This window comes from Lichenifustis flavocetrariae (assembly GCF_026130545.1).
In the GTDB taxonomy this organism is placed as follows: Bacteria; Pseudomonadota; Alphaproteobacteria; order Rhizobiales; family Beijerinckiaceae; genus Lichenihabitans; species Lichenihabitans flavocetrariae.
Window position 1 is genome coordinate 1 of the sequence record NZ_JAMOIM010000030.1, and the last position, 57018, is coordinate 57018.

The window sequence follows — 57018 nt, forward strand, 5'->3', positions numbered from 1 at the left end:
CCTTGCGGGGCCTGGCCGTCGACGCGGCCTACCTGCGGAGCCTGCTGGACACGATCGAGGGGTCCGTGATCCTCGTTGCACCGCACCAGGACGTGGGCTCCTAATCGGCTCCGTTCGTGCATGGAGGCCTTGGCCTCGCGGCCCTGGCGCGGCGGCGGCATCTGACAATGCCGCGCAACTCGGGCTCCTCTTACCAGGGTGGCTTCCTTTTCCAGGAATGCCTCAACTTCCGCCTCCTTTCCTGGTTTGGCCTTCAACTCAACGAGCAAAGCGAACTTGACCATCTGATTTTCCCTCTCTTGGATACTCAGCGAGTGTGGTCGGCGCCGCAGATCTGCGGCGATTTCGAATCCAGAGCGCACGACATCTGGATGATCCTTCAGTCGGTATCCGACCGCGGGCCGCATCTGCGGGCCGCAGCGGTCGAGGCGCCGTTACATCGCCAGCTCGGAGTCCTTGATATTGGCGAAGGGGCCCAGGATCGATGGGTCGAAATCCTTGAGGACGCCTCGCTCGGACAAGCGCCGAGGCAAGTCGGATTCGCCAGCGCTCCGCAGCCGATGGTGACGATGTCGGCGCCGTCGTCCAGCGCGGCCACCGCCCGCTCGACGTCGTGCAGGACGCCGTTGGCGAAGATCGCCGCCTTGGGCGCGTAGCGCTTGGCGAGGCGCATCAAGGAGGGGCCGCCCTCGGCGAAGGCGGGCTTCCAAGCCTCATGCTCAGTCACGTGGATGAAGTCCGCACCGGCGTCCGCGAGGCTGCCGAAGATGATCTCCGCGTCGCGCTCCGCATCGGCCCACTTGTGATCGTGGTCGTTCACCTTCCCCTGGGGAATGCGGACGCCCACCGGTACCTTGACGCCGACCCTGGCGCGCACCGCCTTGAAGGTTTCGAGGATCAAGCGCACGCGGTTCCCGGTGGCGCCGCCCCATCGATCCGCCCTCGCGTTGGCGTAGTCGGTCAGGAATTGGTCGAGGAGATACCCATTGGCCCCGTGGATTTCGACGGCGTCGAACCCGGCCACCTCGATCGCGCGCCCCGCCGACGCGGCGAAGCCGTCAATGGCATCGGCGATCTGCGCCTCCGTTATTTCGGCGGGCAGAACATAGCGGTCCTTGCCGTGGTAGAATGCCATCTGTTCGCCCTTCGGCTGGACCGGGGACGGCCCAACCGTGGTCCCTCGGAAGCGATTGCCCTGGCTGAGCGCGCCGGCGTGCATCAACTGGGCGATCGCGAGCGCGCCGTGCGCCTTGATGGCGCGGACGACCGGCTTCCAGGCATTGGCCTGCGCCTCGTCTGTCAAGCCGGGCTGATGGACGTAGCCCTGCGAGAACGCCTGGTCGGTGTAGATGCCTTCGGTGATGACCGTCCCGAAGCCGCCCCGCGCGAAGCGCTCGTAGTAGCGGGTCATCGTCTCGGTTGTAGATGACGACATCGGGTGCCGAGACCTTTCGCTCCATATCGAGGAAAAGCTGTGCCATCTGGTCCGGTAGCGCGGCGTCTACCGCAAAAGCCGTGGCGCCCGTTTCCTGCGCCAGCGCCTGCAGCTTATCAGCATTGCGAGCCGCCAGCCCAACTCGTAGGCCACGCTCCGATAAGCGCCGCGCCAGCGAAGCGCTAATTCCCGGCCCGGCGCCGATGATCAGGGCAGTGCGATAAGGCAAATCGGACATGGCAGTCTCCTACGCCATGCGAAGAGGTACTTACAGGGTTCGGAATAAGTCATGGCGACCGGCACCCGCCGAACGCCGTAAGACGTGAACGGGGTCGGGACGTCAGGCAACTCCCCGCAGTCGCCGGACAAAGGCAGCAATGTTTGGCGCTACGGTTTCAGGATCGTCTTCCGGAATGAAGTGTGCACCCTTGACCTGAACCTCTTCCTGATTGGCGAAGGTTCGGCAAAACGCGACCTGCTTCGGATTTTGGTCGATGATCCCCGGAGTTGCGTGGAAATAGAGTTTTGGTACGGGGGTCGTCGCCAACCACTGCGAGTATTCGCTGACAGCTTTGACCACGTCGGCCGGCTCGCCCGCGATGGGAAGCTGGCGCGGCCAGGTGAGTGTAGGCCGCCGATCTTCGCCGGGGTTCAGGAAAGGACGGCGGTATTCCGTCTTCACGACATCGGAGAGTTGCCGGCCCAGTCCCAGAAGCAACTGCTCCACAAAGACATTGTCTTGCAGGACCATCGTGTCGCCGGCGGGAGAACGCAGAGCCTGGAACGAGGGTCGGATGGCTTCGCTGAAGTCACTCCACTCGAGCGGCATCACGATCGATTCCATGTAGGCAATGCCCTGAACTCGATCGGAGTGCTTGCTTGCATAGTCGAAGGCGAGCGCAGAACCCCAGTCGTGGATGACGAATATGATGTTGTCGCCTAGATCGAGCTTGTCCCACAACGCGTGAATGTAACTGCGCTGTTCGTCGAAGCTGTAACTGTCCGGCCCAGAATTCGGCAGCTTGTCCGAATCTCCCTGGCCAACCAGATCGGCGGCAATCAGCCGTCCCATGCCCTGGACGGCCGGCATGATGTTGCGCCAGAGATAGGACGAAGTTGGGTTGCCGTGCGAAAACACAATGGCATCGCCCTCGCCCTCGTCGATGTAGGCCATGCGTTGACCATTGAAGGTCATGAATTTCTTCTCGGCGAAGGCGGCGTCAGTCAGTTTCATCGTCATATCCTTATACTAAAAATACTTCGGCATCGTTCTAGTTAATCCGGATGATAACTTTTCCAAAGGTTGCTGCGTCCTGGAGCTTAGCCAACGCATGTTTTGCGTTCTCAAAGTCGAATACATCTGAAACTACAGGCTTTAATTTTATCGCATTTATCGTGCGTGCCATGACTTCTGCGGTTTGCACAGACCCGACCCCGGATCCTTGAAGCCGAATCTTATTGAAGAGGATCGGCGAGGTATCGATCGGATCGTTGAAGCCGGTGAGAAGTCCGATCAGGTTTACGAGTCCCCCGGATCGGACGGATCGGAGCGACTTCGGCAGCGTGCCGGTTCCGCCAACTTCGATGACCTGATCGACGCCCTGGCCGTTCGTTAGTCGCAGGACTTCCTGCTCCCAGTTTGGGGTGTGTTTATAGTTGACGACGTCGGAGACACCCAAAGCCCGGAGCCGCTCCGCCTTGGCCTGGCTTGAGGTGGTTGCGATTACGCGGAATCCGCTGGCTTGTGCGAGTTGAATCGCGAACAGCGAGACGCCGCCGGTTCCCAGCGTCAGCACGGTTGCGCCGGGGGTCATGCGGCCTCCGGACTCCATCACCGCGTTCCAAGCTGTAAGAGCAGCAACCGGAAGAGTTGACGCTTCCTCGTAGCTGAGGTGATCCGGGACGCGAACCACCCCGGATTCCGAGAGCGTAACGAGTTCAGCCAGCATGCCGTCGAGCGGCCCGCCCAGGGCATGAAGCTCAGCATCGGCAGGGAATTGCCCATGAGGCCATTGCTGGTAGTAGGACCCGAAAACGCGGTCGCCAACGTTCCAACGCGTCACACCCGCGCCCACCGCAACGATCTCTCCCGCTCCATCGGAAACCGGGATCGCGTTCTGCTTTGGGGGAATGGGAAAGTATCCACCCATCACCATCAGATCTCGAGTGTTTAATGATACGGCTTTGACTCTAATCGAGACCTGGCCGGGACCGGGCGTGGGATCGGGGAGATCAACCCGGCTCCAGCTGTCCAGACCTTTGCCAGTTTCGATGATATTGAAGGCTTTCATTATATCAGTCCTTTTTTGCTTCGGCGTCTTTCGCCCGGAGGTGGGACGCCCGATCAAGTGGGGTGGGTTCGAGGTGGTATGTGTCGCGTCAGAATTGCGACTGACCGCCGTCGACCGGAAGCTCGGCGCCGGTCGTGTAGGTCGCCTCGAAGGCGAGGAAGAGGACCGCCTTGGCGACTTCCTCGGACGTGCCCAAGCGTTTCATCGGGTTCGCTTCGCTCATCTGCCCGGTGAGCTGGGCTGCCATTTCCTTGTCAGGAAACGACTTGCCCCAGCTTGGCGTGTCGATCGGGCCAGGTGACACCGCATTGACGCGGACGCCCTGAGGCGCCAGTTCGACGGCGAACGCCCTGGCGAAAGAACGCAGCGCGGCCTTGGTCGCTCCAGAAGCGGCCAGCATCGGCATTCCCTTGACGTTCGAGATCGCGGTCGTGAGGACGACCGAACCGCCCCGGTTGATGAACGGCGCCAGCTTTTGGACGGCGAAGAACGACCCCTTTGTGTTCACGTCAAACACTTCATCATACATCGCCTCGCTGGTGTGTTCGAAAGGCGCGAAGACCCCGACTCCGGCGTTGACGAAGAGCAGGTCGAACGTTTCGAACTCGGCCGTGGCCCGAGCGGCGAGGGCGTCGATGTCAGCCAATGATCCGGCATCGCTCGAAAGCGCCAGTGCGCCGTCACCCAGCTCTTTCTGCGCGTTCTCAAGGCTGCTCGGCGAGCGCCCGGTCACCAGAACGCGCGCTCCGCCATCGACCAGCATCTTCGCTGTCGTCAGCCCGATGCCGCTGGTGCCGCCGATGATGACGACCTTCTTGTCTTTGTACCGGTCCATGAATTCTCTCCTCGCGACGCCAAGGTCGCCGAGCGATGTCGATGCGTGGGACGAGATTGGTGGTGGGGGCCTTCAGATCTGCGACAGACCGCCGTCGACGGGAAATTCGGCGCCGGTCGTGTAGGTCGCGTCGAAGGCGAGGAAGAGGACGGCCTTGCCGACTTCCTCCGATGTCCCGATCCGCTTTAGCGGACTCATCTCGCTGAACTGCCCGACGACGTGGGCGGCCATGTCCTTGTCGGGAAGCGCTTTGCCGATGAGCGGCGTCTCAATGGGGCCGGGCGACACCGCGTTGACGCGAATCCCCTGCGAAGCCAGCTCAACGGCAAACGTCCGAGCAAAGGATCGCATCGCGGCCTTGGCCCCGCCATAGGAGGCAAGGAGAGGCATGCCCTTGACGTTGGCGATCGCGGTCGTGAAGACAACGGAACCTCCCCGCTTGATCAACGGCGCGAGCTTTTGAACCGCGAAGAACGGTCCCTTTGCGTTCAGGTTGAACACCTCGTCATAGGTCGCCTCGGTCACGGACTCGATCGGGGCGAAGAGGCTGTAGCCGGCGTTGACGAAGAGAAAGTCGTAGGTGCCGAATTCGGCCCTCACCCGAGTGGCGAGGGCGTCGAGGTCGGTCAGTGAGCGTGCGTCGCTCTGAACTGCGATGCCGTTTTCTCCGAGCTCGCTTCGCGTTGAGTCCAGGTTGGCTTGCGAGCGACCCGTCACCATTACGCGCGCGCCTCCGTCGACGAGCATTTTCGCCGTCGTTAGTCCGATGCCGCTGGTGCCGCCGATGATGACAGCCTTTTTACCGTCGTAGCGAGTCATACGAAGTCTCCTTGTGGGCGCCATCGCCGTCTGGTAATTTTCTAACTGTTTTGTATATAAATAGGCGGCACAGGGTGGTCAAGCCATTTTCGTACTGGTTATTCATTTATTGTATGTGAGCCGCGGAGGGCTTGGTAGCTCTGACGTCGCGCGCTCACTCAAGGCGCCACGCTCAACTCGCCCGGATTGAGCCGCCCACGATAAGTACAGTCGAAACTTTGCGAATTGCGTTCTAACCCTCAGCGATGACCACGATCGCATGTTGACCAGCCTCTCTGTGGGGAAGGGAACGACCGGGTCAGGAGTTCACAAAGTCGTGCAGACTTGCCAATTGCCAACCGTTTAGTTATATAATCAGTAGTTGATGATGACGAAGGATATATGAACCTCATGGTACAGATCGCCCCCAGATCGCGCGGTCGGCCGCGCAGCTTCAATGAGGAGCAGGCGTTGGACAACGCCATCCAGATCTTCCGGTCCAAGGGCTATGACGGCGTGACGATCGACGATCTCGTCGCCGGGATGGGCGTGGGAAGACCGAGCCTCTATTCGATCTTTGGGGACAAGCGGACGATATTCCTGCGCGGCCTCAGGGCGTACGCTGAGAAATACGGCGCTCTTGCTGCGAAAGCCCTCTTCTCTCCGCAGACCCTTCATGCCTCGCTCACCGGCTTTTTGAGAAACGCCGTAGAAAATGCGACCGAGGAGGGATCCGCGCCGGGGTGCCTGCTCGGGTGCGTCGCGCCGCTGGTGAACGATGCGGAGGTCCGGCAGTTCGTGCAGGACGTCGCGGCGGCCGCCACGGCGCAAGTAGAACGCCGCTTCCGCGATGGAATCAGCGCGGGAGAAGTGCCGTCTGACTTCCCGGCATCCGCGCGCGCGAGCCAGGTCATGGACATTGCCCGCGGCCTGACCATGCGTGCGCAAATGGGCGCGCCCCGCAAGACGCTTCTTAGAGACGTCGACAACGCGGCGGATCTGATCCTCCCGCCGCGGCGTGAAACGGCCGCACTGGAAAGTTGACGCTGAATGCCGGGGACGTCGAACAGACTGCTGGCGGCGTTTGGCGCGCGGTGACCACCCGCTCCAATCACACCTCCGGCGCCTGGAAGCGCCGAAGATCCAAGCGTCTCGATTCCTGAGGACGTACAATGTCCGCTTGGGGCACAAGGCGGCGATGAAGGGGATGCAGTCCGACGGGACAGCATCACTCTTCACACGGTGGTCGGCGTCTCATCAGATTTCTTTCTCGCGAGATCATCATTACACGGGAGCGTTGACATTCTGTAGCGGACGAGACACTATAATTATAGAGTGGTAGCTACATTATGCAATAGTGATCAGCCATCGAGAGAGGCGAAAATCCCGTGTCCGATGCCCATATCTCCCGAGCGTCAGCGTTGGTCAGCGGGGTCCAAGCTGGGCGGGGGGCAGCGCCGATCGTCAGAAGCTTCTTCGACGAGCCCACCAATACGGCGTCCTACGTCGTCCATGATCCGGCGACTCGGTCGGCCGCCATCATCGATAGCGTGCTGGATCTCGACATCGCGTCGGGGCGGATCTCGCATAAATCCGCGGACAAGATCATCTCCTATGTCAAGGCTGAGGGTCTGACCGTGGCCTGGGTTTTGGAGACTCACGCTCACGCCGATCACCTTACCGCCGCCCCCTACCTGAAGGCGGAACTCGGCGGTGAATTGGCGATTGGTCGCGAAATCATCCGCGTTCAAAATGTCTTCGGCAAAATCTTTAATGTCGGGACAGAGTTTGCGCGCGACGGGTCTGAGTTCGATCGGCTGTTTGAGGATGGCGACAGCTTCGCGATTGGAAATATTCAGGCCATGGCCCTGCATGTCCCGGGGCATACCCCAGCCGATTTGGCCTATGTCATCGGCGACGTGGTGTTCACCGGCGACACTTTATTTATGCCGGACTACGGCACCGCGCGGGCTGACTTCCCCGGTGGCGACTCCCGCCAGCTCTTCCGTTCCATTCGAAGGCTCTTGAGCCTGCCGCCCGAGACGCGGCTCTTTCTCTGTCACGACTACAAGGCTGTCGGGCGCGAGCAGTTCGTCTGGGAGACAACTGTTGGCGCGGAACGATCCAGCAATGTCCACGTCCATGAGGGAGTCGTCGAAGATGACTTTGTGGCGATGCGTGACGCGCGCGACGCGACCTTGGGCATGCCGAAGCTGATCATCCCCTCGATCCAGGTGAACATGCGCGGCGGCCATCTGCCGGAGCCCGAGACGAACGGCGCCCGTTTCCTGAAAATCCCGCTTGACGCGCTTTGATGACTGATGTCGGCCTGACAGCGATGCCCTCGCAGGGGCTGATCGGCGGCTCGATGATCGGGCTGGCGTCAGCCCTCATGCTATTGGCGCTCGGTCGGATCGCTGGCGTCAGCGGTATGGCCGCGCGGGCGTCTCGTCTCGCCGCCGACGGCGCGCCGTGGTCCTGGGCGATGGCCTTCGTGGTGGGATTGCCGCTCGGCGCTGCGCTCATCGCAGCTGTTGTCGGACCAGTTCAGACGCACTTTCCCAGCAGTCCGGCCATCCTGATTGTCGGTGGTCTTGTGGTCGGCTTTGGCACCCGGCTCGGCAATGGATGCACCAGCGGCCACGGCGTGTGCGGTCTATCCCGAGGGTCTCTCCGATCGATCGTGGCGACTGCGATCTTTACCGCCGCCGGCATCGCCACCGTCGGCCTCATGCATCTGCTGGGCGTCATGGCATGATCCGCAACGTTCTGATCGCTCTCTTATCGGGTGCGCTCTTTGGCGCTGGCCTCGCCGTTTCGGGCATGGCAGATCCGGCGCGCGTCCGCGGCTTCCTTGATGTCTTCGGTCACTGGGATCCGACCTTGGCCTTCGTCATGGGTGGAGCGGTGGCTGTCATGGCGACGGCCTGGATGCTCAAGTCCAGGATGCAGAAGCCTCTTTCCGCTGCGGCCTTCGCAGTGCCGTCGCTGGGGTTGGTCGAAGTCCGCCTGATCATCGGTGCGGCGATCTTTGGTATCGGCTGGGGCCTGTCCGGTCTTTGTCCCGGTCCTGCGATCGCCGATCTCGCATTTGAACCGCGCTCAGCCCTGATCTTCATCGGGCCGATGCTGCTCGGAATGGCGATTCAGCGATTTGCCTTTTTGCGCGGTCGCCCTTCCGCCTGTGCCGGACAGATGCTCGCCCGATCTAGGAAACCATCATGACCTTCAAGCGACTTTCCCCCTCGTTTTCGGCTTCGACGCAGCTCTCCGCAGCCGATGTCGCTTTGGCTGCCGAGGCCGGCTTCCGCACGATCGTCGACAATCGCCCTGACGCAGAAGATGCTGGGCAGCCGAGCGCCGCGGACATGGAAGCGATTGCCAAGAACCATGGCCTGGCCCTGGTCCATATCCCAGTCACCACCGCAGGCGCTATCCAAGAGAGCGATATCGCCCTGATGCGCGCCACCCTCTCGCACTCGGCGGGTCCGGTTTTGGGATATTGCAGATCCGGAACGCGGGCGGCGATGATGTGGGCTCTTTCGCAAGTCGGCGAGACGGCGCCCGAAGCCCTCCTGAAGGCGGGCGCCGACGCCGGCTATGACCTCAGCGCCATCAAATCGCGACTGATCGCCTAAACCACGTCACTGATTGGCCAGGAGGCCCCGCTTTGGCGAAGCCCACGTCCAGCAGTGCCGCCTGGGCTAAGTCGACGATTCTATCGCGCATCCATCGAGGCGGGAGGCTTGAGGGCCGCAACGGGTTGGCCCAGCCCCACCCAGTGGACCTCCGTGTGGCGTGACCCTAGATTTCATTCAATACGGGCTTGGTGCCCTTTCCGGCTCGCTGGTGGGCTTCACCCTTGGTCTTGTGGGCGGCGGCGGTTCGATCTTGGCCGTGCCGCTGATGGTATATCTCGTGGGCGTTCGTGATCCGCACATTGCGATCGGCACCAGCGCCCTGGCCGTGGCGGCTAATGCGGCATACGGGACAATCAATCACGCCCGGAGCGGTATGGTGAAGTGGCGCTGCGCCCTGATGTATGCCGGTGCAGGGATTGCTGGGGCTGTAGTGGGTCAACGGCCGGCAAGGCGTTCGATGGGCAGAAGCTCCTCTTCCTATTTGTCGTCGTGATGGTGGTGGTGGGCGTCCTGATGCTTCGTGACCGACGCGCGCTCGGCGACGAGGGTGCAGAGTGTATCCGTGAAAACGCACCCCGGGTCTTGGGGTTCGGCCTTGGAACCGGGGTTTTCTCAGGGTTCTTCGGGATCGGCGGGGGCTTTTTGATCGTGCCGGGTCTCGTGGCCTCCACTGGCATGCCGATCATCAACGCCATCGGGTCATCGCTTGTGGCGGTGACGGCTTTTGGTCTTACGACGGCATTCAATTATTCTCTGTCCGGCCTAGTGGACTGGTCGCTGGCCTTCGTCTTCATCGGCGGCGGCATTGTCGGCAGCTTGCTAGGGACCAAGATGGCCAAGCGCCTCTCTGGCACCGCCGGCCTCCTGACGATGGTCTTCGCCGTCCTGATCTTCGTCGTGGCCGCTTACATGCTTTTGAAAAGCATCGGTGCGTTCATGACGATCTAGCGCTTTGGTTGATCAGTCAGTTCGGGTTTGGGGCGTCCTGCGGCCTGCACGATGCGCATGTCTCTGGGATGCGCTAGCGTCTAGCGTCGGGCGGTTGAGCGCGAACGATCTACGGGCGGCGACGGCCGCGCGATCGCGCGCTGATTTGGACGCGGGCCAAGCGGACAAGCGCGCCGTCAATTCAACCTGCCTCCACGCGAAGGCCCAGGCTTCTGTCATGCAGGCCGGACTGTTATTCATGCCGCTCATCACCGTCATTCGTTTCAATCTGCCTGGTCAAATTAACGCCCAGGTGACGAAGGCGGTCTATGAGAGCCCAGCCGGCAGAGATCCTCTGATCCCGCAGGGCGCGTAGCTGATCGGCCGATACGACAACGCTCTTTCTTTCGGGCAGTCGCGCATTTTGCTAGTCCGGACCCGCATCGTCATGCGGGAGGGCAGCTCGATCAGGCTGGAGCGCAAGCCTGGCGTCGACACGCAGGGCTAGGCCAGCAGCCGCGTCAATGTTAGAGCGCAGCGGCACTGGCGTCTTGAGCTTCGATGGCCCCCGGATCACGGCTTTGGCGTAGTTCCTTCTTGAGTCATCCCACCTCTTGTTCCGAGCGATCGATGCGATCAAGCGTGTAGTTCACGCCCGTGGACTCCAGCGCTTGCAGAAAGACCCACAGGCCCCGAGGGCGAGGCGAAACTTACCCGGGCCTGGAACCGTAGGGTTCGCAGTGTCCGTCAGCGAAAGCTCCTCATTGGCGAAAATGCACCCGGGGGCACCGCTGCGACCGCGCCTCTGCGGCCTAACGAGGGGATAGAGTTGTCACGCCGAACGCCCGGCTGCACCAGCTGTCCATAGCGAGCGCTATAATACCCAGGGTCCATTATTTGTATCGATCTGTACAAGACCGCTATGACCGCAGAGGGTATGCGGTTGCAAAGCCGCATGCCCGACAGAACTGGTTTGCTATAGTGGTCGTTATAATACGTCGGTAGTTATTCTGTATGATCCAGTACAGTATCGTTGATGCCACGGGGGCCTTAGTCCCACGGTGATGTTCATTCGCTGCGGTGGCATAGCGAAAATTGTGTCAGCGGCCCGTATAGGTTACAGGGCGAGTGGTATGGAATATGGGTTTTTGGAAGAATGGGCCGGCCTCGGGAATTTGATATCGCCGACGCGATCGAGAAGGCGACGCTTCTCTTTTGGCGGAATGGCTACGAGGGGACATCGATAAGCGATCTGACGAAAGCGATTGGGATCTCCCCGCCGAGTTTCTATTTTGCTTTCGGCAGTAAGGAAGCTTTATTTAGAAAAGTCATCGAATGGCACGATCCCCATCTGATTAAGCTTGCCGAGGCAGCATTTCGGAAGACAACGCCGCGAGCCGTTGCGAAGCATTTTCTATACGGGTACGCCGACGTGCTCACTGACCCGCTTCATGCGCCAGGCTGTCTCGCTTTGAACAGCTCGCTTCCGTGTGTGGCGGGCGATCCCGTGAAGGAATGGCTGGCTGAACTGCGCGGACAAATGAGGGCGCGGTTCCGTGATAGGTTTGCCGAAGCGCGCGGAGGCGAGGGTCTTCCTGCCGGGATGGACGCTGGTTCTCTTGCACGCTTGGTGATGGTGGTTGCCTGGGGCATAGCCGTCGAGGCTCAATCCGGGGCCAGTCGTAAAGAATTGCGTCGAACGATCGCCCTTGCGCTGCCGGCGTGGCCTGGTGTCAAAGAGTCAAGCGGGTAAGTCACGGCAGTGCGGCTGCTCGGGCTAAAGGTCAAGCCCAACGGCCTTGGCAGGTGGTGTCCTCGGACATAACGATCCTAGAGCAGTGGGCCGCGCGACAACGCCTGGAAACGCTGATCCACGAGCGATGGTCGATTGCTTGCGACCATGCGTGTCTCGGCTGCACGAGAATATCAATATGGTCCGGCGATCGCCTCGGAAACCGGCGTGCTGTCAGGTTGATCGCCAGGGTCCGGTCGGCGCTCCGAGCAACGGCGATATCGTGGTTGGCACGCTCGGTGGCGCTGTTCGAGAGAAAGATGCGACCATCGTCCAGAAAGCAGGTGAAGGCTGGCCAACGTCTGAGCTTGGATCCAAGCTCCGTTTCAGGGAAGACGCACCACCATTTCGATTTCCACCTTGATGTCCGGTCTGTAGAGGGCTTGGACGCCGATCGTCGTGATGCTGGGCATCGCGTCCCCGAACAGTTCACGGAGAGGGGCCACGGCCTGCCCGAATGTTTCGCTGGTCGCATCGACGACGTAGACGCGCAGCATGACGATGTCTTGCGCAGCAGCTTCCAATTCCTTCAGCGCGGCGGCGAGGCTAGCGGTCGCAAGCTTTGCCTGGCCGGCGACATCTCCGGGAACCTCCTGACTCCCAGGCGTCATTGCAATTTGGCCGGACAGGAAGGCGAGGCGGCCTGGTTCTGTGACGCTGATGTGCGAGAACCCGAGCGATGCCATGTCCCACATCGATGCAGGGTTGCGGCGGCTCACCAACGCTGATGGACGAGACGGGATGCGCGCGGTCACCTTGATCTCGAAATCGAAACCCGAGAGCCAGTTGACCCCGAGCGCGGTCCAGCTCGGGTAGGGGGCCTTGCCGAACACTTCGCCCTTGACGGCCATGATCGTGCGGAGCTGTTTCTCGGGGTCGGTATGAAACGTCATGACGTCGACGACATCATCGAACCCGCATCCTCCCGCGAGCAACGTGGCTTGCAGATTGGCGAAGGCTCGGCGAACCTGGGCTTCGAACTCGGGCTCGGGCGACCCGTCGGGACGGCTGCCGACCTGACCCGACACGAACAACAGGTCGTCTGACCTGACGGCTGCGGAATATCCGTGCTTCTCGTAGATCGCCTGTCGGTCGGCGGGAAACACTGCGTCACGCTGCGCCATGGCATCGTCCTTCTCAATACAAGCGATCGCGCCGAGCAGGCTCGCTGGACATTCCTGCCAAGCGCGGGTAGCAGCATACGATGCGTATGTGAGAGCACAGGAGCGCGGTGAGCGTCAATCCCATATACGCATTGTATGCGAGATAGGAGGTCTTTGTTTTGGCAGCGAAGCGTCGCGCCGACACGATGGGGGAGAACCGCCTAAAGCTGATCGGGGCCGCGCGAGAGGCGTTCGCAGCATCGGGCTTCGCTGCGGCGTCCATGGATGACCTCACAGCCGCCGTCGGCCTCACCCGTGGCGCGCTCTACCATAACTTCGGCGACAAGAAGGGATTGCTGGCTGCCGTCGTCGCCCAAGTCGATGGCGAGATGGCCGAGCGGGCGCATTGGGCGGGAGCGACTGCGGCGACCCCCTGGGAAAGGTTGCTGGCGGTGGGCGAGGCTTATATCGAGATGGCGCTCGACCTAGAGGTCCGACGGATCGTCCTCTTGGACGGGCCCGCCTTCCTGGGCGACCCTTCGAGGTGGCCCAGTCAGAATGCCTGCTTGGCCACCACGAAGCAGGCGGTCGCCGAGTTGATAGAAGAAGGTGTCATGAAGGCCGTCGACGTCGAGGCCGCGTCACGCCTTCTCAGCGGCACGGCGTTCAATGCCGCGCTGTGGGTCGCGGCCAGCGTCGAACCGCACCTCGTCCTACCGAAGGCGATCGAGGCGTTCCGGCTGATGGCGGAAGGATTTCTGGCAGTTCGCGCCTGAGGTCATCAGGCGGCTCATCGCTGACCTGCTGTTCCCGGGCGAAACCTTAAGAAAGCGGACGCTGCTTGCCGCCGCGAAGCTCACCTTCTTTGGCGCCCAGGCCGAGCTTGCCGACCGGCGTCGCTTCCTGCATCACCTCGCGCCGGTGAGAACGAAGCGCTGGGTCGTCTACGCCAAGGCGCCCTTCGCCGGGCCTGAAGCCGTGCTCGCCTATCTGTCGCGCTACACGCACCGGGTCGCGATCGCGAACCGGCGTCTGATCGCCTTCGACAAGGCCGGCGTGACCTTCCAGTACAAGGATTACCGTCGCAGCGGCCCCGAACGCCGGCAGGTCATGAGGCTTGACACGGACGAGTTCATCCGCCGATTCCTGCTGCATGTCCTGCCACGTGGCTTTCACCGCATCCGCCATTACGGGCTGCTCGCCAGCGCCACCCGCAAGGCCAACATCGCCCGCGCCCGCGAACTGCTGGCCGTCTCGCCGCCGCCCGATCCCGTTGCACCCCTCGAACCACCCGATCAGCGACCGCCCTGTCCTTGCTGCGGCGGTCGGATGCGTATCATCGAGACATTCGAAAGATGGATGCAGCCACGCGCACCGCCTCGTGCGTCCGCGACAACCAAGGCGCCGGCGTGACCCTGCACGGCCTGATCTTCCTCCACGTCGCAGCCATGCCGCTCCGACGAAAGGCCAGATGCGCGTCGCTCGTCCGTGACCATGTGAGACGCGACCACCCCACCGCCCGAGGGGCCTGCCAACAGACAATCAGTCCAGCTATCCCGCGCTCCGGCTCAAGACGGAATGCGTCTTGGCGCCCTTAGACCGCGTTCCACCACGCACCTAAACTTTAAATCCCCATAGCGCGACCTGGACACCGCGGGTTCGGTCTTCGGCGACTTTCGTACGCCTCACGGCGCCCGAAACTCTTCCCGGGAGCTGCCAGTCCGCTTTCGTCGGGATGTTGGGCCTGAGCAGACGTCCCTCGGGACGGCAAGGCTAGGCACATCCGCGCCTCCCGTGGTCTGCGGCCGATCCTTTTTCGGGAGATCGTCTCGGTCAACTTTGACCAATGAGTAATGATCTGCAGCCTCGCAACAGCAGGCGCCGCCTCGGCACCGTGCGTAGGACCAGTTGTTGGGGATCTCGTAGATTTTGTCGTGATACGGGGCTTTATCGATCTGATCGAGCGCCACGACGTAGATGACCTTTTTGCCCGCACCGAACGCGAGATTGTGTTTGGAGACGGACGGGACTGCGATCGTCCGCAGCAACTTGCCCGGCATTGACAACGACGATTTTGCCCGGTGCATCGAGTGGTCTCGGTCAGTTCGGGTGGGCTGGCTGCATGGTCAAGACTCCGCTAGGCCCTTATGCCGGCGCCGCGAGGTTCTAGCGACTCAGATATCGAATCGGGAGGTGATCGTCCGCGCTCGTCGTGGGAGGCGTCCGCCCGCACTCGGGTCTTCTGCGGGTCAAAATGCGGGAAGGCCCCCACCTGAGCGGCGAGGCGCTTTTGATGACCGTCGAGCTTGCCGATCTCCACGGCCGTGCAGACAGCCGCACAGGCGACGTCGAGCCGGGCGAGCGCGATCGTCTTGCCCAGGATCGGCGACCTCGTGGCACTGGTCACGACGCCGATCTGCGCACGGCCGAGGTGGACGCAATCGCCCGATCCGACAGGCTCGTTGCCGACGACGTCGAGGCCCACGAGCTTGTGCATGGGATTGGCGCGACGCCGCGCCAACGCTCCCGCGCCGATATAGGGGTCGGCCTTGTCCTTGGGGACCACGAAGCCAATGCCGGCCTCGAAGGGGTCGGTCTGGTCGGAAAAGTCATAGCCGCCGAACGCGAGGCCAGCCTCGATCCGCAGCATGTCGAGCGCCTTCAGGCCGAGCGGCGCAATGCCGTCCCCAGCGCCCGCGGCCATGACGGCATCCCACAACGCCGGCGCCTGCGCCGGATGGCACCACACTTCGTAACCGAGCTCGCCCGTATAGCCCGTGCGCGAGACAATCACCGGGATGCCGGAGATCTTGCCAACCGTGAAGCGGAACCACTTGAGCTCGATCAGCGTGGGATGGTGGGCGGGCGTGACCAGCAGCGTCGCCAGGATGGCACGCGACCGGGGACCCTGCACGGCGATGTTGTGGAGTTGGTCGGTCGACGTCTTCACCCAAGCCTTGAAGCCGCGCTCTGCCGCCAGCTCGCGAAGGTGGATGCCGCAATAGTCTTCCCCGCACACCCAGCGGAAATTGTGCTGGCCGAGGCGGAACACCGTGCCGTCGTCGATCATGCCGCCGTGCGCGTAACACATGGCCGTATAGACCACCTGACCGACCGCGAGCTTTTTGATGTCGCGCGTGACCGCGAGCTGCATCAGGTCTTCGGCATCGGGGCCAATGACTTCGAACTTGCGCAACGCCGACAGGTCCATCACTGCGGCGCGCTCCCGGCAGGCCCAATATTCGGCGATGGGCCCTTCGTCGCTGAAGCAGTCGGGCAGCCAGAATCCCCTGTAGTCGACGAAGCTGCGGGTGAGCGCCGCCGTGCGGGGATGGAACCCAGTTTCGCGCGTCAGACGCGGCTCGGCATCGGGCGTCATGCGGTGGGCGATCCCTTTGGAGAATGTCTCGGCCTTGTCGTAGAGGCGCACATGAATGTCGGTCGGGTTCCACGCATTCGCCGTGTCGATGTCGTCGGCGCAGGACGAAGTGGCGCATACCAAGTCAGTCAAGGCGCGCAGGAGCACGTAATCACCGGGGCGCGACCACGGCTCGTCCATGGCGATCGTGTCATCGGCCTGGACGAACGTGTTATAAAAGAAATTGATCGCGGGCCAGCCGGCCCGAGGCGCGACTCCGAATGGTTTCAGCGCGCGATTGAAATTATCCGTGCAGTTGTCGTGCCCCGGATAACCCATGTCCTCGTAATATTTGGCCGAACAGGCGAGCAGGAAAGCGTCATGACGGCCGACCGTGTCGCGGACGATCTCGACCAGCGGGGTCATGCGGGCATCGAAATATTTGGAGTGGAGCCCCGGTCCGGGGTTGGCGGTTCCCATCAGGGTTCGGGTCACGGTGGGATCGAGCCCGAACTCCCGCCCTTCCGCGAGCGCGGCCGCGTCGAAAGCCAGGAAATCGGAACATTGTTTCCCGTCGACGTCGATGATCTGGATGTAGTCGCCCGCGCTCACGCGAAAGGCCGATGCCGTCCCGGCGAGGATGCGCTGGTCGAGCTTGAGCATAGCGAGCGGCGGCGGTGCGATGCCGCTGCTCGGTCCTGCGGTCTCGATCTCGATGCGCAGGTCCGTGGGGGGCGTCTGCTGGTCCGGCGCCATCCGGGCGCCCGGGGCAATGACGGCGACCGTCGATCGGGACTGGGCCCGGAACACGACCGTCGCACCCGGCTCGGCGTCGGCAGGAAAAAGGCTGAGGCCGCAGAGGTCGCCCATATCGGCATCGTGATGCCCTAAGGCGTCGCGCGCCGCCGCCACCTCGTCGTCACTCGGCTTGTCGTCACGCGGCGGAACGCCGTGCAGCACGGACATGTCGCGGGCGAACAGGAGGCCGCGCTGTCGGCCCTCGGCATCGACGACCCGGCACAGGTCGCCCTCGGCCAGATCGAACACCGCCACCTCGCCGCCACGCAGCACGAGGCTCGTGCGACGAAGCGGAACCGCGCCGACGCGGACGTTCATGGGCGCACGCTCACTCGGCCGCGGAGGGCTGGTTGAGGAAGGCCGCCAACGAGTCGTCCATCGCTCGCATCCACGGCGTATGATGCACGGGAGCCATAGTTCCCGTGATGGTCGAGGGATAGGAGCGGTCCCGGTAGGTCAGGATACCCTCTTCCTTGTGGTGCTCCCATTGCTTGAAAAGCTCCGCCACACGGTCGACATCGAGGTGAGGGTAGTCGGTTGCCTGCAGAAGGTCACGCACGTAGTCGGTCTGGAAATCGATCATCTCCGAGGCATCCGCAAGCGCCTCCTCGCGGGCCACCCATCGTCCGATGTCGGCCGCCATGCCGTCGCGGGCCGGCAGCGCGATACGTCCAAGCAACACGTCGCGGGCGTACCACGCCTGGGCATCGAACATGTTGAACGTGTAGAATTGGTCCTGGGCGCCGATATACATCATCTTGGGGTTGGGCTCCCAGAAGATGCCCTTGTAGAGACCCGGCGGATAGAGGCGCGTCCGGGTCTTCAGCCGCAGTTCGTCCGGCAGGAACGGATAGTGATTGAGGTAGCCCGTGCAGAACACGATGGCGTCGACTTCAGCGCTAGATCCGTCCTTGAACACGCAATGGTGTCCTTCGACCTTCTGCAGCAGAGGCCTCGTTTCGAAACCCTCTGGCCATTGAAAGCCCATCGGCTTCGTCCGATAGCTGAAGATGATCTTCTTGGCGCCGTACTTGTGGCACTGCACCCCGATGTCTTCGGCCGAGTAGCTCGCGCCGATCACCATTACGGTCTTGCCTGCGAATTCATCAGCGCAGCGGAAATCATGCGCGTGGAGCACCCGGCCGAGAAACGTCTCAATGCCGCCGAATTTCGGAACGTTCGGCGTCGAGAAATGCCCGTTGGCCGCGACCACATAATCGAACACGTCCGAGACGAGGTGATCCCCGGCCAGATCGTTGGCCAGCACCGTGAAGCTCGCCGTGTCCGGATCGTAGCTGACATGGCGAACGGCGTGATTGAACTTCACGTGCTTGCGGACACCGCTCTTCTCGACCCGGCCCGCGATGTAATCGTGCAGGACGGCGCGGGGCGGAAACGACGGGATCGGCCGGCCAAAATGCTCCTCGAAGGAGTAGTCGGCGAATTCCAGACATTCCTTCGGGCCGTTCGACCAGAGGTAGCGGTACATGGAGCCGTGAACGGGCTCACCGAATTCGTCGAGCCCGGTGCGCCACGTGTAGTTCCACAAGCCGCCCCAGTTCGACTGTTTCTCGTAGCAGACAAGCTCCGGAACCTCGGCTCCCTTCAAGCGCGCCGCCTCGAAGGCTCGGAGCACCGCGAGGCCCGATGGACCGGCACCGATGATGGCTACCCTTGTCATTCCTACCCTCTTGTCGTGATGGTCTGACCGACCGTTTGGCATCGTGGCGACCGGATGATGTTCGATTGTCGTCTATTGCTGGGCGGTGTGGCCCGCCTCAGTCAGCCCAAACGCCCGGGGATGTGGGCGCGCCGTCATCGTAGCGGGCCAGATAGTCGACCGCCGTCTGACGCCATCGCGACAGGCCCTTGTAGTCTGCGAGGTCCTGGGGAAGGTCGCGGAGGACCCGGTGCATGCGCCGTGCCCATTTGGGCTCCGTCACGAGCTCTTCGAGTTTCAACAGATAGCAGCGGATCGGGAACACCATCGCGTTGGAGCGCGGCAGGCGCCAAAAACTCTGAAGCTCGACCCGCAGGTGAACTTTATGGCCGACGTTCTCGGGCAACACCGTCATGCGGTCGGGTCCCCATTTGTGGTAGTTTTCCGGGCTCGTGTCGAGGCGCGCGTTGACCGTCATGGTCCAATTGGAGCGGCGCATCGGCTGCCCCTGGCGCAGTTGCAGCAGGAATTTGAGCGCTCGGTCGAATACCCCCAATTCATGGGCCCGCGGCACCGGCGCGTGCCATTCCATGAAGCTCATGCCGATGTCGAAATCGAGCGACCAGTCGGCCTGGGTGGTGACGATGCCGGCGTCCATCCAAAGGTCGCCGACGCGCTGGTCGAGCAGGCAGAAGTCGCCCTGCGCCTGGCGGGTAATGTATTCCATGGGGCCGTAAGGCAGCGTCGCGGCGTCGCCGAACGTGAACGTGTCGTCGATTCCGAGCGGCCGGTTGATCCAGCGCCAACGGGTGCTGTCGCGAACGAGCGTGAAATGATCCGGGTAGCCGGACGCCTGCTGCTCCATCAGCATTTCGAGTAGATCCCAGCCCGCCAATTCCATGTGGGGCAGAGACTGGCAGCGCAGCGGGTCCTCCTTGAGGACAAGAGCCTTGTCGGCCATCTCGGCGACGTAGTGCTCGTCGACGTCGATCAGGTGCTCGAAGGCGGTGCCGGGCCGCCCTTTGACGTGCGGCTCGATGTTGACCGCGTACATGTAGTCGTCGCGGTCGAACGGGAACGGAAAGCGTCGAATGGTGTCCGGGCTGTTGCGGAAGGTGAAGTCGTCCCGGAAACTTTCCTTGCGGAATTGAATGCCCATCGTGTCGTCTTCCCGATTATCACAATCCCGGCGTCGCGGCGCCCTCGTGCCTTGGCTCACAGGTCCAGTGTCAGAAGCTCGCCCTCGAACCGAGACACACAGGGCATGACGCTGCGTCCCGATGCTTTTTCGTCTTCGCTCAGGAAGTGGTCGTGGTGCTGCAGGCGCCCGTCGCAGGCGAGAACCGTGGCTTGGCAATGCCCGCAGGCGCCGCCGCGACAAAGGTAGGGTGCGTCAACGCCGGCGGCCTCGATCGCTTCCAGCATGCCCTGGTGGGAGCCGACGTCGATCACCATCCCCGAGCGCGCAAGGCGCACGCGATAGGGCGCTCCTGCCGCAGGCGCCACGAAACGCTCGCTATGCAGGCTTTGCTCAGGCCAGCCGAGAGCCCGCGCCGCCGTCAGCACGCCGTCGATCAGCCGCTCGGGTCCGCACACGTAAAGGTGGGTGCCGAGGGGCTGGTGCCCCAGCACGGCTTCGACCGGGATCCGCTCGCCCTCGGCGGAGGCATAGACCTTGACGCGGTTGCCATAAAGATCGGCCAGTTCATCCGCATAGGCGGCGTGAATCCGCGACCGCACGCCATAATGAAGCTCGAACGCCTGCTGCTCCTCGAATGCCTGTGCGGCCATGGCCACGAAGGGCGTAATGCCGATACCGCCGGCGAGGAACACATGCTTCCGGGCGCGGCGCTCAAGGGAAAACAGGTTGGCCGGATGGCTGATGAACAGGGTCGTGCCTTTCACCACATGGTCGTGCAGATAGCGTGAGCCGCCCCGGCCATCCTGGTCGCGGCGAATGCTGATCGTGTAGTCTACCGCGTTGGAGGGCGCGCCCATGAGCGAATAGGCGTTGCGGCGCAGGATGTCGCCGTCGCGCATTTCCACCACGATATGCGCCCCACCCGAGAAGCCCGGAAGCGGGCCGCCGTCGAGAGCGGCGAAGTGGAAGCGTTTGACGAGCGGCGTGACAGTGACGACATCCGTCACCCGAACCGGAATACGCGGCTGGCTCACTTGAAGAGCTCCTCGAGGGGCGGCACGACACCAGGGTCCTCGGCATCGATACAAACACCTTGGAACGCCGCCACGCGGCGCGAATAGTGGTCGCGCACCAGGAGGGTCAGCCCGCAATGGCTGCAGCGGCACGGCTGGCTAGTCACGTCTTCGGTGATCCCCTTGCAATGGACGCACTGCACCCGTCGGGCCAGCGAACCCCGATGTTCCGCCTCGATCGAGGCATGATCCATGCCGGCCTCCATCGCCATGCGGGTGGCTTGCCCGATTAGCCCTTCGGTGCCGGCAAGGTACAGGCGGGTTCCCATACGGGCGGTCGCCAGAACCTGCCCGAAACGGGGCAAGGCAGCCGCGAGGCTCGGTCCCTCGAACAGGGTGTCTGGCTCGAGGCGCCTCAGCTTCGCAAGGTAATGGTCGTCGGCGGGGCTCAGCGGAATGTAGAGGATATGCGCATGGGCAAAGAAGCCGGGCGGCGCCTGCGAGGCCATGTCGAGGACGGCCGCGCCGCCCTCGCCGTCGACCGCGAAAAGGTGCATGTGACCCGGACGCGGCGTCAGGGGCCGGTAAACGGGGCGGCTCTTGATCGGCACCGCAGCCTCACTCCGTGCTGGAGAACAGCGGAGGAAGAGCTGGTTGGGAAGCGGTCGGAATCATGCCGCGTTCCGCTTCTTCTTCTCAGGGTCGTCGAAGTTGATTGGGTGCGCGACGGCGGCGCAGTGCCCCGATTGACCTTCGACCTGCAGCGGGGTGCCTTCCCGCGCGACCGCCACATCCATGCGGGCAATCGCCAGGGAGCGTCCTGTTGCACGCGAATACATCCCGCAGGTCACGATACCGACCTTCTTTCCGTCTGCGTAGAGAACATCGCCCGCGTCGAGCGGCTTGTCGGAATCGGCGACCACGCCGAAGATCTTGAAGCGCTCACGGCCCTTCAGCCGGGCGTGCTCCTCGGCGCCACGGAAGCCGACCTTTCCGGGCGAGACCGTGAAGTCGAGCCCCAGTTCCCACAGGGTGTCGCCGGGCGGCTCGTCCGCGAATGGGTACATCTGCGAATTATCGTAGGGGAAGAACAGCAGGTAGCTTTCGACGCGCAGCCAGTCCAGCGCCGTGAACGAGGCCGGCACAATGCCTATCGGGCGGCCTTCGGCCACGATCGTGTCCCAGATCTCCGTGGCATCTTCGGCCTTGCAGAAGATCTCATAGCCGCGCTCGCCGGTGTAGCCGGTTCGGGAGATCATCACATGCTTGCCGAACAGCGTCGTCTGCAGGTGGTGGAAGTATTTGAGCTCTCGGATACCAGGCACATGTCTGGCGAGATACTCTACCGCCACGGGCCCTTGCAGCGACAAATCCTGCAGGTCGTCGTCGAACAGCAGCGCGGCATTCTTGCCGAGCACGTCCTTCGTGATTTCCTCGTAGCCCGTGCCGGAACCCAGCACCACCATCCAGGAATTCGGACCTGTGCGATACAGGATGCAGTCGTCGGTAAACTTGCCGCCATCGTTCAGCATGCAGGCGTAAACGGAGCGGCCCGGGTAGATCTTGCGCACGTCGCGGGTCGTGGCACGCTGCAACACGTGGTGGGAATGCGGACCGACGAGGTGCACCTTCCGCAGGCCCGATACGTCCATCAGGGCGGCTTTAGTGCGCACGGCCTCGTGCTCGTCGGCGAGATCGCTGGCCGTGTAGGTCCAGGCGGTCTCCATGCCGTTCCAGTCTTCGAGCGCAGAGCCTAGCGCCCGGTGCCTGTCCGCCAGGGGAGATCGCCGCCAGGACATCACGCTCATCTTTTCCTCCAGTTCCTTGGGACGACGGCGGCCGATGGGCCGCCGGGCTCAGATCCGGAACAACCAGTTGGCGGCGAGCATCACGACGAGACCGGCCACCAGGGTCAGATAGGGAAGTAGGCCGGCCTTGCTGCGTTTGAGATCATCCTGCTTCAGGTTGAGATCGGCCAGCATCTGGTCGGGGAAGCGACCTTTGTCCTGCACGTAGTGACGGAAACAGAAGACCGGGATGATCATCGCGGCCGCGATCAGACCGGCCCATAAGGCGAGCGGGTTCCAGGTCTTCGCCCCCGCGCCCATGAACACGACGTTGACGAAGGAGAAGATGGCGCCGAGCGCCAGCACCCAGCTGGGCGCAATCCAGGGCCGCCGGATGTGGCCATTATCGATGCGGTGGATCCAGCCCGCGTTCAAATTGAGGAAGTTGAAGATGATATAGCCGCAGTTCGAGACCGCCAGGATGAAGAAGAAGCTCGTGGCGTCGGCGGCTGCGATCGACAGGACGATCAGGTTGAACACGAGATCGGTCCACATGGCACGGGTCGGCGCGCCATGCTCGTTGACATGCGTCAGGTAGCGCGGCAGCCAGCCGTCGGCCGATCCCTGGTAGAGGGTGCGCGACGAACCAGCCATGGCGGTCATGATGCAGAGCATCAGGGCCAGGATCATCAGCATGACCAGGAGGCCATGGATCAACGGGCCGCCGCCGACCATGCCGGCCAGGGCATCCGCGACGCCCGAGCCATCGACGATCGGCGTCGCCAGCATGCCGTTCAGGCCGAGGACGCCCTGGAACGTGAAAGGCACGAGGATGTACAGGACGATGCAGAGAAGGCCCGAGTAGAAGATCGCCTTGAACGTATCGGTGCCTGGGTTCTTGAACTCGCTCGTGTAGCACACCGCCGTCTCGAAACCGTAGGTCGACCAGGCCGCGATGAACATGCCGCCGAGGACCAGCGTCCAGCCCGCGACGTTCCAGCTTCCCGGGTCGGGAGCGTAGGCGGTGGCGAGCGGAACGAGCGGCGAGAAGTTGGCGAAGTTGATCTGTCCCATGAGAATCGGAACCACGCCGACGATGAGCATGGGGACGACGACCAGAAGGCCGATGTATTTCTGGACGTTTGCGGTTCCCAAGATACCGCGATGCTGGATCGCGAAGGTGATCAGCATCAGGACGGCGCCGATCAGGAACGTCATGTTGAAGGAGAAACTGACGGGGCCCAGCGAATGGCTGAACAGCGTCCAACTGCGCAGGGCCGGGGTGGCGGCGGCCGTCACGGCCGCAATCGCGTCCGTCGGGTTCGTGCCCGCGTGAGCCCCGATGTAGCTCACAACCTCCGGCGACGTGGCCGTGAAGCCGGGGATGGGCGCGAAGGCATTCAGGATGTAGGCGGCCGCGATCGAGCAGCCCAGGGACAGCACCGGCGACCAGGCGAACCAGTTGCACCAAACCGACAGCGGGGCGATCAACTTGGAATAAGGCAGCCATGCCGTCGCGCCGTAGACGGAGGCGCCGCCCGACTTGTTGGGGAATAGGCCGGCGATCTCGGCATAGGTGAAGGACTGCACGAAGCCCATCAGCATCGACACCGTCCAGATGAGGAACGCCAAGGTGCCCGTGGTTCCGGCCAGCCCCCCGATGGAGAACAAGACCAGGGCCGGCACGCCGCTGGCGACCCAGAAGGCGCCACGCCAATCGATCGTGCGCTGGAGGTGCCCGGAAACCGGAATGCCGTGGTCGGTGACCGTCGAGGTGACACTCATGGTGTGCTCCCGAATAATCCGGCGTCAGGCCTTAATGGCCCGCCACGAATAAATGTTTATTCAAGGTAAAAATCCCACCGAATGCTGTCAAATCTGAACTTTAACCACCGCGTGCCTTCTTCTTGACCAGTATGCCATCGCAATGATCTGTATTGCCGCAAGGTCGTGATTGAAGAACGAGGGGCTTCGTCGGCATGGATAGACGGCGGTCGACAAGGCGCGCTCGATCATCCATCGCCTCTTTGTGGACACTTGTTTGAGCGCGGCCGGGAAGCGCGGAACACAAGCGGTGATGTCGCAAAATCGCAGATGCGCCCCACACGCGGCGTGACTGATTATGGGATCAGGGATTTTTGATGTCGGAGCTCGCCGTCGCCGCAGCCCAGATCGAATGCCGCCCTGGCGACATCGACAGCAACCTCGCCCTGCACCTCACGGCGGTGGCCGAGGCGCGCGCGCAGGGGATCAACCTGCTCGTGTTTCCCGAACTGTCTTTGACCGACTACATGTCGGAGCCAGATGTGGACGCGCTCGCCCGGACCGCCGATGCGCCGGAACTTTGCCGGGTCGCCGAGGCGGCCGGGCGCACCGCGGTGTCCATGGGCTTCCTGGAACGCGGCGAAGATGGTCGCATCTATAACGCTCAGGCATTACTGGCAGACGGGCGCTGCCTGTCCGTTCATCGCAAGCTCAACCTACCGAGCTACGGCCGGCTTCAGGAGACGCGGCACTACTGTCGCGGCGACACGTTGACCTCAGCGGGCTGGCGTGACGGCTGGACGGTCGCCACGCTGATCTGCGCAGACACCTGGAACCCAGCGCTTCCCCGGCTCGCGGCTCTTGGCGGCGCCACCCTCTTGGCAACGCCGGTCGCGTCGTCGCTCGATGCCGTTGACGAATTCGACAACCCAGGCGGCTGGGATCTCAATCTGCGCCATACTGCACTCACCTACGGCCTGCCGATCGTGATGGCGAACCATTGTGGCCGACGCGGCGGGCTCTCGTTCTGGGGCGGCTCGCGCGTCCTCGATCCTTTCGGGCGGGATCTCGTTCGGCTCGATACGGCGCCGGGGCTCGGCGTGGCGCGGCTCCGGCAAGCGGATGTGGTCGCAGCGCGCGCCCGGCTTCCCACAATCCGCGACGCCGATCCGCAGTTCGTTCATTCCGAACTCGGCCGTCTCCTCGCTTCAGGATAACCGTCGGCTGCGCCCGATGGTCATGCGATGCATCCCCGTTCGGGCGCCGCGAGCTTAGGCTTCAGCGGGTCCGATCTGTCGTGGCTCGCCGGAAGGACCGTCTCGCTCCGCCGCGATCCAATCCATATAGGCATGAAACGCGTCGCGCATCGGACGAGGCCGCCAGCCGGTTTCGGCGACGATGCGGCTGATGTCGTAGGCGCCCCACATACCGCCTCGCGACGGAGAATCCTGGAGGATGTCGGCATCGTCCGGCGGCACGACGAGGCCATGCACCCCGGCAACCCGTTCGGCCGCCCATCCGATCATGTCGGCAATCGTCGCCGTTTCCCCCAGGGCGACGTTGTAGACGGCGTGCCGCAACGTCGCGGCGTCGAGAAGCGCGATGATCCCGTGGGCCACGTCCTCGGCATGGAGGTAGTCGCCCACGCCATCGAGCGCGTTGACGCGGATCGCGCCGCCACGATCGAGCGCCAGATGGGCGATGCGGTTCGGCAGGTGGCGGAAATTTCGGCTGGCTGTGGTGCGGTCCATCGTGCCGTAGACGGAGGACAAACGCACGGAAGCCGCCGACAGACCGAACAGGTCGCGGTAGCGCTCCGTCACCAGTTCGGAGGCGAGCTTCGAGATGCCATAAAGACGCCTCGGCGCTACGTAACCGTCCTCGGGCAGCGGTTCACCAGGGGTGTCGGGGCCATGATGCCGGTACACCGCGCCGGAACTGACGTAGATGAAGCGCTGGAGCTCCGGCCGGCTTCGTGCCCATTCGAGCAGGTGCATCGTGCCCATCAGGTTCACGTTCATAATAGAAAACGGCATCTCGGCTTCGGGCTCGCGGGCCGCTTCGGTGGCCGAGCCCCGCGAGATCGGGGTCACGGTCGCGCCGTGCACCACATGGGTGATGTCGAGCCGGTCGAGCGCTGTGCGCCACCCGTCGGGCTGCGTGACGTCGCCGTTGAGAACCGCGAGACGGTCGCGCACGGGCGCGAAATAGCGGGTCGCGGCACTGTCGAGCGGCGCCTGATCGAGGATGACGGCGCGCCGGTCGGGTTTCGCTTCGAGCCACACGCGCGCCAGGACGCTCATGGCGAAACCGGTCGCACCGGTGATCAGCAGTGTCATGTGGCGACGCTCCAGGCCGGAAGGAGGTGACGCGGGGCGGTGACTGGCCTATGGGGAAAAGATCGCCTCGGGCCACCGCTTGCCATGATCCTTCTGACCGACAAGACCGCGATTGTCACGGGTGCGAGTTCCGGCATCGGTCGCGCGATCGCCTTGAGTTTCGCCGCCGCGGGGGCCCGTGTGGCGCTGGCCGATCGCCGCGAGGATCCAATCGAGGGAGGCGCTTCAACGGCCGACCTGATCCGGGATGCGGGCGGAACGGCCTTCTTCCGGCAGACCGACGTGGCGGCATGGGCGGATGTCGATGCCCTTGTGTCCGAGACCGTGGCCCGCTGGGGCCGACTCGACGTGATGGTCAACAATGCCGCAATCTATTCGGGCACGCCGCTGCTCGACACAACGGAAGACAAATGGGCATCCGTGATCGGCGTCAATCTGACGGGGCAGTTCCTCGGCTGCAAGCGTGCCGTCTCACAAATGATCGGGCAGGAGCCGCACGCCGAGGTGCGGGGCCGCATCATCAACCTCGGCTCGCAGCAAGGGATCGTCACGGCACCGCGCGACTGCCCCTATGGGGTCAGCAAGGCCGGCGCGATCTATCTCACGAAGCAGATTGCGGTTGACTACGCGGCAGAGCTCATCGTTTGCAATTCGATCTCGCCGGGCAAGATCGTGACCGGCGCACCCGGACTGCCCACCGACCCGAACCTGCTCGACAATGCCCGCCGCCGCACGCCCTGGCCGCGTCTCGGCCGGCCGCAGGATATCGCCAATGCGGCGCTGTTCCTGGCGAGCGATCTCGCGACCTACATGACGGGCAGCAACCTCGTGGTCGACGGCGGATGGCTGGCGCGATGAGCCTGCGCCTCGCCGGACGGCGCATCCTGGTGACGGGCGCCGCGAGCGGTATCGGCGCGGCCATCGTGCTGCAATTGGTTGCGGAGGGCGCGCGCGTGGTCGCAGCCGACCTCGACCGCGATCGCGTCGAAGCTCTGGCGGCCCAAGCGTCCGGCGCAGTTGTTCCGGGTGCATGTGACGTCACCGACGAAGCATCCTGTCGTGATGCCGTGGCGGCCACTGTCGAACACCTGGGCGGCCTCGACGGGCTGGTGCACAACGCCGCCGCACCCTCGACCGACGGCACAGTCGTGACACTCAGCCTGACCGACTGGCGCCGGGAGATGGCGGTGTCGCTCGACGGCGCCTTTCTGGTCAGCAAGGCGGCCGTGCCGGCGATCGCGGCGGCGGGCGGGGGCGCGGTTGTGCTGATCGCGTCGCAACTCGGGCACGTGGCGGTCGGTCAGGCGGTCGCCTATTGCGCCGCTAAGGCGGGGCTGATTCACCTGGCCAAGCTCATGGCCGTCGACCACGCGCCCGAACGCATCCGCGTCAACAGCTTGTCGCCCGGTGCGGTCGCGACGGCGCGGCTCCTGCAACGCTGGCCCGACCTCGCGGCCGCCGATGCTGGGCTCGGCCCGGCGCATCTGCTCGGGCGCATCGGGCAACCGTCCGAGATCGCGGCAGCGGCGGCGTTCCTCCTGTCCGACGAGGCGAGCTTCGTGACCGGGACCGACCTTATGGTCGATGGCGGCTACACGACGCGATGACGGTCTCGGAATCCGCATCGGATCGACCCTACGACCTCGTCCTGCGCGGCGGCACCCTTATCGACCCGCATGGCTCGCGGGCGGTGGATCTCGCACTCCGCGACGGCCGGGTCGCGGCGCATCTCGGACGCGGGCAGCCAGCCGAGGCCCTGGCGACCCTCGACGTTCAGGGGCGCGACCTGCTGCCCGGGCTGGTCGACGCCCACGCGCACCTCCGCGAGCCGGGACTGACCCACAAGGAGGATTTCGCCAGCGGAACCCGGGCGGCCGCCGCCGGAGGCGTCACTACGATCCTCAACATGCCCACGGACGACCCGTGGACCGACACGCCCGTGCTCATGCGCGACAAGGCCCGGATGGCGCAAGGCCGTGTCAGGGTCGATGTCGGGTTGCAGGCCGTGGTACAATGCGAAGATAGGGATCTCCGCGCCATGCGCGACGCTGGGGCGGTGTCGTTCGAGATCTTCACCGCCGACGTGCCCGAAAACTATCGCCATGACACGTTGGACTCGCTCGTGACCGCGATGCGAAAGGTCGCGGATTGCGATGGGCTCGCGGGAGTGCAGCCAAGCGACCAGGCTCTGCTTGACGCAGGAATGAGCGCCGACGACGGCAGCATCGCGGGCTATTGCGCGAGCCGGCCGCCGCAGGCGGAAGTCGTCGGCATCGCCCATGCGGTTCAGGCCGCAGCGGACTCGCGGGCCCGCGTCCACGTCCGGCAGATCAGCGCCATCGCGGCGCTCGACGCTTGGCGAAGGTTTCGCGACCAGGCCGACGTCACGTTGGAAACGTCGATCCAGAACCTGCTCCTGACCGCCGATCGCTACGTCGATCTCGGCCCCGCCATCAAAGCGTCGCCACCGTTTCGGGGCGATGCAGATCGCCGGGCGCTGATCGAGGCGGTGCGGGACGGATCGATCGACATGGTGGTGACCGACCACGCGCCGCATACTCCCGCCGAAAAACGCGCGCATGGCCGCTTTTCGGACGTTCCGGGGGGGCTGCCGGGCCTGCAGACGCTCCTGTTCTGTATGCTGCACCTCGTCGATCGAGGCGACGTGCGGCTGGCCGATGTGGTTCGGCTTTGCGCCGAAGGCCCGGCCCAGCGCTTTGGGCTGAGCCGAAAGGGATCGCTCGCGGTGGGGCACGATGCCGACCTTCTCGTGCTCGCGACCGGTGTGGCAAGCACCATCGGCAATGGTCCCTCCTATTCGAAGGGGGGTCCGTCACCATTTGCGGGTCTCTCGGTGCCTTATCGCCTCGAGCGCGTTTTCCTGCGCGGCCAGCCGATCTGGGCCGACGGCGATTTGATCGGTGGCGCTCGGGGTGTCGTTCTGCACCCGGATGCGTTGTGATGGGGCGCGCTTCGACAGTGCAGGAAGGCGATGACCACGAAATTCGGATTGGCAGGCAAGTGAGCCCTCGTGCTGGGTGCCAGCAAGGGACTCGGCAAGGCGGTCGCCCTGGCCCTGCTGGCGGAGGGTGCCGCCGTCACGACCGCGGCGCCTATGCGTGACGCCATCGAGGGCTGGAAGGCCGAACTCCCGGGCGATCAGGCGGCCCGGCTGACCGTGCACGACCTCGACCTCTTCGAGTCCCTGCTGCCGGCCGGCGTCGACGTGCTGGTCAACAACTGCGGCGGCCCAGCGCCGGGCGGCGTGGTCGGCACGCCGTCCGACACCTGGAGCCGTGCATTCGCCAGCATGGCGGGCGCGGTGTTCCAACTGACCGACCGGATGATCGGACCGACGCTCGATCGGCAATGGGGTCGCATCATCACATAGGCTCGTCCGGCGTCGAGCAGCCGATCCCGAACCTTGCGGTGTCAAACGCGATCCGCGGCAGCGTCGCGGGCCGGACGAAAAGCTTTGCCAATGAGGTCGCGGCGCTGAGCGTCACGGTCAACATGATGCTGCCTGGACGCATCGCCACCGAGCGGGTCGACAGTCTCGACGCGAACGAGCCCAGACTCAGAGTCTCGACATCGACCGCCAACAGGCTCGCGCCGAGAGTCCGATGCGGCGCTATGGGACACCCGCCGAATTCGCCGCCGTGGTGGCCGTCCTGGCCAGCAAGCCCGCGTTGTATGTCGCCGGCAGCATGATCCGGGTCGGCGAGGGCGCCTTCAAGGGCTTGTGAAAGCCGCAGGCGGGCCGGCTCTCTCAACGATGAGGCCGTAGTCGTTCGGCCGCCGGTATCGGGCGAAGTCGAAGTTCACCGCCTGGCAGGCCGCGATGAGGTCGAGGTCGGCCCGGTGGACCACAACCTCGTCGTCGAGTGACAGCGCCTGCGCCGCGATCTCGCCTGTCGGCGCCACGATGCAGGAGCCGCCGATCAGCGCCTGGCCATCCTCCAGGCCCGCCTTCGCGGCGGCCGCGATCCAGAGCGTGTTCTGGTAGGCGCCGGCCTGCATGGGCAAGTGGTTGTGGAACATGCGCAGGTGGGCCAAGGCTGGCGCCTCGCTGAGCATCTGCGGCGTGTTGTAGCCGATCAGCACGACTTCGGCACCGGCGAGGCAGAGCATCCGGTAGGTTTCGGGCCAGCGCCGGTCGTTGCAGAGCGCGAGGCCGATGCGGGTGCCGCCATAGTCGAACACCGGGAAGCCGAGGTCGCCCGGCTCGAAATAGCGCCGCTCCAGATGCACCGTCGTGCCGGCTTCCGGCTCGGTGGAGCCCGGCACGTGCATCTTGCGATAGCGACCGCTCCGTTGCCCGTCCGGTCCGACCAGCTCCATGCTGTTGAAGCGCCGGACCTTGCCGTCCACCATAACACGCTCCGCAAAACCGATCGCGAAGCCGATGCCGAGCCTACGTGCGGCGTCGTAGAGCGGCTGCGTGACCGGACCGGGCATCTCGGCCTCGTATAACGCGTCGATCTCGGCGGGTTGGAGCACCCAGCGCGGGAAGAAGGTCGTGAGCGCGAGTTCGGGGAACACGGCCAGTTCGGCGCCCGCAGACGCGGCCTGCTCCAGCAGCGCCACGAGCCGCGCGACCGTGTGGGCGCGTGTTGAGGCGCGTTGGACAGGCCCGGTCTGGCAGGCCGCGAGCGTCAACCATCGAGCCAAGGGGTGGTCTCCTCCAGAGGATGGCGGTGACGCGGCACGCCGCTCATTCGGGACAGAAAGCGGCCGCCGGGATTGGCATCATGAAGTACGCCATTGCTCACGATCAAGCGCCCGCGCAGCAGCACATCGCGCGGTCGTCCAGTCAGCCACAATCCCTCGAAGGGCGAGAAGTCGACGGCGGATTGTTGCTCCGCGGCGCGCACCTGCCAGCGCCTGTCGGGGTTCCAAAGCACGAGGTCGGCATCGAACCCCGGCGCGATGCGCCCCTTGCGGTCGAGGCCGTAGAGACGGGCCGCTTCGCCCCCGGCGAGCGCGAGATAACGCGACAGCGTCAACCGGTTGGTGACAAGGCCTTCGGAAAACAGGATCGGCAGCCGCGTTTCGAGCCCTGGCACGCCATTGGCCGCCGTGAGAAACGACGGCGGTCGGTCCGCCGGAAGCTTGTCGCTGAGGCGATAGGGCGAGTGATCGGACGACCACAGGCCGATCAACCCGTCCGCAAGCCCGTCCCAAAGAGCCGCCTGCCCGGCGCGCGAGCGGGGCGGCGGCGTGAAGATAAAGCGGGCCGCCTCGTCGGGCGCGCTGGCAAGGTCGGCAGCCGTGAGCAGCAGGTATTGCGGGCAGGTTTCCGCAACCACGTCGATGCCCCGCATTTGTCCCCGCCGCACCTCGTCGGCAGCCTGATGACCGGACACGTGAACGATGACAAGGCGGGCGCCCGTTACCTCGGCGAGCGTGATGGCGCGATGGGTGGCCTCGCGTTCCAGGATCTCGGCGTGGGCGACCGCGTGATACCGGAATCCCGTCCGGTCCGAGGCCGCAAGGCGCGCCGTCGTGCGGCGGATCGCGGCATCATTCTCGGCATGCACCATCACCACGGCGCCGGCCTCGTGAGCCGCGTCCATGACGCGCAACATCAAGTCGTCCGACACCGCGAAGCCGGTGTAGGTCATGAACAGCTTCACAGATGGTACGCCCCGGACCGCGAGCCTCTCGGTCTGCGCCTTGATGTCCGCGCCGGTGTCCTGCGTCATCACGCCATGGAGCCCATAGTCCACCAGCGACCGCCCGTTCGCGCGGTCGAGACTGCGGTCGAGCGCGGCCAGCGCTGTCATGCCGGGACCCGGCATGGCAAACGGCACGATCGTCGTGGTTCCCCCGAACGCGGCTGCCCGCGACCCCGAGGTGAAATCGTCGGCCGTGTCCACGCCGCCCCAGTTGGGCTGGTCGAGGTGACAATGCGCGTCGATGCCGCCCGGCATCACCCAGGTGCCGGAGGCGTCGATATGGGCGCGGCCCACGAGCCCGGAGCCGAGTGCCGTGATTCGGTCGGAGTCGATGCCGATGTCGCACTCCGCCCAGCCCCCGTCGAGGGCGACGCGGCCGTTGCGGACTACGAGGTCGTGCAAGAGCGGGCGCCTCAGGCCGCCGCCGTGACCATGATCTCGACACGGTAACTGTCGCCCGCGAGCCGCGACTCGACCGTCGCGCGCACCGGCATGGCCGAGCGGTCGATCCAGGCGTCCCAGACCTCGTTCATTCGATCGAAATCGGCAATGTCGCGCAGCCAGATCTGTGCCGTGAGGAGCTTCGTCTTGTCCGATCCCGCCATGGCGAGGAAGTGGTCGATCTTGTCGAGCACCGCTTTCGTCTGCGCGGCCGTGTCGCCGCTCGAGTCGTCCGCCGTCATGCCGGCCAGGTAAACGGTCCCGTTATGGCTGAGGGCGCGGCAAAAACGCGGGCCGTTGTCATAGCGCTGAATGGTCATGAAGGCTTCTTGTCGAGGTGAGGGGAACCGCGGAGCCGGCCGGGCAAAAGATCGCCCGCCGTGAGGCCCGCGCTCAAGAGGTCGTCCGGCAGACGTCCCATATTCATGAGCGATACACAGGCGCGCGACAAGGCCGGCGCGGTCTTAATACCGGTGCCACCTTGGCCGGCGAGCCAGATGAAGTCGGGCACTTCAGGATCCGGACCCACGACGGGCGCGCCATCCGGCGCGAAGGTGCGCAGCCCGGCCCAAGACCGGGATACTCGCCGTACCGTAAGCGTAGTGGCCCGCTGGAGGCGGTCGGCGCCGATCGCGACGTCGATCTCGTCCGCGAACACATCCACCGGTTCACTCGGGGTGGCGTCCGCCGGCGACACGAAAAGCTGCCCAGCATCATGCTTGAAATAGAAGCTTTCGCCGACATCGTCGACCAGCGGCCAGGTGCGGGCCTCGACATCCGGCGGCAGGGGCACCAGGAAGGCCGTGCGCTTCTTGGGCACGAGCCCGAGCGGCTGAACGCCCGCGAGACGCGCCACTGCGTCGGCCCAAGCTCCGGCCGCATTGATCAGGATCGCGGCCGAGACGGTTCCAGCCGAAGTCTGGACCGTCCAACCTTTCGCGTCGTGGTCGATGCGCTCGACGGCGGCATCGCAGAGGATGCGTGCGCCCTGTCGGCTGGCCGCCGCTAGAAAGCCGCCATGAAGGCCGTGGACGTCGAGGTCCATGGCGTCGGGCTCGAACAGGGCGGCCGCGACGGCTTCGGGCCGGAGGATAGGCACCCGGGCCAGCGCCTCGGCCGGCGCGATCCGGCGTATGGACGGCGCGGAGACGCGGGCCAGCGCGAAGGCTTGTTCGAGGCGCCCGATCTGCTCCTGCCGCGCAATCGTGAGTGTCCCGCGCGGCATGAGCAGCGGGTGCGCTGCGAAGCCCTTCGGTGGCGTCTCGAGGAAGGAACGGCTGGCGCCGGCCAGTCGACGCACAGTCGCGCCGCCATAAGCTTGCGTGAAGCTCGCCGCCGAGCGTCCGGTGGCGTGACGGCCGCATTGCTGTTCGCGTTCAACAACGATGACGGAAAACAGGCGCGACAGCTCGTAGGCGATGCCAGCGCCCGCGATGCCGCCCCCAACCACGACAATGTCGAACCGCATCACCGAGGCCGTTCAATCGTCGTCGGCATTGGTATTCGTCGGAGCATCGGCCGCCTATCGCCACGATCCATAGGACCGTGTCATAAATACGGAATGCAAAGTGTGGACCCGACTGACACCGAGGGGCAAGTCGCTTTGCGACTTGCCAAAGCCGCTTATGCGTTGCTGGAGCCCATTGCGGCGGCGCAGCCTTTCGTTGCGCATTGGCCGGAAACCATTGTGTTGCGCAGCACGCCGCCGGAAACGTTGCCTGCCTTGCGCTGGCTGGACGGTGCGTCCGCGTTCAGCCACCCTACAACGTCGCGGTTGATGGCGATGTTGGCGGAGACTGCGGCAGAACTCGCGTGGCGACAGAGCTATGCGGCCGCCGATTTCGGCCCGTCTTTCCTGGAGCGCTATGGCTGGACCGAGCTAGTGGGGCCCAGCGGACCGATCGGGAGCAAGCGGATGACCTGCGGATTTCTCCTCTTGGGGCCCGACCTCCACTACCCGCCGCATGCCCATGAGGCCGAGGAACTCTACCTGCCGCTGGCCGGGACGGCTCTATGGCAGCGCGGCAACGGCGCGCCAAGCCTTGTGCCGCCGGGCACGCCTATCTACCACGAGTCCTGGTTGCCGCACGCGATGTGGACGCGAACCGAGCCTCTCGTGGCGCTTTATTGCTGGCGGGGTGGCACGCTCGGGGCCAAGCCGCAGATCATGAGCCGCGCTTTATGACACATGGATCCGACGTAAAGCGCACGATCCTGCTCGGGCGCGACCGCCTGACGGTCCACGACATCCGGGACGTCGCCCAAGGGGAAGCCGGCGCGCGCCTTGACCCGGACGCCGCGGCTCGCATGGACCGCGCCCAAGCGGTTCTGCAGGAGTGGTTGCGCGCCGATCGCCCTGTTTATGGGCTGACGCGCGGCCTCGGCAATCAGGCCGTTGCGACAGTTCCAATGGCGGAGCGAGCCCGCTTTAGCGAGGACATGCTGAAGGCACGTGCCTCCGGGGCCGGTGAACCCTTCGATGCAGTGGTCGTCCGTGCTGCGCTGCTGGTGCGCGCCGCCACTCTGGCGCAAGCGGGCGCGGGCGCGCGACCCGCGATCGTCGACACGCAACTCGCCATGCTCGACCGGAACGTGGTGCCCTACGTGCCCCGCGTCGGTTCCATCGGCACGTCGGATCTGATGCTTTGCGCCAACATGGGCCTCCCGCTCGTCGGCCTTGGACGCGCCACATACCAAGGTGAACTCCTGCCGGGTGCCGAGGCCATGCGCCGCGCTGGCATCCCGACATTGGTGCTGACCGAGAAGGAGGGCCTGGCGCTCTGCAGCTCCAACGCGGTCTCGATCGGCTACGGCGCGTTGGTTGTCGCCGGCGTAGCCGAACTCATCGACCTCGCGGATGCGACGCTGGCCATGAGCCTGGAGGCGTTCGGCGGCAATCCGAGCCCTTTCGATGCCCGTGTCGCCGCCGCCCATCCCTCGCCGGGGCAGCAGCAGGCCGCCGGGCGTCTGCGCACGCTGCTCGAGGGTTCGGCTCTGTTCCGGCCCGGCGTGCCTCGTCGCGTCCAGGACCCGATCAGCTTCCGCTGCGCCACACATGTGCACGGTGCGGCTCTCACGGCGCTTGGCTGGGCCAAGGACGCCATCGAGGCAGAACTCAACTGTGCGGCCGACAACCCGCTGATCCTGCCGGACGACGACGAGATCCTGTCGACCGGCAATTTCCACACAGGCGCGATGGCGATCGCGTGCGATGCGCTGCGGCTCGCGCTGGTGCCTCTCGGCACCACTTCGGCGCAGCGGGTGGCGCAACTGCTCAACCCCGAGGTGTCGGGGCTGACCAACAAACTCACCCGCCCTGGCGTCACCCGATCTGGACTTGGCCTTCTGGCGCTCACGGCCCATACGCTCAATCGCGAAGCCCGCACCTGTTCGGTGCCGGTGTGCAACGACGATCTGACGCCGTTCGGGGTCGAGGACGAGGCGCCCTTCACGCTGCTGTCCGTTCGCCGGGCCGCAGAGCAGGTCGCGTTCCTTCAGGAGGTGCTCGCCTGCGAGATGATCGTGGCCGCGCAGGCACTGGATCTGCGCCCGCTTGAACAAAGCGCGCCAGCCGTAACCAAGCTGCAGGGCTTCATCCGTCGCCACGTGCCTCGTCTTGACGACGATCGCAGCACGACGGAGGATATCGCGAGACTGACTGAGGCGATCCGCAGCCGTGAGGCGTCGGACATGTAGTCGGCGCCGGGGTTTGTCTGAGGGCCTTACGACCGGCTTCGACTTGTTTGTCTACTTCCGCCCGGTCGCTGATGGTCTGAAAACTGCATGAGATCACGGGCCGCCGAAAAGGCTGCTCGCGACAGGGAACAAGCCGAAGCATGACCCGGATCTCCAATCGGTACAGCCACCTCCGCGGCCGCCTCGGCGCACTCGAGAACGACTTGGTCGACGAGCTCGAAAGCGGGCGCATCGATCGGCGAGTTTTCCTGCGCCATGGCAGTATGCTGGGACTATCCGTGCCGCTGCTTGGCGGCATGGCGGCGAGCGCCGGGCTCGTCGCAGCACCGACACCAGCGCGTGCTCAGGCAAAGCCTGGTGCCACCATCCGGGTCGCGTCCGTGACGCCGGCAGGTGTAATCGATCCTGTGTCCATTGCCGACCAAGGTGGCCTCACGCTTTTGATTCAGACCGGCGAGTTCCTCTGCGTCACCCAGCCGGATCTGACTCTAAAGCCGTGCCTCGCCACCAGTTGGTCGCACAACGAAGACAGTTCGGTCTGGACTTTCAAGCTGCGAAGCGGCGTGAAATACCACACCGGTGAGACCTTCAAGGCCGAGGATGTCATCGCTTCCATCGACCGTCTCTGCGATCCGAAGAACGCATCGAATGCATTATCGGCCTTCAAGGGCATCCTGTCCAAAGGCAACATCAAGAAGGTCGATGACCTCACGGTCGAGTTCCACCTCGATGCACCCTATGGGGCGTTCCCCTACGTGGTATCGTCCGACAACTACAACTGCGTGATGCTGCCCGTGGAATACAAGGGCGACTACGAGAAGAACTGGACCGGCACGGGGCCGTTCAGACTCGACAAGTTCACGCAGAAACAGGGTGTCAGCTTCGTGCGATTCGATGGGTATTGGGGCGAGAAGGCGCTGCCCGATCGCACCGAGTTCGTGTTCTACGACGATCTGGCGCCGCGCGTGCTAGCCCTGCAGGGTGGACAGGTCGACATGATCGATCAGGTGCCAGTCGCGGGGGGCCAGGCGCTCCTCAACGATCCGCAGTTCACCGTCATCCGCGAAAAGAGCGCCGCGCACGAGCAGGTGCATATGCGCTGCGACACGGGGCCGTTCACAGACAAGCGCGTCCGCCGTGCCATGGCTCTCTCAATCGAGCGTGAAAAGCTGGTGCAAGGCTTGTTTCGCGGCTATGCGGTCACGGGGAACGATAGCCCCTTCGCGCCGGCCTTCCCTTCGACCGACACGAGCGTGCCGCAGCGCAAGCAGGATATCGCGCAGGCCAAGCAGCTGCTCGAGGCGGCGGGCGTCGCCAAGGGCTTCGACGTGACGTTGACGACGGAGCGCTACATCGAGATCCCGCAATACGCGATCCTGCTGCAGAACTTCGCCCGGCCGCTCGGCATCAACATCAAGCTCAACGTCGAGGCGCAGGACGCCTATTACGGCAAGGCTGTGTTCGGACAGTCCGACTGGCTCGACAGCACCATGGGCATTACGGATTACGGGCAGCGCGGTGTGCCGAACGTCTACCTGCGCGCGCCGCTACTCAGCGACGGAACCTGGAACGGCGCACACTTTAAAAATCCGCAATACGACAAGCTCGTTGGTGAATTTGGCAAGGCGGGTGACCTCGGAGGACAGCGCACGCTCGCCAGGCAGATTCAGGAACTGCTACTGGACGAAACGCCGATCATTTTCGCCTACTTCTACGATTATCTCGTGGTGACCAAGAAGGCCCTTGTGGGCATCCCGCCGATCGCCAATCGGCTGTTCCTGGATCGGGCCGGATTTGCCTGAACAAGGACCGGCTGTCTCTCTGGCAACGGGTGAGTCGGCCCGCGACATCGTCGGCTATGGCGCGTCGCCGCCCCATCCGCACTGGCCTGGCGGCGCCCGGGTGGCCGTCAACTTCGTGATCAACTACGAGGAGGGTGCCGAGTACACGCTGCTCAATGGCGACGACCGGCCGGAAACCATCCTGTCGGAGGTCGGTGCGTCGGCCCCGCTGCCTGGCACGCGCGACCGCATCATGGAGTCCATGTACGAGTACGGCAGCCGGGCCGGGGTCTGGCGCGTGCTGGATGCCTTTCGCCTGCGTGGTGTGGTGCCTACATGTTACGCAGTCGGCCTTGCTTTCGAGCAGAACCCCCACGCAGCAGAGGCCTTCGCGGCACTGGGCTGCGATTTCGCCGGACATGGATGGCGCTGGATCGACTACGCGGCCGTGCCCGAGCCGGTTGAACGCGATCACATTGAACGCTGCGCCGCCACCATCCGGTCGTTGACCGGAAGGGCGCCAGCGGGCTGGTACACCGGTCGCCCGAGCGCCAACACCCGCCGCCTCGCCGTCGAGCATGGCGGCTTTCTCTACGATAGCGACGCTTATAATGACGACCTACCATTTTGGATGCCGGTCGGCGGACGCTCCCACCTTGTCGTGCCGCATGCCTTCGACACCAACGACAGCCGCATGGCACGCAACCAAGACCTCGCGGCGCCCGACGCCTTCTTCACCTACCTGCGCGACAGCTTCGACGTGCTCTACGACGAGGGCGAACGAGCCCCCAAGATGATGACCGTGAGCCTGCATTGCCGCCTCATCGGGCGCCCTGGCCGGATCCGTGCCCTCGCCCGTTTTCTCGACCACGTGCTGGCGCACGATCGGGTCTGGGTCTGCCGGCGCGAGGACCTTGCTCGTCACTGGATGGCGCACGTTCCCGCGGCGGGACCTGCCGGAAGCACGACGGCCCGTCGCTTGCACGTCGACGGTTCCTCCGGGAGCCATGAAACTGTCGGCCCGGGGCGGGGCTGACGATCGATCACTGGCTCAGGAGACCTCCACCCTGTCGTTCCTCATCCGCCGATTGCTGTTGTCCCTGGTCACGCTCGGCGTCCTCAGCATCCTCGTCTTCGCCGGAGGTCAGCTTCTCCCCGGCGATGTCGGGCGATCCATCCTCGGTCCTCTGGCGGACGAACGGGCCGTCGCGGCCTTGAACCACCAGCTCGGCACCGACCGGTCGCTCACCGTGCAGTATCTCGACTGGATCAGCCATTTCGTGCGCGGCGACATGAGCACGTCCTACGCGTTCCGCAGTCCCGTGGCGCCCTTCGTCGGCGCCGCGCTTGCGAACTCCCTCAAGCTCGCCGCTGTGGCTTTCGTGATTGTGGTGCCGCTCGGCATCGCGGGTGGCGTGCTGGCAGCGATGAAGCGCGGTACGGCGACTGACCGCATCATCACCATTACCGGCCTGTCCGCGACCGTGATCCCGGAATTCGTGTCCGGCATTATCCTGATCCTGCTGTTCGGCATTGGGCTCCGACTGTTCCCGATGACTGCGACCGCACCGCCCGGGTCGGGCGTGCTGACCGGGATCTACTACCTGCTTCTCCCCTCGTTCCCGCTCGTGTTCCTCCTGTTCGGCTACATCGCCCGCATGGCGCGCGCCGGTACGATCGAGGCACTCGACAGCGACTACACCCGAACGGCTGTGCTGAAAGGGCTGCCGTGGCGCCTGGTGATCTGGCGGCACGTTCTGCGCAATGCGCTTCTGCCCACGATCACGGTCGTGGCCTCACAGGCAGGCTACATGATCGGCGGGCTGGTGGTCATCGAGACGCTGTTCCGATACCAGGGGATCGGATCGCTCATCTACACCGCGGCCCGGGGCCACGATTTTCCTATGCTCGAAGCTGGTGTCCTCGTGGTCGGCCTCGTCTACGTTGCCGTGACGCTCGCAGCCGATCTGGCCTATACTGCGCTCAACCCGCGCCTGCGTGGAGCCCTCCGCTGAGCACGCCGGCGGTGTCCCTCGCACCGGCCCTCCGGTCCGGCCCGGTCCGCTGGGAGCGGACGCGCCTGCTCCTGAGCACGCCGACCTTTATGGTCGGGCTCGCGATCCTGTTGTTCTGGGTCGGCTGCGCGACGGTCGGGCAGACGCTCGTCGATCCGCTCGCCGACGACATGATGAACTCGCTCTTGCCGCCCTCGGCCGAGCATTGGTTCGGCACCGACCAACTCGGGCGGGATATGTTCGCGCGGGTGATCGCGGGATCCCGCGATATTCTCATCGTCGCGCCGCTCGCCACGGTGCTCGGCATTGTGTGCGGCACCCTGCTCGGGCTCATCATGGGGTTCTTTCCCGGCTTGGTCGACGATCTTTTGAGCCGCCTCATCGAAGCCGTGCTGGCACTTCCACTTCTAATCCTAGCGCTGGTGGCCCTTACGGCGCTCGGGGCGTCGAACGGCACCGTCATCGTGGCGATCGGCCTTGCGTTCACGCCCCAGGTGGCGCGCGTGGTACGCTCGGCCGTGATGAGCGAGCGGCATCTCGACTACGTGGCCGCGGCACGGCTGCGTGGCGAGACCGCAGTCTACATCATGGTCGTCGAGATCCTGCCCAACATCCTGCCGCCCATCACGGTCGAGCTCACCGTACGGCTTGGCTACGCGATCTTTACGGTCGCCACGCTGAGCTTCCTGGGTGTCGGGCTGCAGCCACCGTCTCCCGACTGGGGGCTCGCGATCTCTGAAAACTACGCGCTCATCGGCGGCGGTTATTGGTGGACTGTTCTGTTCGATGCGCTTGCTATCGGCTCGCTCGTCGTCAGCATCAACCTGATCGCCGAAGGCCTGAACGGAGCCCTAGAATGAGTGCGCCGGCCGTCCCTGACGCTCTGCGGATCGAGAACCTCGACGTGATGTACCGCGTGCGCGGGCAAGAGCGGTCCGTGTTGCGCAACCTCAATCTCCGGATCGGCGCCGGCGAAACCTATGGTCTCGTCGGCGAATCGGGTTGCGGCAAGTCGACGGCCGCGCTCGCGGTCATGCGATACCTGCCGCGTAACGGGCGCATCGGCGGCGGCCACGTCCTGATCGACGGCGAGGACCTCTACGGGCTGTCGCAGACGGGGTTGCGTCAACTGAGGCAAACGCGGCTGTCCATGGTCTATCAGGATCCGGGACGGGCTCTCAATCCGGCCATCACGGTGGGGGCGCAGCTCGCGGAGGTGTTCACCGTTGCCGGGGCGTATTCGGCGGACGCGGACAAGCGCGCGGTCGCCATGCTGCGCCACGTGCGCATTACCGATCCCGAACGGGTCATGGGCCGCTACCCCCATCAGCTCTCGGGTGGCATGCTGCAGCGCACGGTTATCGCCATGGCGCTTGCGGTCGACCGTAAGCTCATCATCCTCGACGAACCCACCACCGGCCTCGATGCGACGGTCGAGGCTGAGGTGCTCGACCTCATCGACACGCTCCGGCGCGAACACGGCACCGCGATCTTGTTCATCGGCCACAATCTCGCGGTGATCGCGCGCATGTGCGAGCGCGTCGGTGTGTTGTATGGCGGCCTACTGGTCGAGGAGGCGCCGACCCGGGAGCTCTTCGCGGCGCCGCGCCATCCATATACGGTCGGCCTGCTGCGCTGTCTGCCGCGCCTCGGTCTCGACCGCAAGCTGCGGCGCCTCGACACCATCCCTGGCTTTCCGCCTTCCGGAGCGGTCGAGCTCCAAGGCTGCATCTTCGCCAATCGTTGCGGGCTCGTGCGGGATCGGTGCCGGACCGAACCGCCGGCCTTGTCCGCTCTCGGCGGCGGTCGTAGCAGCCGCTGCTTTTTTCATGAGGAAGCGGGCGATCTGCCGAGGGTGACGCCTCCCGACCCGGTCGAACATGTGCCCCCTGGGGAAGAGCACCCGCTGCTTGTCGTGGAGAGCCTAGGCAAGACGTTCGGCTCCGGCAGCCACTCGGTGCACGCATTGCGCGACATCTCTTTCACGATCGCCCGCGGCGAAACAGTGGGGCTCGTCGGCGAGTCTGGCAGCGGCAAGTCGACCCTCGCCCGCATCCTGCTCGGGCTCGAGCGCGCCGACCCCGGGAGCCGCATCGCGTTCGAGGCCAACCGGCGCGGGGGCACTCAGGCGCGCCACGCCATTCAAATGGTTTTCCAGAACCCGGATTCGGCGCTCAACCGATCGCACCGGGTAGGCCGCATCCTGCGCCGTGCCTTGGTCCGGCTCGGGGGCCTACGGGGCGAGATCTTACGCGGCCGGCTGCTGGCCCTCTCGCGCGGCGTGCAACTCGCCGACAGCTACCTGCAGGCGAAGCCGCGACAACTCTCAGGCGGTCTCAAGCAGCGCGTCGCCATCGCCCGCGCCTTCGCGGGGGCGCCGCAACTCGTGGTCTGTGACGAGCCGACCTCGGCGCTCGATGTGTCGGTGCAGGCCGCAATCCTGAATCTCCTCGGCGACCTGCAGGCCGCCGAGCGTGTCAGTTACCTGTTCATCTCGCATGACCTGTCGGTGATCCGCTATGTGGCCGATCGCATCGCCGTGCTCTACCTCGGACGGCTGCTCGAGATCGGCCCTGCCGAAAGCGTCTTCCAGGGTCCGCATCACCCCTACACGGAAGCGCTCCTCTCCGCGACGCCGGCGCCCGATGGAACCTTGCGACGCGTCAAACTCAGCGGCGCACCACCGAGCGCCATGTCACCGCCGAAGGGCTGCGTCTTCCATACCCGGTGTCCCCGCCACATCGGCCCGATCTGCGACACGGAGGAACCAGCGCTCAGCGAGCGTGGAGGAGGACACGGCATTCGGTGCCATCTTGGCAGTGACGATCTGGGACGGGCGCAGGTCGATCAGAGTTCCGCAGCCTGAAGGCGTCGGCGTTGGATCTGAGCGCCGGGTTGCGCATCGAATGAACAGCTTGCACAACGTCAGAACACTCGTCCACCTGATATCCGCTTGGAAGTCCAGGTTTGAACTCTTTGAGTGACGGAGTTGGACCCGGAGCGGAACAGTTGGTCCGGGCGAGAGGTCAAGTTCAGCTTTCCATTGATGAGCTAGCTATTCACGCTCTCAATGGTGCTCTCGATGATGTCGGAATTGGCAGCGCAGACGAGAGGGTCTCCCAACGGGAGCACGGCAGCCTTGCCGAATCGAAAGCGGCACATTGTGCCTACGGCAACCGCAGCTTCAGTCATAAATACTCTAGCTTTCTGATTGAACATGATCCGATGAGGCGTTAGCTTCGATCCAAGTTGGACGGAGCGCATGCAGACCGATCGCCTCGAAGCCATCCGGCAGCATCTCTACACACAGGGAGCTTGTTCGATTCCGGCACTCGCCGAGGCTGTCGGAACCTCTCTCGCAACCGTGCGACGGGACCTGCATCTCTTGGAACAACAGGGCATCATCAGCCGCTCGCATGGCAGTGCCCGCATCGCCAATGGGGCTGAAACGGAGGCTGCCTTCGCGGTCCGTGAGAAGCAAAACCTCGAAGCCAAGCGAGCCATAGCCCAGGCCGCCTACGACCTGCTCCAGCCGCACAGCGCCGTGTTCCTCGATGCAGGCACCACGGTGCTGCAACTGGTACGCCTGCTCCGCATCAATCCTATTCCGCTGACGGTCTTCACTAACGGCTTGGTCGTCGCACAGGAGCTGATCACCATCTCCGAACTCAAGATCAGCCTAGTCGGGGGGCAACTGCGGGTTGAGAATGCCTCGCTGGTCGGGCCCTCTGCAGAGGCGACTCTTCAAGGGCTTTGGTTCGACCGGTTGTTTCTCGGCGCTAGTGCGATCGGGGACGACCACCGCATCTACAGTGTGGATGCCGCCGAAGCGAGCCTCAACGCCCTTATGCGCCAACGGTCGGCCGAGACAGTGGTACTAGCCGACGCGACCAAGTTTGGACGCCGCGCTACCTATTTCGTGACATCAGTCGATTCTTCCCTTCACATCATCACGGATGATAGCCTGCCGGATGAAACCGGTGCGGGGATCCGCCGGACCGGCGCGGCCCTCAGCCTCGTGGCGCCGGTTGGTCGTATCGGCCTTCGCCTCGCGCCCGGCGAGGCGGCCTGAGCCATGGCGCATTCCCCCGATCTCATCTTGGGTTTAGATGGCGGGGGCACCAAGACCATCCTGGCCGTGACGGATCGCGACGGCTCGATCCACCACCTCGGGCGCTACCCGCCGCTTGACCCCTTTACTCATCCCGACTGGGCCGACCGCCTGCGGGAGGTGCTATCCCATATTTACCCTTGGCGGGCACGGCTCGCAGACGGTGTGTTCGCCTTGCCATGTCACGGCGAAGTCGCCCGATTGTCGGAGCAGCAGAACGTGGTTGCGTACCAGCAGCTCGAGTGCCCGCAGGAAGTTGTCAACGATGTCGAGGCCGCCTTCGATGGCGCGCTCACGGGCCATCCCGGCGTGCTGCTGCTGGCGGGCACAGGGTCGATGGCCTGGGCCGGAAACGGGCAACGTACGATGCGGTGCGGCGGCTGGGGTGATGTGTTCGGCGATGAAGGAAGCGCTTATTGGATCGGACGCGAGGCTTTGGCCGAGATAGGCAGAGCCCTCGACGGACGGTCCCCTAACGAGAGCTTCGCCCAGGCGATGCTCGCCGGTCTCGGCATCAAACCAGATGCGCTCCTGGGCTGGTGCTACGACCTACCGACGCGACGCGCTCCCATTGCGGCGTTGGCGCTCCGTGTCGATGCTGAGGCCGAAGCCGGCGACATCGCGGCGCTATCCATTCTGACGCGGGCGGGCGATGCCCTGGCGGCGCATGCCGAAGCTTGCGCCCAGCGGTTGCATCTCCCCCGCCCCCTCGTCTGGTCGCACGCAGGCAGCGTGTTCCGCAGCCGCACGGTCATGACGCGCGTCATCGAGCGGCTCGGCGCCGAGCCTCGTACACCGCGATTGCCCCCCGTTGGAGGAGCCCTGCTTCGCGCTGCGCGGCGTGCGGGCTGGATCGTGGATGGAACATGGATCGAGCGCCTCGACCGGGTGCTCTCCGAAGCGGAACGCGGCGTTTGGGCGGCGTGAGAAGGGACGTACGATGAATATGCGGAAGGTCTTTCTGGCGTCGGTCGCAGTGTTTCTGATGGCGGGTTGGGGGCCGGCGATGGCCGATGATGCCAAGCCCTATGCCGGACAGACGATCACGGTGTTGTTCCCGCCCTGGACGACGCTGCCCAAAGATATGACGGATCGCTTCACGGCGCAGACCGGCATCAAGCTCGACCTGCAGACCCTGGGCTGGGACGACATCCGCACCAAGATCGTGACCTCCATGGTGGCCGGCAGCGCGCCCGCCGACGTCACCGAGGTCGACTGGTCTTGGGTCGGGCAGTTTGGTGCCGCGCAATGGTATGTCCCGCTGGACAACAGCGTAAAGAGCGACCTGCCGACGGATGCGATCTTCACCTACGACGGCAAGCTGATCGCGCTGCCCTACAACAACGACTTTCGCCTGCTGATCTTCAACCAGGATCACCTGAAGAAGGCCGGCGTCGACCACGCCCCAACCACGCCGGACGACCTCCTGGCCGATGCAAAGGCCATCAAGGCCAAGGGAATCGTCTCTTTTCCAATCGGCCTCCCGTTCTCCGCCACCGAAGGCTCCGCGACGGCATGGTATCTGCTGACCAAGGCGTTTGGCGGCGAGCTCTTCGACAAGGATTTCAAGCCCCTGTTCACGACGCCAGACTCCGCCGGCTACAAGGCACTCGCCTGGGAGATGCAGGCCCTCAAGGATGGTCTGATCGACCCGGCCTCGACCGGCCTCAAGGACGTCGAGATCCAGGAACTGTTCAAGAACGGGCAGATCAGCTTCGACGTCGCGGGTTGGGCGGGCAACCTCTCGGTCTATACGGATCCGACCAAATCCAAGGTCGCCAGCGCTGCCGTCGGCGCTCTGATGCCGAACGTCTCCGGGAAGACGCGCACCTTCGGGCTACCAGGTGCGGCGGGTATCCCGGTTGCCTCGCAGCACAAGGAGGCCGCGGCCGTCTTCGTCAAATGGATGGTCGCCCCAGAGAACCAGATCGAGAGCTACACGGTGCTGGGCAACCTGCCGACACGCACCTCGGTGCTGCAGACACTCGACAATGACGGCAAGCTCGCAAGCGGCAAAGTGCTGCTCGAACAGGCCGGCTCCGTCGAACCTTTGTTCAAGCAGGGAACACCCGGGTGGTACCCCCAGTTCTCGAGCGCTGTGGCCACGGCTCTGAACCAGGCCGCGAAGGGGCAACTCACCGTTGACGACGCGGTCAAGCAGATCGCGGTCGGTGCCACAGACGCACAGAAGTGACGATGGCTGACGCCCGGAGGCCACGATCGTGACCCAACAGGCGGCCTTGCCGGTTGGGGCGATGCCGCGGCCGGAGCGACGGCGGGAGGTCGTGCCGCGCGATGAGCGCTGGCTCGGTCTCGCCTTCGCGGCGCCGGTCGTGCTCTTGATGGCGGCGCTGGTCTTCGTACCGCTCGGACTGACGCTGTGGGACAGCCTGCACCGGGTCGATCCCATGCGGCCCGGGACGCCTTTCATCGGGTTGCAGCACTACATCGACCTGATGTCGGACACCAACGTCCGACAGGCCTGGCTCAACACGGTCGCCTACGTGATCATTGCAGTTGTGTTGGAGACCCTTGGCGGCCTCGGCGCGGCTCTGCTGCTACAGAGGATCAGGGTCGGGCGCCGCTGGCTGCTCGCCGCCGTGATCCTGCCCTGGGCGCTGCCCCCCGTGGTCAACGCCATCGTCTGGATGTGGATCTACAATCCGAGCTACGGGCTGCTCGACGGCGCGCTGCTGCGCTTCGGGCTGATCTCCGCCCCGAGGGTTTGGTTCAACTACCGCGCCACGGCGCTGTTCCTGGTGTCCCTCGTCCATGTCTGGCGCATGATGCCGCTCACGGCCGTGATCCTACTGGCGGCACTACAGAGCGTACCCCGGGAGCTCTATGAGGCCGCCAAGCTCGACGGAGCCGGACCCGTGCAAGCCTTCATGCATGTAACGCTCCCGCTCATCGCTGGCGGCCTTGCCATCGCGCTGAGCCAATCCACGGTCTTCGCCTTCAATCTCTTCGACGAGGCCTGGATTCTCGGGGGCTCCAGCCTCGACACCCGTACCGTGGTGGCGCAGGTCTACATGTCAGCATTTCAGAACCTGCACTTCTCCTACGGCATGGCTTTGTCGGTGCTGGTGATGGTTGCGTCCTGCCTCGTGTCACTCGTCTACGTGATGCGGGTGTATCGCGAAACGAGGTACGGCTGATGCGTGCAGCGGCCCTGACGCGTCGCTTCGGCCTCTGGCTTGCCACCGGCGCGTTGCTGCTGTGGTCACTCGGCCCGATCTACTGGGCCGTCGCTACGAGCCTGACGGCACCCACCGACCTCGTGGCGCAGCCACCGCATTTCCTGCCACCGCGCGTTACCTTCGAGCACTACGGGAAGCTCCTTGGAGCTACCAGCAGCTATCTAGGCACGGATATCCAATCCGTGTGGCCGCAATTCAGCCGAGCGCTAGTGAACAGCCTCGTGGTGTCCACCCTCGCCACCGTGGCAACGGTGGCGCTGGCCGCATTCGGCAGCTACGCTTTCGTGCGCCTCCGCTTTCCCGGCCGCAACCTGCTGTTCGTGCTTATCGTGGGCACCCTTGCGGTACCGGCCTATACGGTGATGATCCCACTTTACCGCCTTCTCGTGTGCCTGCACCTTATCGACACCTATCTCGGCATCACTCTGATCTATGTGTCCGCCTTTCTGCCGCTGGCGCTCTGGCTGATGCGGAGCGTCTACCAGTCTCTGCCGCTGTCGCTGGAGGAGGCGGCGCGGCTCGACGGCGCCGGTCGCACCTATACGCTGCTCTTTATCGTACTGCCCATCGCGGCGCCCGGGCTGATCGCGAGCGCGATCCTCACCTTCCTGAGCGCCTGGGGCCAGTTTATGATCCCGCTTGTCTTCTCTCCGACGCTCGCAACCAAGCCCCTAACGGTGCTGATCCCTGAATTTGTGACCAAGAACTATGTCGACTATGGGCTGATGAATGCCGCAGGCGTTCTCGCCATCCTGCCGCCGATCGCGGTGGTGCTCTTTCTCAACCGCTACCTCGTCCAGGGCCTGATGGCCGGATCGGGGAAGTAGCCCAGACGGAACCTCTTCATGAACACCACCGAACGCGTCATCCGCGAGCAGTTCCCTTTCTGGCGCAAAGCAACTGCCGTGGCGGCCTTCACGGACCGTGACTCGACCTTCGTGATCGTCGGCTGCGGCACCTCCTATCACCTCGCCCAAAGCATCGCAGCGTCGTTCAACCTGCGCGGCTTGCGGGCGATCGCCGTGCCGGGCGGAGAATGGTCGCGCCGCCGCACGACCTATTTGCCGGACGGCTTCAAGACGCATGTCATCGGCTTGTCGCGCAGCGGTGAATCCACCGAGACCGTCCAGGCTCTCGAGGTGAGCCGGACGGCCGGCTACGCCACGACGGCGGTCACTTGCGAGCAAGGCAGCAGCATCACTAAAGCAGCCGACACCGTCATCTTCACCGCGACGCATCCCGACGAGGGCATCGTGATGACGGCTTCGGCGAGCCTCATGCTGCTGGTCGGCCTGCGGTTGGCTGGGATCACGGTGGGAGAGCCGGAGGTGGCTGCGGCCCAAGCGGCGCTCGAAACCTTCGAGGCGTTGCTGCCGGCCGTGCTCGACGGACGCAGCCATCCGGTTCTCCTTGGCGCGGGTGCGCTTTACGGCATCGCGGCGGAAGGCGGCATCAAGCTGCAGGAGATGAGCCTCAGCCACGTACAGAGCTATCAACCCATGGAGTACCGGCACGGTCCCATCAGCCTCGTCGACGACCAGAGTTTCGCGGTGTTACTCTACAGCGCGGAAACCTTTGCCGAGGAAGTGCGGATCTCGACCGAGGTGCAGAACAAGGGCGCCCGGGTGATCGGCCTCGGCGGCCCGGGCGATGCCGGCGTGGAGGTGGGCGGTTCGATTGAGGCGCGCAGCCTTGTCGTGCTGCCGATGCTGCAGGTCCTCGGCGAGCGCGCGGCGGAGATGCGCGGTCTCGACACGAGCGCGCCGCGCTACCTCAAGAAGGTCGTGGTCCTCGACCGAACGCCGGCCTGAGTCGTCAGACGAAGCGACCGAGCGCGAAGGGCTGCAGGTCGATGCGGCTCCGACCGTCGGCCAGCAACGCGGCCAGCGCTTCACCGATACCGGCCGAATGCTTGAAGCCGTGGCCCGAGCAGGCCGAGACCACGGTGACGCGGTCCATTTCCGGATGCTGGTCGATAATGAAACCCCGGTCGGGCGTGACAGTGTAGAGGCACACGGCCGCCTTCGCGACCTGTGGGGTGGCACCCGCGAGCCGGCCCGCGATGCTGTCTCGGTACATGCGCTCCGACTCGGCCGGGTCGACGGTGCGGTCCACGGCTGTCGCCGTTGTTCTGGTCTCGTACTGCTCCTTGGCGACTTTGACCCGCGGGTCGCCCGCGAGCGGCGGAAAGCCGTAGAAATAGTCGGCATCCGTCTTGCCATACATCCAGATGTAGACGGGCGACCCGGGACCGTAGGCGCTCACGTCATCGAGGGCGAACCAATGCAAGAGCTGGCGACTGACGCTCAGCAGGCGATCGAAAGGCGCCCCCAGGAGCGGCACCGACCAGGCACCCGCCGAGACCACGACGCGATCCGCAACGATCGGTCCGTCCGATGTGGTGAGCCGGACGCCGGCGCCGTCCCGCGACAGGCTATCGACCGCGATCCCGGTATGCACGGTCGCGCCGAGCGCTGCCGCCCTTGCGAGCTGCACCGCGACGCAGGCCTCCGGCACCAGAAAGCCGCCGCCCGGCTCGTAATAGGCCTTTTCGCTCCCCGTGAGGCCGAGGAACATGGGAAAGCGGAGCGCCACCTCGGTACCGTCGATCACCTCGTGCGGGATGCGTCCGGCCTCGGCCGACGCGATCGAGCGCGCCGTGAAATCCGGCATGCCATGGTGGGTCGTCACGCCATCTCCCGGACCCATGACGAGGGCGCCGCATTGATGGAACAGCGTCGCCCCGGTGTCCGCCTCGAGTTCGCGCCAGATCCGGTGCGAGGCTTGGGCCAAGGGAACGTAGTCGCGGCCCTCGCCGACACCCGCGCGGGTGATGCGGGACTCGCCGTGGCTGGAACCGAGATCATGCGGTGGCGCGTAGCGGTCGATCCCAACCACCTTGGCGCCGTGCTTGGCCAGTTGGTAGAGCGTGGCGCTGCCCATGGCGCCGAGCCCCACCACGGCCACGTCGTATCGTTCGGTCATCGCTCCCGGTCCCGTGTCGGCGTTGTCAGACGTCGAGCGTGGTGTCGCGCTCCCACTGAGTGAAATGGGACGTGTAGCTTTGCCATTCCGCCTGCTTCATCTTCAGGTATGCGGCCGAAAAATCCGTGCCCATCATGCCCTTCAGGTCTTCGTCGCGGTCGAAGGCCCGGAGGGCATCGAGCAGGTTCAAAGGCAGCTTGGGCGCGTCCGTCACCGTATGGCCCAACTGGTACATGTCGATATCGAGGCGCGGACCCGGATCGGCCTGGGAGCGGACGCCATCGAGGCCGGCCGCGATGATGACTGCTTGCAGCAGGTAGGGGTTGGCGGCACCATCCGGCAGCCGCAACTCGAAGCGGCCCTTGCCGGGCACGCGCACCATGTGGGTGCGGTTGTTGCCCGTCCAGGTCACGGTGTTGGGCGACCAAGTGGCGCCCGAGACGGTACGCGGGGCGTTGATGCGCTTGTAGCTATTCACCGTCGGGTTGGTGATGGCCGCGAGCGCCTCGGCATGCTTCATGATACCGCCGAGGAAATGGTAGCCCTGCCGGGACAGCCCCATCTCATCGTTCGAGGCGTAAAAAGCGTTCGTGGTGCCGGCGCGGTCCCAGACCGAGATATGGGCGTGGCAGCCTGAGCCCGTGAGGCCCGGAAACGGTTTCGGCATAAAGGTTGCCCGCAGCCCGTGTTTCTCGGCCACCGAGCGTACCATGAACTTGAAGAAGGAATGCCGGTCGGCCGTGATAAGCGAATCGTCGAAGGCCCAGTTCATCTCGAACTGGCCGTTCGCGTCCTCGTGGTCGTTTTGGTAGGGCTGCCAGCCGAGCTCGAGCATGTAGTCGCAGATCTCGGCGATGATGTCGTAGCGCCGCATCAGGGCCTGCTGATCGTAGCAGGGCTTCGTGGCATTGTCCTTGCCGTCCGAGATCGTGCCGCCGTCCGCGTCGATCAGGAAGAACTCGGCCTCGACGCCGGTCTTGACATGCAGGCCTTCCTTGGCGGCTTCGGCCACGAGGGTCTTCAGCACGACGCGTGGTGCTTGTGGCACCGGCTTCTCCTCCATGACGCAATCGGCCGGCACCCAGGCGACCTCCCGTTTCCAGGGAAGCTGGATTACCGCTTCGGCGTCGGGCAACGCGAATAGATCCGGGTGCGCCGGGGTCATATCGAGCCAAGTGGCGAAACCCGCAAAGCCGGCCCCATCCTTCTGCATGTCGGCGATGGCGGCGGCCGGAACCAGCTTGGCGCGTTGTGCGCCGAACAGGTCCGTGTAGGAGATCATGAAATAGCGGATGCCGCGCTCTTTCGCGAGGCTGGCGAGATCTTGGGTCATGCGCGTTCTCCTGAGGATCGAGCGAATGATGGGCGGCTCAGAAGCCGGCTTGTCCGGGGATCCATGACGTCCCCGCGAGCGGTACGCGGGCCATTGCGGCGGCCTCGATCGTGAGGGCGCACAAGTCCTCCGGCTCGAGATTGTGGAGGTGGTTCTTGCCGCAGGCGCGCGCGATTGTCTGCGCCTCCAACGTCATTACCTTCAGATAATTGGCCAGGCGCCGCCCGGCGAGCACCGGGTCGAGCCGGGCCATGAGCTCGGGATCCTGGGTCGTAATGCCGGCCGGGTCCTTGCCCTCGTGCCAATCGTCATAGGCACCGGCCGTGGTGCCGAGCGCATTATATTCCGCCTCGTAGGCAGGGTCGTTATCCCCGAGCGCCACCAGGGCCGCCGTGCCGATCGAGACCGCATCGGCGCCGAGCGCCAGCGCCTTGGCCACATCGGCGCCGTTTCGGACGCCGCCCGAGACGATGAGTTGAACCTTTCTGTGCATGCCGAGGTCTTGCAAGGCTTGTACCGCAGGCCGGATGCAAGCGAGGGTCGGCATGCCGACGTTCTCGATGAACACGTCCTGGGTCGCGGCCGTGCCGCCCTGCATGCCGTCGACCACCACCACGTCGGCGCCGGCCTTCACGGCCAGGGCCACGTCATAGTAAGGCCGCGCGCCACCGACTTTGACAAAGATCGGCTTCTGCCAATCGGTGATCTCGCGCAATTCGAGAATCTTGATTTCCATGTCGTCCGGCCCCGTCCAGTCGGGGTGACGGCATGCCGAACGCTGGTCGATGCCCTTGGGCAGCGTGCGCATATTGGCGACCCGGTCGGTGATCTTCTGGCCGAGCAACATGCCGCCGCCGCCAGGCTTGGCGCCCTGCCCCACGACGATCTCGATGGCATCGGCCTTGAGCAGGTCTTCTGGGTTCATACCATAGCGTGAGGGCAGGTACTGGTAGACAAGCGTCTGGCTTTGTCCGCGCTCCTCGGTCGACATGCCGCCGTCGCCGGTGGTGGTCGAGGTGCCGGCCGCAGAGGCGCCGCGCCCGAGCGCCTCCTTGGCGTTGGCCGAAAGCGAGCCGAAGCTCATGCCCGCCACTGTGATGGGGATTTTCAATTCAAGCGGCTTCTTGGCAAAGCGCGCGCCGAGCACGACTTCGGTGCCGCAGCGCTCGCGATAGCCCTCGAGCGGATAGCGCGAGATGGAGGCGCCGAGGAACAGGAGATCGTCGAAATGGGGTAGCCGCCGTTTCGAGCCGCCACCTCGGATGTCATAGATGCCTGTGGTGGCCGCCCGGCGGATCTCCGACAGCGTGTAGTCGTCGAAGGTTGCGGACTTGCGAGGAATGGTAGGAGGGTTCTCGTAAGACATGGGATAGCCTTCAGCGCTCCGTCTCCCGCACACAGGAGAAGGTGTCGCGGCGAAGCCGTGACGGAGGAATGGAATTCAAGTTCAAAAATCCCCTCACGCGACCTCGCGCTTTGCGGGACCACTTTCTCCTGCTAGCGGGAGAAAGGAGGGGCGGCGCCTCAGCCGTAGGCGTCGGCGTGGTCGACGCTGAAATTGTAGAGTTTTCGCGCTGAGCCGTAGCGCTTGAAATCGGATGCCTTGACGTCCACGATGCCGGCGCGGTTGAGCAAAGCCTGCAGGGCATGCAGGTGTTCGCCCCGCATTTCCTTCTCGATGCAGTCGGCTCCGAGGCTCTTCACCGCCCCGCGCACGAAGAGTTTGGCCTCGTAAATCGAGTCGCCGAGCGCGTCGCCCGCGTCCCCGCAGACGACGAGGTGCCCGGCCTGAGCCATGAAGGCCGACATATGGCCTATCGAGCCCCGCACCACGATATCGATGCCCTTCATCGAGATGCCGCAGCGTGACGAGGCATTGCCCTCGATGATCAGGAGCCCGCCCTTGCCGGTGGCACCGGCGTATTGGCTGGCGTCGCCCTTCACCCGAACCTCACCCGACATCATGTTCTCGGCCACGCCGGGGCCGGCCGAGCCGTACACCGTCACGCTCGCTTCACGGTTCATGCCGGCGCAATAATAGCCGACGCTGCCCTTGATCTCGACCGCGATGGGCGCGTTGACGCCGACCGCAACCGCATGGCTGCCGCGGGGGTTAAGCACTTCCCACAGGGTCTCGTTCGTGCCAGATCCCTGGCTGTGCAGGGCGGCGTTCAGCTCGCGGAGCCCTGTCTGCGCTAGGTCGATGACCGGCATGAGTCAGCGCTCCCAGAAATAAACGGTTGCGGGCTCGGGCTCCCAGACGCGGGCCGCTTCGATTCCCGGAAGGTTGACGAGCGCCCTGTATTCCGACCCGAAGGCGACGTATTGGTCGGTCTCAGCCAGCACCGCGGGCTTACAGGCGATCGGATCGCGCAGGACACCGAAGCCGGTCTTGGTGCCGACCACGAAGGTGTAGAACCCGTCGAGGTCGTCGAGGCTCTTCTCGAGCGCTGCGCCGAGGCTCAGGCCCTTGTCCATCTGCGCCGTCAAATAGGCGGCCGCCACTTCCGAGTCGTTCTCGGTTTCGAAGCGCATGCCCTCGCGCACCATGTCGCGGCGCAGGTTGTTGTGATTGCTGAGAGAGCCGTTGTGGACAAGGCACTGGTCGGCTCCGGTCGAGAACGGGTGTGCGCCGAGCGTGGTCACGGCCGATTCAGTTGCCATGCGGGTGTGACCGATGCCGTGCGTGCCCGTCATTCCGGCCAGACCGAAGCGCTGCACTACGTCTGTCGGGTAGCCGACTTCCTTGTAAATCTCAATCACGTCGCCGACTCCCATCACACGCACCGCCGGATGATCGGCCCGCAATGCGTCCCGTGCGGCTACGGCCCTATCGGCCGGTAGGCTCAGGACCGCATGCGTCGTCTTGCGATGCATCGCGACATCGGCGCCGATGCGCTTCGCCAGCGCGCTGTCGAGGCCCGCGAAAGCCGCGTCAGGATCGGCGGCCTGAACCGTGATCTTGGCTCGGCCGTCCTGCGGCGCGCCATAGACCGCAAACCCGGCGCTGTCCGGCCCCCGGTCGCACATGGTGGCCAGCATGCTGGACAAGAGTTGGCCCAGCTGCTTCTCCAGCTCCTTGTCTTTCAGGAAAAGTCCGACGATCCCGCACATAGGGCGCCCCACTTGCGTCGTTGTATTGCCAGAGGACTAAGTCCCAATCGAACCTATTACAAGAAACTTTTATTCTTAAGAGGAAAATATCAGCAGAGTTCAGGTGATTGGCAAAGCTGTAGGCAAGCCGCCGCTTTCTTGCGCAAGGACGGCAAGAGCGAACTTCCTGACACGGTCCACGTGGTCGAAACTGGCGCGCGCCGCGCCATCCGCATCGCCGGCGGCAATGGCCTCGATAATACGACGCATTTCGCCGCCTGCGCCTACAGCACGACGGGGCTGGGCGATCGTCATGGCGCGCAACTGGTTGATCCACGCATTCAGCCCCTGCACCACCTGCAGGCCACCGGTTTGTCAGCAATGCCGAATAGGAGTTCGTAAAATTCCGTGGTCGTTCGCAGGATGTCACGGCCATGCCGGTCGGCCACCACAGATCCTTGCTGCGGAATGACGTCCACCAATCCCTCGGACTCGAGGTGGCGCAAGGCTTCGCGCACCACGGCGCGGTTGATGCACAAGGCCGACGAGGGTATGCGCTCGCACTATTTCACGATTCAGTTCGCCATCAACGATGCCCCCGCGCCCGACGAAATCGTTGTGGCGCTTGGCGCTTCATCGGCGGGCGGCCCCATCACCGCATCGGCGACCGCTACCAGAATCCCAAGGATCTTGGGCGCACGGCTGCCCTGGCCGCATGGCGATCGATGTGCGGGTCTCCCGGACGAGTTGCTTCGAGGTCTCGTCGAGGCAGACCAGCGGCCGGCGCTTGTCGTGCGACCGGGTATAGACGTCGAGCACGTCCTCCATTACGGCGACGAAAGCGGCGTTGCTGTCAGGCAGGATCACCCACTGCCGGCTGCGATGCCGTTTGAGAGCGTTTGTTTGAGCGTGTGCCCGATCGTGTTGTCGCTGGCCTGCGACACGATCGCGAGTTCAACGACCTTCTCTTCCAGGAGCCGCAACGTCCAGCGCGCACGCCCTTTGGGCGGCGGCGAGCAGGCGAGCGCGATCAGCTTGGCCTCCGCCGCGTCCTCGAAAATCGGCGCGCGCGACGGGTGTTCCTGCGTCTTCCGGGCGAGGGCCGCGTCGAGACCCTCATCGACAAAGCGCCGTCGGGTGCGCTCCACGCTGGAGCGGCTCGTGCCGAGCGTCTCAACAATGCGGCCATCGCTCAGACCCGGGCCCTCCACATCCGCGGCAAGCAGAATGCGCGCATTCGTCAGCATCTGCGCCGAGCCCCTGCCCGTGCGGATCATCCCCTCCAGCCGCTCGCGCTCGTCCGCGCTCAAACGCACAACATGCTTCTTGGTGCTCGCGGCCCGATCTGTCATTTGCTCCACTCCTGCCAGGCAACCAAAGTGGCGTCGGAGCCTCACTCGTCACCTCAGCCGACGCAAGCGACTAACGCTCGTCGCGAGGGTAGGAGATGATGGACAGAAAGCGGATCGGCAGCTGCCGCAGTTCTTCGGGCCCGTGCGGGGCATCGGCGTCGAAGAACAGGCTGTCGCCGGGTTGCATCACATAGAGTTTGTCAGCGTGCCGATAGGTCACTTCGCCCTCCAGTATGTAAAGGAACTCCAACCCGTCGTGCTGAAACAGGGGAAACACGTCCGACTCGGCCGTGAGCGTAATCATATAGGGCTCGACGACGACGCGCGACGAGCGGTCTCCCGAATGACCCAGCAGATGGTACTGGTGCCCATTGCGTGTGCCGCGGCGTTCGATCGCCAGACCCTGGCCGGCTTTCACGAACACAGCGTCGCGCCTTTCCTCAAAGCGGCGGAAGAGCGCTGTCACCGGTACTCCAAGGGCACTCGACAGGGATTGCAATGTCGCGAGGGATGGCGAGATGACGCCGTTCTCGATCTTCGACAACATGCCGTTGGACAGCCCTGCGGCCGCCGCCAGATCCGACACAGTCAGGCCTAACTTGGCTCTGAAGGCATGTACCTCCCGACCGATCGCGACTTCGAGAAGGTAGT

53 protein-coding genes and 6 pseudogenes (1 of these 59 only partly in view) are annotated in these 57018 nt (G+C 64.5%); 30 read left to right on the forward strand and 29 right to left on the reverse strand.

Annotated elements, in window-relative coordinates:
• Positions 1-379: 379 nt before the first annotated feature.
• The 6 genes and pseudogenes from M8523_RS27165 to M8523_RS27190 all read right to left on the reverse strand — a co-directional run bounded on the left by M8523_RS27165 (position 380) and on the right by M8523_RS27190 (position 5380).
• Positions 380-1411, reverse strand: a complete 1032-nt coding sequence (locus tag M8523_RS27165) for an NADH:flavin oxidoreductase (protein WP_282588023.1) — start codon at positions 1409-1411, stop codon at positions 380-382.
• 67 nt (positions 1412-1478) lie between these two features.
• A pseudogene (locus tag M8523_RS27170) lies at positions 1479-1673 on the reverse strand (SDR family NAD(P)-dependent oxidoreductase); the annotation flags it as partial.
• 102 nt (positions 1674-1775) lie between these two features.
• The gene (locus tag M8523_RS27175; RefSeq protein ID WP_282588024.1) at positions 1776-2669 is read right to left on the reverse strand and encodes a haloalkane dehalogenase; all 894 of its coding nucleotides are present in this window, start codon (positions 2667-2669) and stop codon (positions 1776-1778) included.
• Positions 2670-2706: 37 nt separating this feature from the next.
• Complete coding sequence (locus M8523_RS27180; protein ID WP_282588025.1) at positions 2707-3726, reverse strand: zinc-dependent alcohol dehydrogenase family protein; 1020 nt, start codon at positions 3724-3726, stop codon at positions 2707-2709.
• Between the two features lie 88 nt (positions 3727-3814).
• Positions 3815-4561: an SDR family oxidoreductase gene (locus tag M8523_RS27185; RefSeq protein ID WP_282588026.1), complete on the reverse strand. Its 747-nt coding sequence runs from the start codon at positions 4559-4561 to the stop codon at positions 3815-3817.
• Between the two features lie 72 nt (positions 4562-4633).
• Entirely contained in the window at positions 4634-5380 is a 747-nt protein-coding gene (locus M8523_RS27190; RefSeq protein ID WP_282588027.1) for an SDR family oxidoreductase, read from the reverse strand.
• Between the two features lie 390 nt (positions 5381-5770).
• Here M8523_RS27190 and M8523_RS27195 point away from each other — a divergent pair, with 390 nt between their 5' ends.
• From M8523_RS27195 to M8523_RS27230, 8 genes and pseudogenes are all read left to right on the forward strand, one after another.
• Positions 5771-6403 (forward strand): TetR/AcrR family transcriptional regulator, encoded by a 633-nt coding sequence (locus M8523_RS27195; RefSeq protein WP_282588028.1) that lies wholly within the window; start codon positions 5771-5773, stop codon positions 6401-6403.
• A 377-nt stretch (positions 6404-6780) separates the two neighbouring features.
• Complete coding sequence (locus M8523_RS27200; protein WP_428351430.1) at positions 6781-7674, forward strand: MBL fold metallo-hydrolase; 894 nt, start codon at positions 6781-6783, stop codon at positions 7672-7674.
• On the forward strand, positions 7674-8117 hold the full coding sequence (locus M8523_RS27205) for a YeeE/YedE family protein (RefSeq protein WP_282588029.1): 444 nt from the start codon (positions 7674-7676) through the stop codon (positions 8115-8117). Before M8523_RS27200 ends, M8523_RS27205 begins: the two co-directional genes overlap by 1 nt.
• A gap of 65 nt (positions 8118-8182) precedes the next feature.
• Complete coding sequence (locus M8523_RS27210; protein WP_428351432.1) at positions 8183-8584, forward strand: DUF6691 family protein; 402 nt, start codon at positions 8183-8185, stop codon at positions 8582-8584.
• On the forward strand, positions 8581-8997 hold the full coding sequence (locus M8523_RS27215) for a protein tyrosine phosphatase family protein (protein ID WP_282588031.1): 417 nt from the start codon (positions 8581-8583) through the stop codon (positions 8995-8997). The genes M8523_RS27210 and M8523_RS27215 overlap by 4 nt, the downstream gene beginning before the upstream one ends.
• 160 nt (positions 8998-9157) lie before the next feature.
• A pseudogene (locus M8523_RS27220) lies at positions 9158-9948 on the forward strand (sulfite exporter TauE/SafE family protein).
• 94 nt (positions 9949-10042) lie between these two features.
• Positions 10043-10303 carry a hypothetical protein gene (locus M8523_RS27225; protein WP_282588032.1) on the forward strand — a complete coding sequence of 87 codons (261 nt, stop codon included), beginning with the start codon at positions 10043-10045 and terminating at the stop codon, positions 10301-10303.
• Between the two features lie 780 nt (positions 10304-11083).
• Positions 11084-11680, forward strand: a complete 597-nt coding sequence (locus tag M8523_RS27230) for a TetR/AcrR family transcriptional regulator (RefSeq protein ID WP_282588033.1) — start codon at positions 11084-11086, stop codon at positions 11678-11680.
• Between the two features lie 365 nt (positions 11681-12045).
• On the opposite strand, the gene M8523_RS27235 is transcribed toward M8523_RS27230, so the two are convergent.
• Complete coding sequence (locus tag M8523_RS27235) at positions 12046-12414, reverse strand: RidA family protein (RefSeq protein ID WP_345894310.1); 369 nt, start codon at positions 12412-12414, stop codon at positions 12046-12048.
• 42 nt (positions 12415-12456) lie between these two features.
• Positions 12457-12843 (reverse strand): annotated as a pseudogene (locus M8523_RS27240) (RidA family protein); the annotation flags it as partial.
• Positions 12844-13028: 185 nt separating this feature from the next.
• On the opposite strand from M8523_RS27240, the gene M8523_RS27245 reads away from it, so the two are divergent.
• The gene (locus M8523_RS27245; protein ID WP_282588074.1) at positions 13029-13598 is read left to right on the forward strand and encodes a TetR/AcrR family transcriptional regulator; all 570 of its coding nucleotides are present in this window, start codon (positions 13029-13031) and stop codon (positions 13596-13598) included.
• Positions 13599-13674: 76 nt separating this feature from the next.
• Positions 13675-14235: pseudogene (locus tag M8523_RS27250) on the forward strand (IS91 family transposase); the annotation flags it as partial.
• 811 nt (positions 14236-15046) lie between these two features.
• Here M8523_RS27250 and M8523_RS27255 read toward each other — a convergent pair.
• From M8523_RS27255 to M8523_RS27285, 7 genes and pseudogenes are all read right to left on the reverse strand, one after another.
• A pseudogene (locus M8523_RS27255) lies at positions 15047-17296 on the reverse strand (trimethylamine N-oxide demethylase); the annotation flags it as partial.
• Positions 17297-17306: 10 nt separating this feature from the next.
• Entirely contained in the window at positions 17307-18659 is a 1353-nt protein-coding gene (locus M8523_RS27260; RefSeq protein WP_282588035.1) for a trimethylamine monooxygenase, read from the reverse strand.
• Positions 18660-18756: 97 nt separating this feature from the next.
• Positions 18757-19797: a heme-dependent oxidative N-demethylase family protein gene (locus M8523_RS27265; protein WP_282588036.1), complete on the reverse strand. Its 1041-nt coding sequence runs from the start codon at positions 19795-19797 to the stop codon at positions 18757-18759.
• Positions 19798-19853: 56 nt separating this feature from the next.
• Complete coding sequence (locus M8523_RS27270; protein ID WP_282588037.1) at positions 19854-20813, reverse strand: PDR/VanB family oxidoreductase; 960 nt, start codon at positions 20811-20813, stop codon at positions 19854-19856.
• On the reverse strand, positions 20810-21403 hold the full coding sequence (locus tag M8523_RS27275; protein WP_345894309.1) for a dimethylamine monooxygenase subunit DmmA family protein: 594 nt from the start codon (positions 21401-21403) through the stop codon (positions 20810-20812). Before M8523_RS27275 ends, M8523_RS27270 begins: the two co-directional genes overlap by 4 nt.
• A 60-nt stretch (positions 21404-21463) precedes the next feature.
• The gene (locus M8523_RS27280) at positions 21464-22591 is read right to left on the reverse strand and encodes an aminomethyl transferase family protein (protein ID WP_428351435.1); all 1128 of its coding nucleotides are present in this window, start codon (positions 22589-22591) and stop codon (positions 21464-21466) included.
• A gap of 57 nt (positions 22592-22648) precedes the next feature.
• Positions 22649-24364 carry a trimethylamine N-oxide permease gene (locus M8523_RS27285; protein ID WP_282588039.1) on the reverse strand — a complete coding sequence of 572 codons (1716 nt, stop codon included), beginning with the start codon at positions 24362-24364 and terminating at the stop codon, positions 22649-22651.
• Between the two features lie 356 nt (positions 24365-24720).
• Between M8523_RS27285 and M8523_RS27290 the strand changes: the two genes are divergently transcribed.
• Complete coding sequence (locus tag M8523_RS27290; RefSeq protein ID WP_282588040.1) at positions 24721-25560, forward strand: nitrilase-related carbon-nitrogen hydrolase; 840 nt, start codon at positions 24721-24723, stop codon at positions 25558-25560.
• Between the two features lie 54 nt (positions 25561-25614).
• Here the strand turns inward: M8523_RS27290 and M8523_RS27295 are convergent, their stop codons facing one another.
• On the reverse strand, positions 25615-26682 hold the full coding sequence (locus tag M8523_RS27295; RefSeq protein ID WP_282588041.1) for an NAD-dependent epimerase/dehydratase family protein: 1068 nt from the start codon (positions 26680-26682) through the stop codon (positions 25615-25617).
• Positions 26683-26766: 84 nt separating this feature from the next.
• On the opposite strand from M8523_RS27295, the gene M8523_RS27300 reads away from it, so the two are divergent.
• From M8523_RS27300 to M8523_RS27320, 5 genes are all read left to right on the forward strand, one after another.
• Positions 26767-27540: an SDR family NAD(P)-dependent oxidoreductase gene (locus M8523_RS27300; RefSeq protein ID WP_282588042.1), complete on the forward strand. Its 774-nt coding sequence runs from the start codon at positions 26767-26769 to the stop codon at positions 27538-27540.
• Complete coding sequence (locus tag M8523_RS27305; RefSeq protein WP_282588043.1) at positions 27537-28289, forward strand: SDR family NAD(P)-dependent oxidoreductase; 753 nt, start codon at positions 27537-27539, stop codon at positions 28287-28289. The genes M8523_RS27300 and M8523_RS27305 overlap by 4 nt, the downstream gene beginning before the upstream one ends.
• Positions 28286-29644 carry a dihydroorotase gene (locus M8523_RS27310; RefSeq protein ID WP_282588044.1) on the forward strand — a complete coding sequence of 453 codons (1359 nt, stop codon included), beginning with the start codon at positions 28286-28288 and terminating at the stop codon, positions 29642-29644. The genes M8523_RS27305 and M8523_RS27310 overlap by 4 nt, the downstream gene beginning before the upstream one ends.
• A gap of 69 nt (positions 29645-29713) precedes the next feature.
• Positions 29714-30073 (forward strand): SDR family NAD(P)-dependent oxidoreductase, encoded by a 360-nt coding sequence (locus M8523_RS27315; RefSeq protein WP_282588045.1) that lies wholly within the window; start codon positions 29714-29716, stop codon positions 30071-30073.
• Positions 30074-30305: 232 nt separating this feature from the next.
• Positions 30306-30428: a hypothetical protein gene (locus tag M8523_RS27320; protein ID WP_282588046.1), complete on the forward strand. Its 123-nt coding sequence runs from the start codon at positions 30306-30308 to the stop codon at positions 30426-30428.
• On the opposite strand, the gene M8523_RS27325 is transcribed toward M8523_RS27320, so the two are convergent.
• Genes M8523_RS27325 through M8523_RS27340 form a run of 4 tightly spaced genes read right to left on the reverse strand, consistent with a single transcriptional unit; the run spans position 30415 to position 34269 of the window.
• Entirely contained in the window at positions 30415-31353 is a 939-nt protein-coding gene (locus M8523_RS27325; RefSeq protein ID WP_282588047.1) for a nitrilase-related carbon-nitrogen hydrolase, read from the reverse strand. The two genes, M8523_RS27320 and M8523_RS27325, sit on opposite strands and share 14 nt — an antisense overlap.
• Positions 31338-32762 (reverse strand): dihydropyrimidinase, encoded by a 1425-nt coding sequence (hydA, locus tag M8523_RS27330; protein WP_282588048.1) that lies wholly within the window; start codon positions 32760-32762, stop codon positions 31338-31340. Before hydA ends, M8523_RS27325 begins: the two co-directional genes overlap by 16 nt.
• A gap of 11 nt (positions 32763-32773) precedes the next feature.
• Positions 32774-33121, reverse strand: a complete 348-nt coding sequence (locus M8523_RS27335) for a RidA family protein (protein ID WP_282588049.1) — start codon at positions 33119-33121, stop codon at positions 32774-32776.
• Positions 33118-34269, reverse strand: coding sequence for an NAD(P)/FAD-dependent oxidoreductase (locus tag M8523_RS27340; RefSeq protein ID WP_282588050.1), 1152 nt, complete (start codon positions 34267-34269; stop codon positions 33118-33120). The genes M8523_RS27335 and M8523_RS27340 overlap by 4 nt, the downstream gene beginning before the upstream one ends.
• A 102-nt stretch (positions 34270-34371) precedes the next feature.
• Here M8523_RS27340 and M8523_RS27345 point away from each other — a divergent pair, with 102 nt between their 5' ends.
• The 13 genes from M8523_RS27345 (at position 34372) to M8523_RS27405 (ending at position 49415) form a co-directional block, all read left to right on the forward strand.
• Positions 34372-34986, forward strand: a complete 615-nt coding sequence (locus tag M8523_RS27345; protein ID WP_282588051.1) for a dimethylsulfonioproprionate lyase family protein — start codon at positions 34372-34374, stop codon at positions 34984-34986.
• Complete coding sequence (locus M8523_RS27350; RefSeq protein WP_282588052.1) at positions 34983-36497, forward strand: HAL/PAL/TAL family ammonia-lyase; 1515 nt, start codon at positions 34983-34985, stop codon at positions 36495-36497. The genes M8523_RS27345 and M8523_RS27350 overlap by 4 nt, the downstream gene beginning before the upstream one ends.
• A gap of 140 nt (positions 36498-36637) precedes the next feature.
• A complete protein-coding gene (locus tag M8523_RS27355) occupies positions 36638-38299 on the forward strand; it encodes an ABC transporter substrate-binding protein (RefSeq protein WP_282588053.1) in 1662 nt (553 codons plus the stop codon).
• A complete protein-coding gene (locus M8523_RS27360) occupies positions 38292-39314 on the forward strand; it encodes a polysaccharide deacetylase family protein (protein ID WP_282588054.1) in 1023 nt (340 codons plus the stop codon). Before M8523_RS27355 ends, M8523_RS27360 begins: the two co-directional genes overlap by 8 nt.
• Positions 39286-40293 carry an ABC transporter permease gene (locus tag M8523_RS27365; protein ID WP_282588055.1) on the forward strand — a complete coding sequence of 336 codons (1008 nt, stop codon included), beginning with the start codon at positions 39286-39288 and terminating at the stop codon, positions 40291-40293. Before M8523_RS27360 ends, M8523_RS27365 begins: the two co-directional genes overlap by 29 nt.
• Positions 40294-40304: 11 nt before the next feature.
• A complete protein-coding gene (locus M8523_RS27370) occupies positions 40305-41153 on the forward strand; it encodes an ABC transporter permease (RefSeq protein ID WP_282588056.1) in 849 nt (282 codons plus the stop codon).
• Positions 41150-43159 (forward strand): ABC transporter ATP-binding protein, encoded by a 2010-nt coding sequence (locus M8523_RS27375; protein WP_282588057.1) that lies wholly within the window; start codon positions 41150-41152, stop codon positions 43157-43159. The genes M8523_RS27370 and M8523_RS27375 overlap by 4 nt, the downstream gene beginning before the upstream one ends.
• A gap of 396 nt (positions 43160-43555) precedes the next feature.
• Positions 43556-44365 (forward strand): DeoR/GlpR family DNA-binding transcription regulator, encoded by an 810-nt coding sequence (locus M8523_RS27380; RefSeq protein WP_282588058.1) that lies wholly within the window; start codon positions 43556-43558, stop codon positions 44363-44365.
• A gap of 3 nt (positions 44366-44368) precedes the next feature.
• Complete coding sequence (locus tag M8523_RS27385) at positions 44369-45331, forward strand: N-acetylglucosamine kinase (RefSeq protein WP_282588059.1); 963 nt, start codon at positions 44369-44371, stop codon at positions 45329-45331.
• A gap of 19 nt (positions 45332-45350) precedes the next feature.
• The gene (locus tag M8523_RS27390; RefSeq protein WP_428351437.1) at positions 45351-46598 is read left to right on the forward strand and encodes an ABC transporter substrate-binding protein; all 1248 of its coding nucleotides are present in this window, start codon (positions 45351-45353) and stop codon (positions 46596-46598) included.
• Between the two features lie 28 nt (positions 46599-46626).
• The gene (locus M8523_RS27395) at positions 46627-47562 is read left to right on the forward strand and encodes a carbohydrate ABC transporter permease (protein ID WP_282588061.1); all 936 of its coding nucleotides are present in this window, start codon (positions 46627-46629) and stop codon (positions 47560-47562) included.
• Positions 47562-48431 carry a carbohydrate ABC transporter permease gene (locus M8523_RS27400; protein ID WP_282588062.1) on the forward strand — a complete coding sequence of 290 codons (870 nt, stop codon included), beginning with the start codon at positions 47562-47564 and terminating at the stop codon, positions 48429-48431. The genes M8523_RS27395 and M8523_RS27400 overlap by 1 nt, the downstream gene beginning before the upstream one ends.
• An 18-nt stretch (positions 48432-48449) precedes the next feature.
• Positions 48450-49415 carry an SIS domain-containing protein gene (locus tag M8523_RS27405; protein WP_282588063.1) on the forward strand — a complete coding sequence of 322 codons (966 nt, stop codon included), beginning with the start codon at positions 48450-48452 and terminating at the stop codon, positions 49413-49415.
• 4 nt (positions 49416-49419) lie between these two features.
• Here M8523_RS27405 and solA read toward each other — a convergent pair whose 3' ends face one another.
• The 7 genes from solA to M8523_RS36880 all read right to left on the reverse strand — a co-directional run bounded on the left by solA (position 49420) and on the right by M8523_RS36880 (position 55536).
• Positions 49420-50589 (reverse strand): N-methyl-L-tryptophan oxidase, encoded by a 1170-nt coding sequence (gene solA / locus M8523_RS27410; protein ID WP_282588064.1) that lies wholly within the window; start codon positions 50587-50589, stop codon positions 49420-49422.
• A 25-nt stretch (positions 50590-50614) separates the two neighbouring features.
• A complete protein-coding gene (glnT, locus tag M8523_RS27415; RefSeq protein WP_282588065.1) occupies positions 50615-51922 on the reverse strand; it encodes a type III glutamate--ammonia ligase in 1308 nt (435 codons plus the stop codon).
• A gap of 37 nt (positions 51923-51959) precedes the next feature.
• Positions 51960-53288 (reverse strand): FMN-binding glutamate synthase family protein, encoded by a 1329-nt coding sequence (locus M8523_RS27420; RefSeq protein ID WP_282588066.1) that lies wholly within the window; start codon positions 53286-53288, stop codon positions 51960-51962.
• Between the two features lie 158 nt (positions 53289-53446).
• Entirely contained in the window at positions 53447-54136 is a 690-nt protein-coding gene (locus M8523_RS27425; protein WP_282588067.1) for a GltB/FmdC/FwdC-like GXGXG domain-containing protein, read from the reverse strand.
• Between the two features lie 3 nt (positions 54137-54139).
• The gene (locus tag M8523_RS27430; RefSeq protein ID WP_282588068.1) at positions 54140-55036 is read right to left on the reverse strand and encodes a class II glutamine amidotransferase; all 897 of its coding nucleotides are present in this window, start codon (positions 55034-55036) and stop codon (positions 54140-54142) included.
• A 99-nt stretch (positions 55037-55135) separates the two neighbouring features.
• The gene (locus tag M8523_RS27435; protein ID WP_282588069.1) at positions 55136-55372 is read right to left on the reverse strand and encodes an FCD domain-containing protein; all 237 of its coding nucleotides are present in this window, start codon (positions 55370-55372) and stop codon (positions 55136-55138) included.
• Positions 55357-55536, reverse strand: coding sequence for a hypothetical protein (locus M8523_RS36880; RefSeq protein WP_428351426.1), 180 nt, complete (start codon positions 55534-55536; stop codon positions 55357-55359). The genes M8523_RS27435 and M8523_RS36880 overlap by 16 nt, the downstream gene beginning before the upstream one ends.
• Positions 55537-55543: 7 nt before the next feature.
• Here M8523_RS36880 and M8523_RS27440 point away from each other — a divergent pair.
• A pseudogene (locus M8523_RS27440) lies at positions 55544-55722 on the forward strand (amino acid synthesis family protein); the annotation flags it as partial.
• A 156-nt stretch (positions 55723-55878) separates the two neighbouring features.
• On the opposite strand, the gene M8523_RS27445 reads toward M8523_RS27440, so the two are convergent.
• Both M8523_RS27445 and M8523_RS27450 read right to left on the reverse strand, forming a co-directional pair.
• Positions 55879-56325: a helix-turn-helix domain-containing protein gene (locus M8523_RS27445; RefSeq protein WP_282588070.1), complete on the reverse strand. Its 447-nt coding sequence runs from the start codon at positions 56323-56325 to the stop codon at positions 55879-55881.
• Positions 56326-56437: 112 nt separating this feature from the next.
• On the reverse strand, positions 56438-57018 hold the 3' portion of the coding sequence (locus M8523_RS27450; protein WP_428351428.1) for a helix-turn-helix domain-containing protein. 133 nt of this gene lie beyond the right edge of the window; only the last 581 of its 714 coding nucleotides appear in the window; its start codon lies beyond the right edge, outside the window; it ends in the stop codon at positions 56438-56440.

Coding starts and splice junctions, on each gene's coding strand:
- M8523_RS27190 (WP_282588027.1), bottom strand. CDS start 5,380: ATGACTCGCTACGACGGTAAAAAGGCTGTCATCATCGGCGGCACCAGC.
- M8523_RS27340 (WP_282588050.1), bottom strand. CDS start 34,269: ATGCGGTTCGACATTGTCGTGGTTGGGGGCGGCATCGCGGGCGCTGGC.
- M8523_RS27320 (WP_282588046.1), top strand. CDS start 30,306: ATGCGGCGCTATGGGACACCCGCCGAATTCGCCGCCGTGGTGGCCGTC.
- M8523_RS27260 (WP_282588035.1), bottom strand. CDS start 18,659: ATGACAAGGGTAGCCATCATCGGTGCCGGTCCATCGGGCCTCGCGGTG.
- solA (WP_282588064.1), bottom strand. CDS start 50,589: ATGACCGAACGATACGACGTGGCCGTGGTGGGGCTCGGCGCCATGGGC.
- M8523_RS27280 (WP_428351435.1), bottom strand. CDS start 22,591: ATGTCCTGGCGGCGATCTCCCCTGGCGGACAGGCACCGGGCGCTAGGC.
- M8523_RS27230 (WP_282588033.1), top strand. CDS start 11,084: ATGGGCCGGCCTCGGGAATTTGATATCGCCGACGCGATCGAGAAGGCG.
- M8523_RS27310 (WP_282588044.1), top strand. CDS start 28,286: ATGACGGTCTCGGAATCCGCATCGGATCGACCCTACGACCTCGTCCTG.
- M8523_RS27210 (WP_428351432.1), top strand. CDS start 8,183: ATGGCAGATCCGGCGCGCGTCCGCGGCTTCCTTGATGTCTTCGGTCAC.
- M8523_RS27205 (WP_282588029.1), top strand. CDS start 7,674: ATGACTGATGTCGGCCTGACAGCGATGCCCTCGCAGGGGCTGATCGGC.
- M8523_RS27425 (WP_282588067.1), bottom strand. CDS start 54,136: ATGCCGGTCATCGACCTAGCGCAGACAGGGCTCCGCGAGCTGAACGCC.
- M8523_RS27180 (WP_282588025.1), bottom strand. CDS start 3,726: ATGAAAGCCTTCAATATCATCGAAACTGGCAAAGGTCTGGACAGCTGG.
- glnT (WP_282588065.1), bottom strand. CDS start 51,922: ATGACCCAAGATCTCGCCAGCCTCGCGAAAGAGCGCGGCATCCGCTAT.
- M8523_RS27215 (WP_282588031.1), top strand. CDS start 8,581: ATGACCTTCAAGCGACTTTCCCCCTCGTTTTCGGCTTCGACGCAGCTC.
- M8523_RS27235 (WP_345894310.1), bottom strand. CDS start 12,414: ATGTGGGACATGGCATCGCTCGGGTTCTCGCACATCAGCGTCACAGAA.
- M8523_RS27285 (WP_282588039.1), bottom strand. CDS start 24,364: ATGAGTGTCACCTCGACGGTCACCGACCACGGCATTCCGGTTTCCGGG.
- M8523_RS27295 (WP_282588041.1), bottom strand. CDS start 26,682: ATGACACTGCTGATCACCGGTGCGACCGGTTTCGCCATGAGCGTCCTG.
- M8523_RS27390 (WP_428351437.1), top strand. CDS start 45,351: ATGCGGAAGGTCTTTCTGGCGTCGGTCGCAGTGTTTCTGATGGCGGGT.
- M8523_RS27265 (WP_282588036.1), bottom strand. CDS start 19,797: ATGGGCATTCAATTCCGCAAGGAAAGTTTCCGGGACGACTTCACCTTC.
- M8523_RS27335 (WP_282588049.1), bottom strand. CDS start 33,121: ATGACCATTCAGCGCTATGACAACGGCCCGCGTTTTTGCCGCGCCCTC.
- M8523_RS27165 (WP_282588023.1), bottom strand. CDS start 1,411: ATGACCCGCTACTACGAGCGCTTCGCGCGGGGCGGCTTCGGGACGGTC.
- M8523_RS27305 (WP_282588043.1), top strand. CDS start 27,537: ATGAGCCTGCGCCTCGCCGGACGGCGCATCCTGGTGACGGGCGCCGCG.
- M8523_RS27375 (WP_282588057.1), top strand. CDS start 41,150: ATGAGTGCGCCGGCCGTCCCTGACGCTCTGCGGATCGAGAACCTCGAC.
- M8523_RS27385 (WP_282588059.1), top strand. CDS start 44,369: ATGGCGCATTCCCCCGATCTCATCTTGGGTTTAGATGGCGGGGGCACC.
- M8523_RS27300 (WP_282588042.1), top strand. CDS start 26,767: ATGATCCTTCTGACCGACAAGACCGCGATTGTCACGGGTGCGAGTTCC.
- M8523_RS27400 (WP_282588062.1), top strand. CDS start 47,562: ATGCGTGCAGCGGCCCTGACGCGTCGCTTCGGCCTCTGGCTTGCCACC.
- M8523_RS27185 (WP_282588026.1), bottom strand. CDS start 4,561: ATGGACCGGTACAAAGACAAGAAGGTCGTCATCATCGGCGGCACCAGC.
- M8523_RS27430 (WP_282588068.1), bottom strand. CDS start 55,036: ATGTGCGGGATCGTCGGACTTTTCCTGAAAGACAAGGAGCTGGAGAAG.
- M8523_RS27195 (WP_282588028.1), top strand. CDS start 5,771: ATGGTACAGATCGCCCCCAGATCGCGCGGTCGGCCGCGCAGCTTCAAT.
- M8523_RS27175 (WP_282588024.1), bottom strand. CDS start 2,669: ATGAAACTGACTGACGCCGCCTTCGCCGAGAAGAAATTCATGACCTTC.
- M8523_RS27420 (WP_282588066.1), bottom strand. CDS start 53,288: ATGTCTTACGAGAACCCTCCTACCATTCCTCGCAAGTCCGCAACCTTC.
- M8523_RS27405 (WP_282588063.1), top strand. CDS start 48,450: ATGAACACCACCGAACGCGTCATCCGCGAGCAGTTCCCTTTCTGGCGC.
- M8523_RS27380 (WP_282588058.1), top strand. CDS start 43,556: ATGCAGACCGATCGCCTCGAAGCCATCCGGCAGCATCTCTACACACAG.
- M8523_RS27350 (WP_282588052.1), top strand. CDS start 34,983: ATGACACATGGATCCGACGTAAAGCGCACGATCCTGCTCGGGCGCGAC.
- M8523_RS27355 (WP_282588053.1), top strand. CDS start 36,638: ATGACCCGGATCTCCAATCGGTACAGCCACCTCCGCGGCCGCCTCGGC.
- M8523_RS27365 (WP_282588055.1), top strand. CDS start 39,286: ATGAAACTGTCGGCCCGGGGCGGGGCTGACGATCGATCACTGGCTCAG.
- M8523_RS27290 (WP_282588040.1), top strand. CDS start 24,721: ATGTCGGAGCTCGCCGTCGCCGCAGCCCAGATCGAATGCCGCCCTGGC.
- M8523_RS27245 (WP_282588074.1), top strand. CDS start 13,029: ATGGGGGAGAACCGCCTAAAGCTGATCGGGGCCGCGCGAGAGGCGTTC.